Source organism: Pseudomonas sp. MF6767 (assembly GCF_016405475.1).
Taxonomy (GTDB): domain Bacteria; phylum Pseudomonadota; class Gammaproteobacteria; order Pseudomonadales; family Pseudomonadaceae; genus Aquipseudomonas; species Aquipseudomonas paracarnis.
This window is the reverse complement of sequence record NZ_JAEKCY010000004.1, coordinates 286,296-343,966: the sequence shown is the minus strand read 5'-3', so window position 1 is coordinate 343,966 and position 57,671 is coordinate 286,296. Positions and strand designations below refer to the sequence as shown.

Here is a 57,671-nt window from a genome sequence, read left to right as displayed (position 1 = left end):
TGAACAATCTCGATCTTGTTCGGCGTCGACTTCGCGATGTCCGTCATGGTGTCCCTCGTTAAGCTCGTGCAATGGGCGCCATCCTAACGCGCCGACGCCCGTTGATGCAGCCCCTTTGCGGTTGCCGGGAGAGGCGGCGAGCGTCAAACTCGCTGCAATCAGTTTAGTGGCGAACTGGCGGCCACGTTGGCAGTCCAAGCGCTACTCTTTTCGCTTTCCATCGATTTACGAAGGACACACATGTCGCTTTTAAAAATCGCCTCCGTGGCCTGTATTGCCTTGACCCTGGGTGCTTGCCAGAGCCTGTTCCAACCGGCCTATCTCAAGCCGCTGGACGTTACCACCGACAAATCCGAGCAGATCAAGCCCGGCTGTGACAGCCCGGCCTGCCCGCTGGTGAACATCGACACCGTGCATTTCCCCACCGAGCCACAACTCGACAGCCTGGTGGAACAGCGTTTGCTGCAAATGACCCGCACCACGCCTGGCGCCAGCGTCCCGGCGAGCCTGAACGCCTACCGGAACACCTTCCTGCGTGAGTCGCCGGACCGTCATGGCATGTACTTGCAAGCCAAGGTACGTGACCAGCATGACGGACTGGTGATCGTTGAAGTGTCCAGTTACCTGGACACCGGCGTCGCCCACGGCGAGCCAGGCCGCGGGTTTATCAACTATTCACGGATTCTGCATAAGGAACTGACCCTGGCCGACATGCTGTTGCCCGGCCAGGAGCAGGCCTTCTGGAATACCGCTAAAGTTGCCCACAACAGCTGGTTGATCAGCACCAAGATGGATCGCGATCCGGAGTTCGTGAAGAGCTGGCCGTTCCAGAAAACCCCGAACGTGGCCCTGACCAGCGGCGGCGTGGTGCTCAAGTACAACGTCAGCACCATCGCCCCTTACGCACAGGGGCTGATCGAAATCACCCTGCCCTATACGCGCCTAACCGGCGTGATCAAGCCTGAGCTGGTGCCGGCACGCCGTTGATCGGTTGGTGGTTCAAGGGTGTTATTGCAGAGGGAGATTGGGTGTTCGTCGGATCGCTATCGCGGGCAAGCCCGACTCCCACAGGGGATCGGCTGTGAACAAAAAATCTGTGTACCACTCGGCCAACTGTGGGAGCCGGGCTTGCCCGCGATGACGGCGGTGCAGACACCGCCGCCTAGGGATCAGACCTTCTTGTAGAGCTGGCTACCTTCCTGTTTGAAACGCTCAGCCTGCTCGGCCAAGCCCTTGGCCACGTCCACATCCACCGCATCGATGCGCTGGTTGGCCGCGTACTCACGCACCTCATGGGTGACCTTCATCGAGCAGAATTTAGGCCCACACATGGAGCAGAAATGCGCGACCTTGGCCGATTCCTTGGGCAACGTCTCGTCGTGGAATGCCCGTGCGGTGTCCGGGTCCAGGCCGAGGTTGAACTGGTCTTCCCAGCGGAATTCGAAGCGCGCCTTGCTCAGGGCGTTATCGCGAATCTGCGCGCCAGGGTGGCCTTTGGCAAGGTCGGCCGCGTGGGCCGCAATCTTGTAGGTGATGATCCCGGTCTTCACGTCATCCTTGTTCGGCAGCCCCAAGTGCTCCTTGGGCGTGACGTAGCAGAGCATGGCGCAACCGAACCAGCCGATCATCGCCGCACCGATACCCGAGGTGATGTGGTCGTAGCCCGGCGCAATATCAGTGGTCAGCGGGCCGAGGGTGTAGAACGGCGCCTCGTCGCAGCACTCCAGCTGCTTGTCCATGTTCTCTTTGATCAGTTGCATCGGCACATGGCCGGGGCCTTCGATCATGGTTTGTACGTCGTGCTTCCAGGCGATCTTGGTCAGCTCGCCCAGAGTCTCCAGTTCACCGAATTGCGCAGCGTCGTTGGCATCGGCCACCGACCCCGGGCGCAGGCCATCCCCCAGGGAGAAGCTGACGTCATAGGCCTTCATGATTTCGCAGATCTCTTCGAAGTGCGTGTAGGCGAAGTTTTCCTTGTGATGGGCCAAGCACCACTTGGCCATGATCGCGCCGCCACGGCTGACAATGCCGGTGACGCGATTGGCGGTCAGCGGCACGTAGCGCAGCAGTACGCCGGCGTGAATGGTGAAGTAGTCCACGCCTTGCTCGGCCTGTTCGATCAGGGTGTCGCGGAACAGCTCCCAGGTCAGGTCTTCGGCAACGCCGTCGACTTTTTCCAGGGCCTGATAGATAGGCACGGTGCCGATCGGCACGGGCGAATTACGGATAATCCACTCGCGGGTTTCATGGATATGCTTGCCAGTGGACAGGTCCATGATGTTGTCCGAGCCCCAGCGAATGCCCCAGGTCATCTTCGCCACTTCTTCTTCAATGGACGAACCCAGGGCGCTGTTGCCGATGTTGCCGTTGATCTTCACCAGGAAGTTACGGCCGATAATCATCGGTTCCAGCTCGGTGTGGTTGATGTTGGCCGGGATGATTGCGCGGCCGCGAGCGATTTCTTCGCGCACGAACTCGGGCGTGATGATTTTCGGAATACTGGCGCCGAAGCTGTGCCCGGCATGTTGTTGCTTGAGCAGGCCGCTGGCGCGAGCTTCCTCAAGCTTCATGTTTTCGCGGATGGCCACGTATTCCATTTCTGGCGTGATGATGCCTTTGCGCGCGTAGTGCATCTGGCTGACGTTGGCGCCGGCCTTGGCCCGACGCGGGTTTTGCAGGTGGGCAAAGCGCAGGTAGGCCAGGTCGGGGTTATCCAGACGTTCCTGGCCGTAGCGTGAACTCAAGCAGGCCAGCCGCTCGGTGTCACCACGCTCTTCGATCCACGGCGAGCGCACATCGGCCAAGCCTTTGCGCACGTCGATGATGACATTGGGGTCGGTATAGGGGCCGGAGGTATCGTAGACCACTACAGGGGCGTTGATTTCGCCACCAAACTCAGTGGGGGTCACATCCAGGCTGATTTCACGCATCGGCACGCGAATATCCGGGCGGGAGCCCTGCACGTAGATTTTTTGCGAGCGGGTAAATGGCTGCACGGAGCCGGAGTCGACCTTGGCCGATTCACTCAGGTGCACGGTATTTTTTAGTTTTGTACTCATCACAGGCTCTCCAACTTATCCAGGCGGTGGATTTTTGTCGGAGCGAACCTGTGACGGACGGACGCACTGGAACCAGTGCTGTGCTTGGCGCACGAGGGCTGTTCGATTGTCGAACAACATCCCGGACGAAGCACAAGAGGACTCGCCGGGTGACGAGAAATCTTGTTCCCTACGCAGGCGCTAACCTGATCAGGTTCAACGGGATCCGGTATTTACCGATCTCAGCCTTCCAACAAGGCACCCCGACAAGAACGCGGCCAGTCTAGACCATGGCGTGGGCAAATTGCCAATAGCGGTGCATTCAGCGTGATGAATGGCGTGATCGTGGGATTGTTGTGTGACGGTACGGCCACTACACTCGGGCACGGCCTCAAGGCTTGACGCCAGGCATGGCCAGCCTTAGCCTTGGGCGCTGAATTATCACCGTAATATTCTTACTAGGGATCGCCTCATGCTGCGCAAACTCTCACTGGCTGTTGCCGTGTCTTGTGCGACCAACGGACTGGTCTGGGCAGCTGAAGCGCCCTTGTCCGCCAATACCGACCTGGTCAGCGTCTATCAGGAAGCGGCGAACAACAACGCCGACCTGGCCGCTGCCCGTGCGCAGTACGGCGCGCAAAAAGAAGTAGTGCCCCAGGCCCGCGCAGGTTTGCTGCCGAATCTGTCGGCCGGCGCCGACAGCAATAACGTACGTACCCAGATCGACCAACCGGCCGCCACGGCCAACCGTGACGCCCACTCCTGGCGGGCCACCCTGAGCCAGCCGCTGTTCCGTGCCGACCGCTGGTTCCAGCTGCAAGCCGCCCAAGCCGTTAACGAGCAAGCCTCGCTGCAACTGTCGGCCTCCGAGCAGAACCTGATTTTGCAAAGTGCCGAGAGCTACTTCGCCGTGCTGCGCGCCCAGGACAACCTGGCGTCGACCAAGGCCGAAGAAAATGCCTTCAAGCGCCAGCTCGACCAGTCCAACGAACGCTTCGATGTGGGCCTGTCGGACAAGACCGATGTGCTGCAATCCCAGGCCAGCTACGACACTGCCCGGGCCAACCGCATCCTGGCCCAGCGTCAGGTGGACGACGCTTTCGAAGCGCTGATCACCCTGACCAACCGCCAATACAACTCGATTCAGGGTATCGTCCACACGCTGCCGGTGCTGCCGCCGGCACCGAACGACGCCAAGGCCTGGGTCGAAACTGCCGGGCGCCAGAACCTTAACCTGCTCGCCAGCAATTACGCGGTAACCGCCGCCGAAGAGACCCTCCGGCAGCGCAAGGCCGGCCACTTGCCGACGCTCGATGCGGTTGCGCAATACGAAAAAGGCGACAACGACGCCCTGGGCTTCAGCAACCCGAATCAGTTGCCCATCCCGTACGGTGGCGATGTGTCGCAACGCACCGTCGGCCTGCGCTTGAACATCCCGATCTACAGCGGCGGCCTCACCAGTTCGCAAGTGCGCGAATCCTATTCGCGCCTCGACCAGACCGAGCAACAGCGCGAAGGCCTACGCCGCCAGGTAGTGGAAAACACCCGTAACCTGCACCGTGCAGTCAACACCGATGTGGAGCAGGTACAGGCACGCCGTCAGTCGATCATCTCCAACCAGAGCGCGGTGGAAGCCACGGAAATCGGCTATCAGGTGGGCACGCGCAACATCGTCGACGTACTGGATTCACAGCGCCAGTTGTACGCGTCGGTGCGCAACTACAACAACAGCCGCTACGACTACATCCTCGATAACCTGCGCTTGAAGCAGGCGGCAGGCACTCTCAACCCAGGGGATTTGCAGGATCTGGCGCGCTACCTCAAGGCCGACTACAACCCGGACAAAGACTTCCTGCCGCCGGACCTCGCCAAAGCCGCTGCCGAACAGCTCAAGGCCCGCCCCGGCTATTAAGCGCACCGCCGAACCCATGTGGGAGCTGGCTTGCCTGCGATGCAGACACCTCGGTATATCTGGTACACCGAGGTGATGCTATCGCAGGCAAGCCAGCTCCCACATTGGGTTGGTGTGGTCAGTGTTTGATCAGTTTGTCCAAGCCATCCAGTAAACGCTTTAACGCGCCCTGGTTGGCCTGCATCACCTTGAGCCCAGCCTGCGCCATCTTGCGTGCGTCCTGGGGCAACTCAAACAACTGTCGCACCGCTTCGGCCAGCCCATCGGCATCGTCCACCTCTCGCAAAGCCCCGGCGTCGCGCATCATCGCGGTGATGTCAAGGAAGTTGAAGACATGCGGGCCCATGATCAGCGGTTTACCCAGCGCCGCCGGTTCCAGCGGGTTGTGCCCGCCGGTCGGCACCAGGCTGCCACCGACAAATGCGCTGTCGGCCAGGGCGTAAAGAAACAGCAATTCGCCCATGGTGTCGCCAAGCAGCACCGCGGTTTGCTCGGTGACCGGCTCACCGCTGGAGCGACGCACGGTGGCAAACCCTTGCTGCACGCAGCGCTCAAACGTCGGGCCAAAGCGCTCCTGATGACGGGGCACCAGAATCAGCAGTGCATTGGGATAGTTCGCCAGCAACTGGCGATGAGCTGCCAGCACCACGTCGTCTTCACCTTCGTGGGTACTGGCGGCGATCCAGACCGGACGCTCGCTGGCGCCCCATTGTTCACGCAGGGCGGCGGCGCGGGCCGTCAACTGAGGGTCGATGCTCAGGTCGAACTTGATCGAGCCGGTCACTTCCACGGTTTCAGGCCGTGCGCCCAGGCCGCGAAAACGTTCGGCCTCTGTCTCGGTCTGTACCGCGAACAAGCTCATTTCTGCCAGCATCGGCGCCGTCAGCTTGGCAAATCGCGCATACCCTTTGGCCGAACGCGCGGACAGCCGCGCATTGGCCAGCGCCACCGGGATACCGCGCTGGGCGCAGGCATGGATATGGTTGGGCCACAGCTCGGTTTCCATGATCACCGCCAGCGTAGGCTGCACGCGGTCGAGAAAACGCTTGGCGGCGCAGGGCAAGTCGTACGGCAAATAGCAGTGCTGGATGCGCGGTTCGTTGGCAAATAGCGCCTGGATACGCTCGGAACCTGTGGGTGTCATGCAGGTGACAGTCATCGGCAGCTGTGGATAACGCTCCAATAAGCCGCGAATCATCGGGGCGGCGGCAATGCTTTCGCCGACCGACACCGCGTGCACCCAGATCCCACCGGGCCGCATCACCGGCAAGCCATAGGAAAACCGCTCGCCCACCCGCTTGGCATAGGCCGGCGCTTTGCGCGCACGCAACCACAAGCGTAAAGCCACCAACGGCAGCGCCAGGTAAAACAGACAGCTGTAGAGAGTTCTATTCATGGCGGCGGAGTTTATCGGCTTTTTCAGTCGATCGCCTGCAAGCACTCGGCAAAACGTTTGGCCAAGAAGCGAGCGGCGGGCCCCAGGTGCTCGTCGCGGCGCCACACCAGTTCCACCACCAGGGCGGGCGGGGTCCATTCGCTGGCCAATTCGACCATCTGTTGCTGGTAGGTCGGGTATTGCACGATATGCCGAGGCAGCCAGGCCCAGCCCAGGCCACTCATCAGCCATTCGGCCAATACGTAGAAGCTGTCGGCGCGCCACACCAGGGGGCTGGCCGCTTCGCTGCCGGGGTAGACGCTGGTCTGGGTCGACATCAGCAACTGCCGAAACTGGGCCAGGTGTTGGCACGTCACGTACTGCTCCTTGGCCAACGGGTGATTGACTCCGCACACCGTGACCATTTCCACGCTGCCCACCACCCTTCGCTCCAGGGCTTCGGGAATCTGGTCGTGATAGAACAACAGCCCCAGGTCCGCCTTGCGCTCCACCAGCTTGCGCGCCACATCGCCCTGGGCCGCGCTGGACAACTGCACCTCCAGTAGCGGGTAGTGCACGGCCAGCGCCTCCAGGCTGTCGAGCACAGGCTGGAACAACATCGCCTCATCCTGAGCCAGGCGCAGGCAGGCTTCCTCGCCGCGGGTCAACGACAACGCCCGGCCAGTGAGGCGCTCACACTGGCGCAGCACCTCACGCGCTTCCTCCAGCAACACACTGCCGGCCTCGGTCAGGCGCGGTTGCCGGCCGCTGCTACGTTCGAACAGGACAACGCCCAAGTCCGCCTCCAGCAGGGCAATGCCACTGCTGACCGCCGATTGCGCCTTGCGCTGCCCACGGGCCACGGCAGAAAACGAACGCTGCTCGGCGACGCTGACAAACAGCCGCATCTGCTCCAGATCCCATTGCACGCTCATGGCTCAACCCATCTCAATTCCAGATAGGTAATGACTTTACCCCATCTGGCGAACCTCTAGAATGCCGACCTTATCAAATGCGCATCACGTCGAGGATTGCCCCATGAATGCCGCCTACTACTACTTGGCCATCGCCATCTGCTCGGAAGTGATCGCCACCGTTTCCATGAAAGCCATCAAAGGCTGGAGCACCCCTATCCCGTTGCTGCTGGTGATCGTCGGTTACGGCGTGGCGTTCTGGATGCTGACCCTAGTGGTACGCACCGTGCCGGTCGGCGTGGCATACGCGGTATGGGCCGGGATGGGCATCGTGATGGTCAGCATCGCGGCGTTGTTCATCTATGGGCAGAAGCTGGATGTACCGGCGATGCTGGGGATGGGCCTGATTGTGCTGGGCGTGGTGGTGATTCAGCTGTTCTCGAAAACCGCCGGGCACTGACCGCCACTCAACAGCCTGTATACTGCGCCTCTTGTCTTGAACACTGAGGTCGCCGATGCCATCCGTTATTTCCACCGACGTTCTGATTGTCGGCGCCGGGGTTGCCGGCCTCTGGCTCAATGCGCGCCTGCGCGGCCAGGGGTTTTCCACGGTACTGGTGGAAAGCGCCACCCTGGGCGGCGGGCAAAGCCTGAAGTCCCAGGGGATCATTCACGGCGGTGCGAAATACGCTCTGCATGGCGCCCTCACCGGCGCCTCCGAAGCCATTGCCGATATGCCGCGCCGCTGGCGTGAAGCCCTGGCCGGCAGCGGCGAGCTGGACCTGTCCGGTGTGCGCGTGCTGTCCCAGGCGCATTACTTGTGGTCGCCCGGCACGATTGCCGGCAACCTCACCAGCTTTTTCGCCAGCAAGGCCGTGCGTGGCCGCGTCGATCAGGTCAAGGGCGACGAACTGCCCCTGGCGCTGCAGGACCGTCGCTTCAAAGGCAAGGTCTATCGCCTGGCCGAGCTGGTGGTGGACGTGCCCAGCCTGATCAACCGCCTGGCGCAATTGGCCGGTGACGGTCTGCTTGCTGGTCAGCACATCGAACCGTTGCTAGAGGGTGGCACCCTGGTGGGCTTGAAGGTCGATGGCCGTGAAATCCGCGCCCAACGCATAGTCCTGAGCGCTGGCGGCGGCACGGCAGACTTGCTCGCCGCCCTGGGCCATAGCCAGCCGGCCATGCAAAAACGCCCGCTGCACATGATCATCGCCAAAGGCCCCGGCCTCAAGCCGCTGTACGCCCACTGCCTGGGCGGCGGCACCAAGCCGCGGATCACCGTAACCACCCACCCGGCCGCCGACGGCAACTGGGTGTGGTACATGGGCGGCGATATCGCCGAGGCTGACGGTGTGGCGCGTACGCCGCAAGAACAGATCGCCACCGCGCAAAAAGAGCTGGCGCAACTGCTGCCCTGGATCGACATGAGCCAGACTCAGTGGGCCACCCTGCGGGTGGATCGCGCCGAGCCGCTGCAATCGGGGCTGAGCCGTCCCGATAACGCGTTCCTTGCCGAAGACGGCCGTCTGCTGGTGGGCTGGCCCACCAAACTGGCCCTGGCGCCGGACTTCGCCGACCGCGTACTCCACGCTCTGGAGCGCGACGGCATCCGCCCAGGCGCCAATACCCCGCTGCCCGAGCTGCCAGCACCGGCAATCGGCCAACCCGCCTGGGAGCAACTGTTGCCATGAGCCTGCCAACCCTGCACGACCTGCATCGCCCCCTGGGCAGCACCGGCCTGATGGTGTCACCCCTGGGCCTGGGCACCGTCAAGTTGGGCCGCGACCAAGGGGTGAAATACCCCAACGGCTTTCAGATCCCTGGCGACGACGAGGCCCGCATGCTGTTGCGCCAGGCCCGCGAGCTGGGCATCAACCTGATCGACACCGCACCGGCCTATGGCATGAGCGAAGAGCGCCTGGGGCCGCTGCTGCGTGACCAGCGCAAGGACTGGGTCATCGTCAGCAAGGTTGGCGAAGAGTTTGCCAATGGCGTCTCCCATCACGATTTCAGCGCGGCCCATACGCGGATGTCGATCGAACGCAGTCTGAAACGACTTGAAACGGATTTTATCGACCTGGTGCTGGTGCACTCCGACGGCAACGACTTGCATATCCTCAACGATTGCGAGGTTTACCAGACCCTGGAGCAGTTGAAGAAAGACGGCAAGATTCGCGGCTTCGGCTTCTCCGGCAAAACCGTCGAGGGCGGCGTGAAAGCGCTGGAACAGGGCGACTGCGCGATGGTCACCTACAACCTCAACGAACAGGCTGAGAAGGCCGTGATCGACTATGCGGCCGCCCACGGCAAGGGCATCCTGGTGAAAAAAGCTCTGGCCAGCGGCCACGTATGCCTGGAACCGGGAATGGATCCAATTCAGGCCAGTTTCACCTTGTTGTTCGCGCAAACGGGCGTCGCCAGTGCTATTGTCGGGACCATTAATCCGCTGCACCTGGCCCATAACGTAGCAACTGCTGCCCGGGTCATTCGTCAACTCTGATGCCGCCCACGCGGCCGACCCCGTCGCAAGAAGGAGCCGACATGCCGCGTACGCTCATAAGAAAGAACCCCAGCAACTTCAAGACACTGCCGCTGCACGTCGAAGCCACCCCCGAAGGCCTGAGCTACCAGAGCGTCGGCATGCCGCTCAACTTCGCCCAGACCCTGCAACGGCGCAAGCCGGTCGAGGTACCAGATGCCGAACGCTTCGCCCTGGAACTGGCGAACCTCGGCGTCTCGGTACGCCTGACCCTGCACTGGCAAAACAAGGACTACTGGGTGCTGGTGCGCCAACGCCGCCAGGACCGTGGCGATGTGGTGCTCAAGCTGATCTCCGGCTACGTCCCGGCCCATGAACTGAACCTGCCGCTGCACACCGCCATCCAGGAAATTGCCGAAGAGTGTCTGCTCGAAACCCCAGAAGGCTGGCTCGGCGGGCGCTTCAACGACACCTGGCTGCCGGCGCCCTACTCCGCCGCCCTGCATTACCGCGAGGCCCTACCGTTTCGGCTCAGCCCCTTGTCCGGCGCCGCACGCCCGGTACGCTGCGCCACCATGCAACTGATCGAGCGCCCACGGGCCTATGTGCACCTGCCGACCGCCTCGCTGCAATTGATTTATGACCTGCGCCTGGAAGTGCCGAAGGAAGCCAAGTCCCTCAGCTTGTTTCATGTGGATGAGCGTTTGGAGGGTGACCAACTGGTGGCGCGCCTGGACCGTCAGCGCCCGGACCTGTACTTGATGCCGCTCAAAGATGGCGAGCCACTGGCAGAGTTGTACACGGTCAAGAAAGACCAACTGTACCCGGCCAGCACGCGCGGCCTCTATCTGGCGGAAAGTTTTGCCCAGCAAGAAGGCTGGCTGGTGCGCGATGAGCGGATTCGCTGGAAGGATTGGCTCAGGCAGCAGGGCCTGGCAGAACCGGAAAAAGACTCCAAGCTCAAGCGCTTGACCGGCAAGGCACGGCAGATGCTGCGCAAGATCGTGCCGAAGAAAAAAGTCAGAAACTGATGCGTTAACCCTTTCATTGAGGCGCGAGGCGGACGGTTTTGTCCACCTCGACTCATGCAGGTCCAGCAGTCAGCCGTTCAACAGCTGCTCCAGCCCCACTTTCAACGGGGTAGGCTCGGGCGGCGTGAAACTGGCCAATAACCTTTGGTTGTTCGCCCTGGAGTGCCGAATATCGCCAGAGCGCGCCAGTTCATACGTCACAGCAGGAAGCGAGCCGAGTGCCTCTTCCAACGCCCGCAGAACCTGCCTCAGGGTGGTGGTACGGTTCCAACCGACGTTAATAGCACCCAAGGGTGCATCTGGCACCTCAACGGCCTGTACCAGCAGATCAACCAAATCTCCCACATACATGAAATCGCGGGTCTGCTCACCATCGCCGAACACGGCGATAGGCAAGCCGCGCTGAGCACGCTCGCTAAAGATGCTGATCACGCCAGAGTATGGCGATGACGGATCCTGACGGGGTCCGAAAATATTGAAGAAGCGGAAAATCACCGGTTCCAGGCCATGCTGGCGACGGTAGAAATCAAAATAATATTCGCCAGCCAACTTGTCTGACGCATAGGGCGTCAATGGAGCTTTAGCCGTCTCCTCGTCAATCGAAGCACCTTCACCATTGTTGCCATATACAGCTGCACTGGAGGCATATACCACACGCTTCACGCCAGCCTTGCGCATAGCCTCGCAGAGATTCAAGGTGCCGACGAAATTGCTCTGATGAGTGCCGACGGGATCATCCACCGATGCTTGAACAGAGGCTACTGCCGCCAAGTGCACCACCGCCGTCATACCAACAACGGCTCGCGCCACCTCTTCAGCATTGGCGACGTCACCTTCAAGTAATTCGAATCGCTCGTTATCAAGCGGCAAATTGCTTCGCTTACCGGTGGAGAGGTTATCCAGCACACGGACCCAATAGCCTCCAGCAAGTAGCGCATCGACCAAATGCGAGCCGATGAACCCAGCCCCGCCAGTGATCAGAATCCATTTTTTAGTATCAATCATTATTACGGATCTTCTCCACGATTGCGGTGGTTGAACTGTTTTCCACTAGACCCAACACTTTGACCGTGCCGCCATACGCACTGACGATGTCCGCACCGACTACCTGATCGACAGTGTAGTCACCACCCTTGACCAGCACGTCGGGCTTGACCTGGGCCAACAGGTTTTCCGGGGTGCCTTCGGAGAAGCTGATCACCCAGTCCACCGCGCCCAGGCCCGCGAGTACCGCCATGCGCCGGTCAACACTGTTGATCGGGCGGCCAGGACCTTTCAAGCGGCTGACCGAAGCGTCATCGTTGACCGCAACGATCAAGCGATCGCCTTGGGCGCTTGCCTGCTCCAGGTACGTCACATGCCCGGCGTGCAGGATGTCAAAGCAGCCGTTGGTGAACACAATGCTTTCGTTGTGAGCTCGAGCATCGTCAATTGCCAGCAGCAACTGCTCCAGGCCCAGCACACCGCGCTCCGAGCCTTCGGAACGCTGGATCGCACGGCGCAACTCAGGTGCGCTGATGGCTGCAGTACCCAGCTTGCCCACCACAATGCCCGCGGCCAGGTTAGCCAAGGCCACGGCGTGGGGCAGTTCCTCGCCAGCCGCGATAGACGCAGCCAGAGTAGAGATTACCGTGTCACCGGCGCCCGTAACGTCAAACACTTCACGGGCACGCGCCGGCAGGTGCATCGCCGGGTGACCCGGACGCAACAGGGTCATACCGTGCTCGCCACGGGTCACCAGCAAGGCGCCCAGGTCGAGATCGGCCATCAGCGCCGCGCCCTTGCTCACCAGTTCGTGCTCATCAGCGCAACCGCCGACGATGGTTTCGAACTCACTGAGGTTGGGCGTGAGCAGGCTGGCGCCTCGGTAAACCGAGAAGTCCTTGCCCTTGGGATCGGCCAACACCGGAATGTTGCGAGCCTTGGCGGCCTGGATCAACACCTGGTGATTCTGCAAGGCGCCTTTGCCGTAGTCGGACAACACCAGCACCTTGATACCGTCGAGCAGCGCGTCGACCTGGTCGCCGAGGGCCAGGGCGTCGGTGGCGAAGGGTTCTTCGAAATCGATACGCAGCAACTGCTGGTGACGGCTCATGACCCGCAGCTTGACGATCGTCGGCTGATGGGCGATGCGCTGGAACAACGCATGCACGCCGGCACCCTGCAGGCTGTTGGCCAGACTTTCGGCCGCTTCGTCGTCGCCGGTCACCCCCACCAGGCAGGCCGGGGCGCCGAGGGCGGCAATATTGAGCGCGACGTTGGCAGCGCCACCTGGGCGGTCTTCGATTTGCTCGACCTTGACGACCGGTACCGGAGCCTCAGGGGAAATCCGTGAGGTACCACCATGCCAGTAACGGTCGAGCATGACATCGCCGACCACCAAGACAGCGGCTTGATTGAATCGCGGCATGGACAACTTCATGGAGCAACCCACATACAAAATGAACAGGGGCGCGATATTAGCACAGGGTTTGCGATGGCTTGCGACCACCGCAGGGCAAATGTGGGAGGGGATTTGCTCTCTGTAGGAGCGAGCTTGCTCGCGAAAAACTCACAGACGCCGCGTTTATTCAGGAAGCGCGGTTTATCGTTGAGGTTTTTCGCGAGCGAGCTCGCTCCTACATTTCCTTTACACCGTGATGCCGGTTGGATCAGGTGATATCAGCCTGCACCGGTGCATCCAGACCCATGGCATGCAGGCGGGCGTAGTAACCGTTCTGCGCCAACAACTCGCCATGGGTACCACGCTCGACAATCCGCCCGTCGTCCATCACCAGGATCAGGTCAGCCTTCTCGATGGTGGACAAACGGTGCGCGATCACCAGGGTCGTGCGGCCTTGCATGACCTTATCGAGTGCCGCCTGGATATGCCGCTCGGACTCGGTATCGAGGGCCGAGGTGGCCTCGTCGAGGATCAGCAACGGCGCATTCTTGAGCAACGCACGCGCAATCGCCAAACGCTGACGCTGGCCGCCGGACAACAGCACACCGTTCTCACCCACCTGGGTATCGAAGCCCTTGGGCAACTGATCGATGAAGTCCTTCGCATTGGCATCCGCCGCCGCCGCTTCCACATCGGCACGAGGTGCACCGGCCAGGTCGCCGTAGGCGATGTTGTTGGTCACGGTGTCGCTGAACAGGGTCACATGTTGGGTGACCTGGGCAATGTGTTTGCGCAGGTTGAGCAACTTGTAGTCTTCAATCTCGATGCCATCGAGCAGGATTTCACCGCTTTCATGATGGTAAAAGCGCGGGATCAGGCTGGCCAGGGTCGACTTGCCACTGCCCGAGCGCCCCACCAGCGCAATCATCTGCCCAGGCTCGGCGGTGAAGCTGATGTCCTTGAGCACATGGCGATCGGTGCCAGGGTAGGTGAAGTTCAGGTGACGAACTTCCAGGCGACCGCTGACCTTGTCGCGTTCGAGAGTGCCGTGGTCGACCTCCACGTCTTCGTCCAGCTGTTCGAAGATACTTTCGGCGCCCGCCACACCTTTCTGAATAGTCGAGCTGACCTCCGAGAGCTGGCGGATCGGCTTGGGCAACAAGCCCGCCAGAGTGATGTAGGCCACCATGTCACCCGCCGAGGCGTCGCCACGCAGGTACAGCACCAGGAACATCAGCACGGCCATGGCGGAGTAGATCACCAATTGCAGCGCCGGGGTGTAGATCGCCCCGGTGCGGGTCATGCGCAGTTGCTTGTTGGTGTTGCTCTGGCTGGCCTTGAAAAAGCGCTTCTGTTCGTAGATTTCACCGCCGAAGCTGCGCACCACGCGGTAGCCCTGGATGGTCTCCGAGGCCACGTGGGTCACGTCGCCCATGGCCACCTGGATCTTCTTGCTCTGCTTACGGAATTTCTTGCTGGCGGTACTGACCATCACGGCAATCAACGGCAGGATCGCGATCATTACCAATGTGAGGCGCCAGTTCATGTACAGCAAGGAGGCGAACAGGAAGATCACCGTCATGCCTTCGCGGATCACCACCTTGATGGCATCGGTCGCGGCCCCCGTGACCATGGTCACATTGAAGGTGATGCGGGAAATCAGATGCCCGGAGTTGTGATTATCGAAGTAGCGGTTGGGCAGCGTCAGCAGGTTGTTGAACAGTTGCACCCGCAAGTCGTGGACCAGACCCAGGGAGACCTTGGCCAACAGGTAGTTGCCCAGGAACGAACCAAGGCCCTGCCAGGCCGCGATCAGGATGATCAGCAGCGGCACTGCCTGCAGCAATTGCAGGTCGCGCAAAAAGGGCACGGTCGGGAACAGCACAGCTTCCGGATTGGAGAGACCGTCGACAAAGTACTTGAGGATGTAACCCAGCATCGGTTGGGTCGACGCGAAAATCAGAAATCCAAGGATACTCAACGCGAACAAGCCCATATAGGGCTTAACGTAACTGAGCAGGCGGAAGTATATTTTCAAGCTCGAAGGGCTTGCGCTCGGACTGGAGTCGGTCATATCACGCGGCGTTTTGAAAAAGGAGGCTGACTTTAGCACAGCTTCTCTGTTGTACTTGCACCCGGCGTAAGCCGCGGCCCGGTTGGATCCTACCGGCGACATTACTTAGCCACTAGCTTAAGATGGTTGGCTTTCTATTTCTGGAATGGCTCTACTGTATGCACTCCAAGCGCCTTATCTATGGCTCAAATCGCGTTTTCGACTTCCTGGTCCTGTGGATTTTACCTGTTGGCTTGTTGCTGCTCCTGAGTGCACTGTTCTTCGTCGGCAATCGTAATGTACTGCATCGGATCGTATACATCCTGTTCAGCGTACCGACCTTGTTTCTGCTGCTCATGCGTCCCCGGGAACTCAAGGATCTGTTAAGAGAGCCCCTGGCTATTGCGTTTCTATCCTTCTCCGTTTGGGCTCTGACCAGCCTGCTCTGGAGCCCTGAGCCCAGTTCCGATACCGACCTGTTCAAGCGGCCGCTGAACACCTTCATGCTGTTTGGTGGCTGTGGCCTCCTGCTGCATTATCGCAATGAGCTGTTCAAGCCTATCTTCTTTAGCGCTGCTATCATTGCGCTGGTGGTGAGTCTGGGTAACGTTGTGGCGTTTGCAAAAGTCTTTCAGCCCGGCATGCGCATGATCGGTGGCCTTGGCGCCCTAGATAACCCGCTGCTCAGCTCGCACCTTTTTGGCTTTTTCACTGTGTATTGGCTGTACGTCTGCATGACCACCCAGCGCCTGAAGGTGTTGTGGTTCAGCGTACCAGCGCTGGCAATCATGACTGCGGCCGTGCTGGCAACCGGCTCACGTACGCCTTTGGTGGCGTTGACGCTGTCCATCCTGTGGATGAGTTTTGTCAGCCGCAACCGTCGCTCGGCTTTACTTCTCAGCGGCATGGTCCTGGGTGCTGCCGCGCTCCTGTTGCTATACCCCGAATCGATTACTGAACGAGGCAGCTCATTCCGCCTGGAACTGTGGAGCATGTCGTTGCGGCTTATCTCCGAACATCCGTGGATCGGTCATAGTTACGACTCCGAGCTGTTTCTGACTCTGCCAGATGGAGACCAACTGCGCGAACCTCACAGCTTTGCCCTCGGGGTGCTCTACTACGTCGGTATCATTGGTTTTATCCCGTGGATATTCATGCTCGGTTGGGGCCTGTACAAAGGCCTGCAGCAACGCGCCCAGCCGCTGTTCATCCTGGCTTCGTCACTGCTGGCCTACGGCATCGGTGCGGGCCTGACCGAAGGCGGCGGCATTCTGTCGCGCCCTAAGGAGCACTGGTTCCTGCTGTGGATTCCGTTGGCAATTATCACCGGCCTGAGCATCGCCCAGCGCCATCGCAGCCTGCTGCGCATGCCGGTGCAGAACCTCAAGCCCGCAGCGTTTGAACAACTTTGCAGCAACGCCCACGTGATTGAGGCCGATGGCCTGGGTCCCAAAGTCCTGCGCCTGGAGGACGGCAGTTTCCTCAAGCTGTTCCGCCCACGCCGCTGGTACACCTCCGGCAGCTTCAACCCGTACTCCGAGCGCTTTGCCAGCAACAGCGAGCAACTGCGCACCCTGGGCATTCCTACCCCGCACATCCTCGGGCTCTACCGCCTGAGCGACGCCAGCAGCGCGGTGCGCTACACGCCGTTGCCCGGCCTGACGTTGCGCCAAGCGCTGCAAAGCCTGGACAGCAGCCTGCGTGAATCACTGGTTGAGCGCTTTGGACGGTTCATGGCGCAACTGCACGAGCGCGGCGTGTACTTCCGTTCGCTGCACTTGGGTAACGTGTTGTTGATGGACGACGGTGAGTTCGCCCTGATCGACGTGGCTGACCTGCGCATCTACCCGTCTTCACTGCGTTACGCCTTGCGCCAACGCAACCTGCGCCACATGCAACGTTATCCTCAGGATCGCAACTGGCTGTTCGAAACGCACTTCGAACAATTGGTCAAAGGTTACGCCTCGGAGGCGAGCCCAGCGGCCACTGCGAAAATCCGCGAGCAGGTCCAGAGCCTGTAAACACCTGTAGGAGCGAGCTTACTCGCTCCTACAGGGGGCGGCGTCGGTTCAGTTCTTGAGCGGCGCCAGATACAACCGCACTAGCCCGCGCAAGGTCTTGCGCCCCCAGAACTTCAAAGGGATCTGCTTGAGAACCTCCCGCGCCAACGGGCGGTCGCGGTCGGCGGTCTTGAGAAACATCGAGTTCAGGAAGTTGTAGCGAACCGCGTCATAGGCCGGGTGCTCGCTGAACTTGGCGTAGGTCTTGAGGATGTTCTGGATCATGTAGCGGTGGTTCTTGTACGTGTTGCTGGCGTGCTGGCGATACTTGGCCATCACCACGTCAAGGGCGTCAATGGTGTAGCCCGCCGCCGTGATCTTCAGTTGGATCAGCAAGTCTTCCAGGGGAATCTGCGGGTCGAAACCACCGACCTCCTCCAGCACTTCGCGACGAATCAGCATGGTCGGCGCCGGTGGAAACGGCTTGCGGTCCAGGAACAGGTCATCGAAGTCCAGACGTCGAAACGGCACGTCGCGACGCTGTTTCTTCTCCGGGTGCAGGTTGCCATCCCCGTCGATCAGCTCGATATTGCCAGCACACATGCCCACCTTCGGCTTGCCGTCCATATACGCCACCTGGGTGGCAATACGGTCCGGCAACATGATGTCGTCCGAGCCGAACGGTGCGATGAGGCTGCCCTTGGCGCGAGCAATCGCACCGTTCAAGGTCGCGCTGAGCCCTTGGTTCTGCTGCACCTGGAAATCAAAGCCGTGCTCGGCCTGCAAGCGCTGGATGCGTTCGACGCTGTCATCCTTGGAGCCGTCGTCGACTACCAACAGCTCGATATTGGGGTAGGTCTGCCCCAGCACGCTAAGAATGCTTTGCTCGATGTACTGGCCATGGTTGTAGGAAGCGATGATCACCGAGACCAGAGGTTGTGGCTGATTCATGCTCTACCTACTTCACGCAAACCGGTTTCAATCAGGGTCAGGTACTTGTGTTTGAACTCATCGAGGGTGTGGTTGGCCTCCAGATAGCGGAACACCTCCTCACCCTTGGCGCGCAATTGTTCATCGCTCATGGCCAGGTAAGTGTCCAGGGCCGCAGCCAATTGTTCGACGTTGCCCGGATCATGGGACAAGCCGCCCGCGCCATGCACCAGTGGCAGCATCGCCGGGCCGTTGGAGGCAATCACCGGCAGATGGCCGCTCATGCCTTCCAGCAAGGCCAGGCCCAGGCCTTCGAACAGCGACGGCATGGTCCAGATATCGAAGCCACGCACGTACTTCATGCCGTCTTCGCGAAAGCCCAGCAAGTGCGCACGGCCGGTCAGGCCCAGGCGCTCGATGTCGGCACGCAGGTCGGCTTCGGCACGGCCGGAACCAATAATCCCCACCTGCGCCTCAGGGTATTTGTCCTTGAGCGTGGCGAAGGCTTGCAGCAGGTGGGTATGGCCCTTGATCGGCACGAGGCGGCCCAGGGCGCCGATCATCCGTGCATCCGTTGGCAGGCCCAGGGCCTTGCGCGCGTCCTCACGAGACAGCTGCAAAGCCTCGGCCTGGGGAATGTCGATAGCGTTGGTGACGTAGGTGGTGTTCTCACGGGTGAAGCCGCAGTTGAGGTCTACCAGGTAGTCCTTGACCGCTTCGGACACCCCGACAAAGCGCCACGCCGGGCTGACCCAGCGCTGGGTCTGACGCCGACGGTAACCACGGGCGTACTCGCCAAAGCCGTGGGAGATGCCGATGCACAGCGGGATCTTCAACCAGCGGTTGAGCGACAGCATCATGTTCACCGACTTGAAGCGGTTACAGATGACCACGTCGAACTTCTGCTCGCGGCAGTACTTGTAGATCTGCCACATGGCGCCAAAGCGAATGCCCTTGAGGGACTTTTCCGGCAGCTCGAAATAATGGGAGTGCTCGGCCACGCTCAGGGGCTGGCCGGGCAGCGGGCGCCCACTGAGAAATCCGGAGGTCACCTCGAAGCGCTCAGCCGGCAGGGATTTGACGATTTGCTCACCCAAGTCCGCGAAGTCATGGGTCTTGACGTTGTAGTCCGGCTGTAACTGCAAAACCTTGAAACGAGGCTTCATAACTCTCCATGCAGCGATCTGGCTACGGGCACGCAGCCCGGTAAAAAGGGCGACAGGCGCATAACGGCCTGCCTTCAATCGGCTCTCAGTCCTGCTTCAGGACCCACAACAGCTCGTGACGGCGCACGGCCTTGCGGAAGAATTCGTTCTCGCCATAGGGCGATGGACTACGGCCCGCCAGCAGTTGCTGCAACCACCTACGCACCCGACGCTTGAACGGCGCTGGCGGCTGCAGGTCGTGCATCATGCCCAGGGCCATGGCCTTGTCCTGCTGCTGGCTCAAGGCGAGGGCGAAACTGCACGGCACCAGTTCCACAGCACCATCGAAACGTGGCGGAAGCGCCACGCCAGCGCCGGAATCGCCCATGGGCCAGCGGTCGTTATCATGCAGGTGATTGGCGTAGCCGAGCAATGTGTCGGGCTGCCACTCCAGGCCCTGCAAGGCTTCCAGCACTGCCGCGTGGGCGCAGATATGGTCGGCGTGAGGGTCCAGCAACGGCGTGGGCAAGACGATGACCTGGGGTTGCGCCTTGAGCAGCAGCGCCCGCAGGTCGGCGATCAGGTTATGCCAGGTCGGCGCGCCATCAGCATCGCCAGGCAGGGCAAAACCATTGAACTGGCGAAACAGCCGCGTATCGGCCAAATCGGCTTCGCGGGAGGCTTGAGGCTGATCTGGCGCGGCCTGCATGGCTTGCAACTGCATGCAGAAGTACCCCAACTGCACGCACTGCGCCTCGGGCACGCCCGCCCAGCGGGGCACGGCGACGCTGTCCCACGCTCGCAAACGGCCCTTGAGGCGCGCAGCTTCGGCCTTGGGCAGGCCCATGTGCTGATAATGCTCGGCTTCGATTTCACCGGCCGTCAGCGTGACGATCCAGCTTTCAGTCGCCTGGCTGTAAAGGCTGAACGCAGCCAGCTCGGCATCGTCGGCATGGGGCGCGATCACCATCACACGTTGCTGGCGATAGTCCGGCTGGCGAAAGCGCCACAGCGTCGGCTGCCCCTTGATCCGGCAAAAACGCCCGCGCAATTCGAGCTTGCCCGCGACCAAGGCTTCGGCGGCGCCGGTCAGGTTCAGATAACGCCGCCCAGCGACGCCGCGTTCGAAGGCTTGCCGGTCCGGGCTTTGCAGGCCCAACAGGTCCACCGCAGGATCGAAGAAACGCCCCAGCCAGGTACTTTTCAACTCAACGCCGACGATCAGGGTTTCATCCGCCGCCAACGGCGTATCCAGCAGCAGCCGGCCCGCCTCCAGGCGCAAGCCGGGCTGTTCGCTGCCAGCCGGGAAGGCATACTCATAGCTGTCTTTGGGCGAATAAAACAGGTGATCGGCAAACCAGGCTTCATGGGCGGCCCACAGCAGCCCTGCAAGGATCAGCGGCAACCACCAGGCGACCAGTACGCCGGTGGCGACCAACACCAGCACGCCGATCAATAGCGCAATACGTTTGTTACGCCGATGGCGCTTGAGCAGTTGCTGTTTGCGGCTCATACGCTGAACACCGGCACCGGGTTGCACCAGCGCTCCTTGTATTCACGGTCGGAACGCCCGAAGGAGAAGCGCAGTGACTTGTTCGCCGCCCGCGCATGTTCCCAGGCACTTTGGGTATTGAGGAAACTCAGCACACTGCCAGGGCTGAATGCACGGGTTTCAGGGTCGACGCCGCCGTTGACATACTCGGCGCTGAACCACTCGTTGGACTGCACCTGATACACCAATTGCACTGCAATCGGCGCGTCGTTCAGAAACAGCACCGAGCCGAACAGGAATTCCTTGAGCAACTCCAGCACCTCGGCCAGACGCGCCGCGCCCGCCGCCGGGAAGCCCCAACGACGCTGGAACAGGTCGCAATAAATCGCCGCCAGTTCTACGCTGGAAAACTCACTGACCGCCCTTACCACGCCGCCCGCCTCTTCCAACAGGCGCAGTTCACGCCGCTGGTTATAGCGAAACTTCTTCGACAGGTCTTCGGGCGTGCGCGCCATGGCCAATTGCTCGGCCTGAGGCTTGAGGGTGCTCACGCGCCCCTCGTTCAACGCCGAGAGGTAGCGCGCACGGTGCCGTAACGGTGCCTGCGCATCGGCGGCAATCGGCAGGATGATCTCGGCGTTGCCCAGGTCAAACAGGCCTTTCTTGCCGCTGCGCTTGAGCACGTCCTTGGACAGCGCCAGGTCGCGCCCCCAGGTGGCGATCGCCCCCTTGAGCTCACCACCTTGCTCCCAGCCCAGGTAGCGCACGGGTATCTGCGCCAGGCCGGCCAGCCGCTCGATCACCTGGGGATGGGTCGCCACGCTGCCGCCGTAACGCTGCCAGGCCTGGGCGTAAACCTCGGCCTCGACAGGCGCCCAGCCACGTTCCCGCCAGCCCTGGAAGCGGTTCAGCATTTAAACCACGGCGTCATAAGGGTCCACGCCGTCCTTGACCACCAGAATGTCTTCCATGATCAGGTACTGCAGGTCCGAGCCGAAGAACATGTTCAGCGCGTCGGTCGGCGAGCAGATCATCGCTTCGCCACGGCGGTTGAGCGAGGTGTTCAGGGACACGCCGTTACCGGTCAGCACTTCCAGCTCTTTCATCATGTCGTAGTAGCGCGGGTTGTATTCGCGCTTGAGCACCTGGGCACGGGAAGTACCGTCTTCGTGCACCACTTCCGGTACACGGGTCTTCCACTCTTCGGCGACTTCAAAGGTGAAGGTCATGAACGGCGCCGGGTGATCGACCTTGATCATCTGTGGGGCCACGGTGTCGAGCATCGACGGGCAGAAAGGCCTCCAGCGCTCGCGGAACTTGATCTGGTGGTTGATGCGATCCGCGACGCCGGTTGCACTTGGGCAACCGATGATCGAACGACCGCCCAACGCACGCGGGCCAAACTCCATGCGGCCCTGGAACCAGGCTACCGGATTGCCGTCGACCATGATCTTGGCAATGCGCTTAGGCATGTTCTCGATCTTGCGCCAGTTCGGCTTGCTCTCGTGCTTGGCACACGCGGCAATCACGTCTTCGTTGCTGTAGGACGGGCCGAGGTAGACGTGTTCCATCTTCTCGACCGGTACACCACGAGCATGGGACACGTAGGCCGCCGCACCGACGGCGGTGCCGGCATCGCCGGAAGCCGGCTGTACGAACAGCTCTTTGACGTCGTCACGGGCGATGATTTTCTGGTTCAGCTTGACGTTCAGCGCACAGCCGCCGGCGAAGGCCAGCTTGCCGGTGTCCTTGAGGATGTCGCCCAGGTAGTGGTCGATCATCTGCAAGGCCAGTTTTTCGAACAGCGCCTGCATGCTGGCTGCATAGTGGATGTACGGTTCGTCGGCGATGTCGCCTTCGCGTTTCGGCCCCAGCCACTCGATCAGTTTTGGCGAGAAGTAGAAACCCTTGCCCTTCTCTTTGTAGCGGCGCAGGCCGATGACGTTGGCGTAGTCGGTGTTGATCACCAGTTCGCCGTTTTCAAAGGAGGCCAGGCGCGAGAAGTCGTATTTGCTGGCATCGCCGTACGGCGCCATGCCCATGACCTTGAACTCACCGTCGAGCATTTCGAAACCGAGGAACTCGGTGATTGCGCCGTACAGGCCGCCGAGGGAGTCCGGATCGTAGAATTCCTTGATCTTGTGGATCTTGCCGTTTTCGCCGTAGCCAAAGAAGGTAGTGGCGTACTCGCCCTTGCCGTCAATGCCCAGGATCGCGGTTTTTTCCTGGAAGCCCGAGCAGTGGTAGGCGCTGGATGCGTGAGCCAGGTGGTGTTCTACCGGTTCGATCTTGATTTTCTTCGGATCGAAGCCCAGTTGCTCCAGGCACCAGACGATCTTGTTGCGATAGCGCTTGTAGCGACGGTTGCCCATCAGGATCGCGTCAAGGGCGCGGTCCGGGGCGTACCAGTAACGCTTGGCGTAGTGCCAGCGCGCCTCGCCGAACAGGCTGATCGGGGCGAACGGGATCGCCACCACGTCAACGTCCGAAGGCTTGATGCCAGCCTGCTCCAGGCAGAACTTCGCCGACTCGTAGGGCATGCGGTTCTTTGCATGTTTGTCGCGTACGAAGCGCTCTTCTTCGGCGGCCGCAATCAGCTTGCCGTCGATATACAGGGCTGCGGAAGGATCATGGCTAAGGGCGCCGGACAGGCCAAGAATCGTCAATGCCACTGGGGTCTAGCCTCTTTTAGTCTGCATGCAGGCGCATCGCGCCTGAAAAAAGTGTGTTTCCCGCCGGGGCGGGAAACAGCTAAAGGGCGGGATTATAGCTTAAAAGCAGTAGGAAGCTGTTAGCGCAGCTCGATGCTGCCGTCCGCGCTTTGGCGGTAGATCGTGTAGGGCAGGACGAGCGTGTCCAGGACAGCAGAAACGGGCACATCAAGAATGCCCCAGGGAATACCATTCAGCGAGAGATCACTTGCGGAGTTCGGCGGTCCATGCAAGACACACAAGTCATAAACCACGCCGCTATAAACACGCGGAACAGAGTTGCAGTACGTTTTCTTCCTCTTGAGGTTCAGAACAGTGACGTCATCGCCACGCAGTACCGTGGTCGTAGTGCCGCAGCCGCCCATGAGCAACGATATTCCCAGCAATACCAGCAACCTCAGAATAGGAGTCCGCATAGTTGATTCTTCTTGTTTGTTAATAAAGACCGAAAACCTAACACCACAGAACCAAGGCTTCAGGCTTACGCAGTCGACGCTAAGCGTAGGATGCATCCCATTGCGCCCAGCGGTAAGGATTTCGGCAAATCAGAGGGCGAGTCGTTAAACTTGTAACATTTTCGCCTACGCCCCTCACTTGCGCGCTACCAACCGGCCTTTTCATGACTCCTTCTGCCCCAACCTGCCTTGCCTTACTGCTGGGCCTGTGTAACACCGCCCAGGCCGACAATACGCCCCTGATCCTGGACCCCAGCGTGGTCACCGGCTCGCGCAGCGCCAGCCCGACGTTCGATTTGCCCTATTCCGTGGACGGCATCAACCGCGAGCAGATCAGTGACGGCCAGCTCGGCATCAACGCCTCCGAGGCCCTGTCCCGCGTGCCCGGCCTGGTGGTGCAGAACCGCCAGAACTATGCGCAGGACCTGCAAATTTCTTCCCGAGGCTTCGGCGCCCGTTCAGCATTCGGCGTGCGCGGCATCAAGCTGATCGCCGACGGCATCCCCGCCAGTACCCCGGATGGCCAGGGCCAGGCCGCGACGTTCAACCTCGACACGGCCGAGCGCATCGAAGTGCTGCGCGGCCCGGCGGCGACGCTGTATGGCAGCAACGCCGGGGGCGTGATCCAGATGTTCTCCCGCGACGGCGAGGGCCCGCCGCGTATCGGCGCCGAAACCCTGGTGGGCAGCGACGGCCTGAACAAGAACCACCTCAGCGCCGAGGGCGCGGCGAATGGCGCCGGGTTTGTGCTCGACGCCTCGCGCATGGACACCAACGGCTACCGCGATCACAGCAGCGCGCGCCGCGACCAGACCTTCGCCAAGCTCAATGTCGAGCCCGATGACGACAGCAAGCTGGCATTGATCTACAGCAGCCTGGAGCAGAACGGTACGCAAGATCCACTGGGGCAAACCTGGGCAGCGTACAAGGCAGACCCGCGCTCGGTAAGCGCCAATGCGCTGAACTACAACACGCGTAAAAGTATCGATCACCAGCAATTGGGGATGAATTACGAGCGGTATTTCGGTGGCGCGACCTTGCAGGTCAATACCTACACCGGGAGGCGCAGTGTGATTCAGTACCTGTCGATCCCCAAGGGCACGCCCGCCAACGAACGCGGCGGTGGCGTAGTGCAATTTGATCGAAAGTTCTACGGCGGCAGCGTGCGCTGGCTGCAGCCCATCGAAAGCGCGCCTGGCGAGCTGACGATCATTACCGGCCTGGACTTCGACCAAAGCGAAGACAGCCGCCATGGCTATCAGAACTACAGCGGCAACACCCTCGGCGTGAAAGGCCAACTACGCCGCGACGAAATCGACACGGCCCGCAGCCTCGACCCGTATATCCAAGCCAACTGGGCCCTCGACCGCTGGACCCTGCAAGCCGGCGTGCGCCACAGCACGATGCAAATGGACGTTGACGATCAGTTCCTGAGCAATGGCGACGCCAGCGGCAACAAGACCTACCAGAAAAACACCCCTTCGATGAGCGTGATGTACGCGTTCACCCCCGACTTGCACGCCTACATCAGCGCAGGCAAAGGCTTTGAAACCCCGACTCAGGCGGAGCTGGCCTATGCACCGGGCAACGCCGAGGGCTTCAACTTCGGCTTGAAGCCGTCTGAAAGCACGCAATATGAAATGGGCGTGAAAGCGCAACTGAACAACACGCGGATCAACGCCGCCATTTTCCAGATCACCACCGAGGACGAACTGGTGGTGCAGCAATCCATCGGTGGCCGTACCAGCTACCAGAACGCCGGTCGCACGTTGCGCCGCGGCTTCGAACTGGGTGTTGAAAGCCAGCTGAGCGACCACTGGAGCACCAGCCTCGCCTACACCCGCCTGCACGCAACCTACGACAGCGACTTTACCAGCGGCGCCAACACCATCGACAAAGGCAACTACCTCCCCGGCGTGCCACAAACCACCCTGTTCGCCGAACTGAACTGGAAACCACGGGACTGGGTCAGCACCGCCATCGAAGGCATGTACCGCAGCAAGGTCTACGTAGAAGACACCAACCAACAACACGCCGCGCCGGCCTACAGCGTCTTCAACTGGCGCGCACGGTTTGAGCAGAAGGTAGAGCACTGGACCTTTCACCAGACCCTGCGCCTGGATAATCTGCTGGATCGTCAGTACGTGGGGTCGGTGATTGTGGGGGATGGCAATAACCGCTACTACGAAGCGGCGCCGGGGCGCTCGTGGTATGCGGGGGCTGGGGCGCAGTACCAGTTCTGAATGCAGCGCCTGGACGGGCGCCATCGCGGGCAAGCCCGCTCCCACATTTTGACCGCGTTCACAGATCAAGCGTGGGAGCGGGCTTGCCCGCGATAGGTTTAACTGCCGACACCCGCCTCTTTGGGCAACCGCTGATCAATCACGCGATACAACGCACTGCCTTGCGGCCAGTTACGCATAAACCTTGCACGGTCTTTGGCATAGGCCGGCGCAAAGCTGGCAGCGGAAGAGTGCTGACACATCGCATCCAGATCAATCATCGCCCAGTGCCCGTCGCTCCAGAACAGGTTATGGCCTTTGAAATCCCCATGACTGATGCGCTCGCGGATCAAGTCGGCAAACAACTGGTCCAGCGCCTGCAACTCGCTCTCGGGCGCCTCGCCGCTCTCCACATACGGCGCAAAGCGCTCGATGATGTCCGGCCCAGGCAGGTATTCGGTGACCAGGTAGGCGCGGCTGCGCAACCACAGGAATCGTTTCTCCAGCACCGCCAGCGGCTTGGGTGTGGCGAAGCCCAGGAAGGCCAGGCGGTTACCTTCGCGCCAGGAGTGCCAGGCGCGGCTCGGGCGCCAGAAGCGCTTGAGCCAATGGGCAAAACCCTTGATGTTGTAGCGCTTGATCACCAGCGGCCGGCCGGCCACGTCGACCTTGGCCACGCTCGCCGCGCCACCGGTCTTGTACAGGTGACCCTGGTCGAGCAACGCATCGGCCTGCTCAAGCACCGGCACCATGGCGGCTTCTTCTTCGCGGCGGATCGCACGCAAGCCAAAAGCGCCGCGCACCACACTGAACAGCGTGCATTCGCGGCCGGTCTTGTCCAGGTAGTCTCTCAAGCGCCAGGCGCTGACTTTACGCACCTGTTTTTCCAGGGCTTGCATTGGCAAGGCGTGTTCGCCGTTGGCCAGCAAGTAATACACCAGCAACTCCTCGGTAAAGGGCTCGAGGTTTTTCGGCAGTTGGGCGAAGAACACACCGAGGTTCTCCAGCACTCGATTGCGCGATAGCGCCTTGCCCGCCTCTTCGACACGAATGCCGGCGCCATCGATCAGATACAGCTTGCCATCCTTGCGTAGCAAGTTGTCCAGGTGCAGGTCTTCTTGCCACAGGCCCTTGGCATGCATCTGGGCGATCGCGCCCAGCGCTTCGGCGAGCACACCGGTTTGTTCGTCCGCCAACGGCGGCAGGTTTTCGACGGCGAGCCAAGCGTCGGACAGGCTTTGGGCCCCCTCGATAAATTCAAACAGCAGCCAACCACCCTCGCCGTCCTGCAAGCCATCGGCCAGCAGCAACGGCGTGGTCAGGCCTTGCTCAGCCAACAGACGCACACCCGTGAGCTCACGCTGAAAATGCCGCGCCGCCTTGCTGCCCACCAATAACTTGGCCAACACCGGGCGACCACGCCACACGGCGGCACCCACGTAGCGCTGCCCCGGCAACACCCGCAGCAGGCTCAGCAATTGCAATTGCCCAGGGCCGGCGGCATCCGCCAGGTCGAGGGTCAGTGGCAGGCTGGGGGTACGCCCAGCCGATTTCAGCTCGGATAAACGCATCAGCGGTTCTCCTTGTGGCTGCGGCGCGCGGTCAGGCGCTGGTGCCAAGTGGACACCAGGGCACCGTCCTCGGGCTGCTCAAGGTACGCCGCCAGCAGTTGGCGCACCTGCGCATCCGACCATTGCGGCGCACGGCGCAGCAGCGGTTCCAGGTCCTTGACCCGGTCACGCCAGCCAAACAACAGCGGGCGGGTTTTCTCCAGGTCGATCAACTGTGCGGCATACCCCTCACCGGCAGGCTGCAGGAAAATATGCTTGGGGTAAAAACAGCCATGCACCTGCCCGACGCTGTGCAGGTGACGCGCCAGCTTGCCGCAGGCCAACAGGATCGCACTGTGCTGGGCTGCGCTCAATTGCGCCCACTGCTCCAGCAACGAATCCAGGTCATTCCAGCCATCCAGCGCACGGGTGAGCAGCATCGCCCGGCGCTCACCCTTGACCTTGCGCTCTCCGAAGAACGCCGCTTGCAGGGCCGGGATGCCGAGCTTTCGATACAGGCTGATGTTGCGAAACTCGCGGGCAAAACTCGGCTCGCCAAACGGCCGGTGCAAGGTGCGTGTGAGGTAGTTGCTCTGGCGCTTGAGGTAGTAGCCTTGCCCCTCAAGCTCCAGGCGATACACGCTGCTCCAACCGTCGCCGCTGGTGTTCGGCTCGTCCACCGCATCCAGTTGCTTGGCCCACAGGGCGTCGAAGGTCGCCAGGCCGTTGCGCTCAAGCAGAGCGCGGTCTTCAGCCGCCAGGAAGTCACTCATTCGCGTCCCTCGAAAAACTTCACCACATGGCGAATTCGCTGTTTGTCCGACGCGGTCAGGTGCGCGCGCTGGCGATATTGCAGGTAGAAACGCAGGCGCTGGGTGGCCGACAAGTGATACTTGGCGACTTTGTCCAGGCAGGCCAAGTCCTTGGTGATGCGGTACTTGAGCCAGAAGCCGCGCCAGAAATCACCGTTGGGGCAGTCGATCAGGTACAGGGTGCGCTGATCGTCCACCAGCAGGTTGCGCCACTTCAAGTCGTTATGGGTGAAGCGGTGATCGTGCATGGTGCGCGTGTATTCGGCGAGCTGGCGGCTGATGCCATCGACCCACCGGGGGTCTTTGAGGCGCTCATCGTGACGCTCGGCCAGCACCGACAGATCTTCGGTCTTGGGCAGTTCACGGGTGATCATGGCGCCACGGTTATAGGCCAGGCCCTTGCGGTCCAGGCCCCAGGCCACCACGTCGGCGGTGGGGATGCCCCACTTGGCGAAACGCTTGAGGTTCTGCCATTCGGACTTCACCCGCGGCCGACCCAGGTAACGACGCAGGCCCTTGCCGGCACCTACGTAGCGCTTGACGTAATAATTGACCCCGTCACGCTCCACCCGAATCACTTCCGACAACGGGTCGCGGGTCAGCCGCTCGCCTTGCAAGGCGAACACCGCGTCCAGGCTTCCAAAGTCATCCGCCAGGGCGGCGTAGGCAGGTTCCAGATTCCAACCCGCCATCAGATCGCATCCCCGTATCGTTGTTTACGCGCATACAGCTTTGCTGCCATGCGTTCCAGCGCAGACAACAGCGCGGTTTGCTCCGCCAGGATCTGGCGCAGCGGCTGCTGGAAATAGGCCTTGAGAAAACGCAGCTTGTCGCGCTGGGTCAAGCCGATCTCCAACGCGGAGTAATACAGGCCGGCCAAGTCTTTGTTGCGCCAGCGCACGGGGATCGTCGCACGCACCTGGGCACGGTGCAGGTCGATCACCGACAGCTTGAGGTTGTCGACACTGATGGGCCGGTCGGTGTGCAGCAGGAAATGGCAGAGGTAGCAGTCACGGTGGTTGACGCCACCGCGGTGCATCGCGCCCACGGTACGCGCCAGCTCAAGGGTCAAGGCATGCTTGATCGACGGCACGGGCGGTTGCTTGACCCAGTCGAGGGTCAGGTCTTCCAGGCTGATGATGGGGGTCAGTTCCTGGGTGATGATGAACGAGTGCTGGTCGGCCGGGTTGCTGCCTTTTTCACCGAACGCCACGGCGGTCATGGTCGGTACACCAAGCGCCTGCAAGCGCTGGATCGCCACCCACTCCTGGCCCGCGCCCAACACCGGTAATTTGGCAGTAACCAGGTTCTTGAGGATTTCGCCCCAGCCGATCCCACGGTGGATCTTCACAAAATAAGGCTGGCCCTCGACCACCGTACGCAACGTACGGCGAGCGGCCAGCTCGCGGAACACCTGGCCTTCCAGCTTCTCGACCTCGGCGAACGCATCGCGTCCGGCCCAGAGGGTCTTGAAGGGTTCGGCTAGAATCAACTTCATCGGTTTGGCTCCGCCAGAATCAGGTCCGCAGCGTACTGCGGCATGCTAAAGAGGTCGGCCGTCTCGGCGAAGGCCAGACCATTGCGACTCCAGGTCGCACGCGCTTGTGGGTCGTCGAGCATATCGACCAGATACTGGTTGAGCTGGGTTTGCTCGAACGGCTCGTCCAACACCCGGCCGCTCTGGGCCTTGTCGATGTAGAACGCGTAGCCGCACACCTGGCTCACCAGTACCGGGAGGCCGGCGACCACCGCTTCGACCAGCACCATGCCGGCCGCCTCGTTGTACGCGGGGTGAATCAACAGGTCCGCCCCCAGCAGGAAACGCGGAATATCATTGCGGCCCTTGAAGAACTGCACCTGGTCGCCCAGGCCCAGCGCCGCGCTCTGCAATTGGAATACTTTGGGGTCGTCCTGGCCGATTACAAATAGCCGGGTACGTTTCTTCAGCCGCGAAGGCAGTGCGGCCAGCGCCTTGAGGCTGCGGTCGACGCCCTTGGTCTTGAACCCCGAACCGATTTGCACCAACAGCAAATCGTCTTCGGCCAAGCCGAATTCAGCGCGGAACTCGGCGCGGATCTCGGCGGCGTTCGGCGGGGCGCGGCGGTCGCGGGCAATACCCGGTGGCAACAGGTGAAAACGCTCGGCCTGGGTGCCGTAATACTGGGTAAACAGCTGTTGCTGATGCTCGGACAACACCATGATCTGCGTCTTGGCGTTTTTATCGAACACGGCGCGCTCGTATTCGGCAAAGTGCTTGTAGCGCCCGAACCAGCGATACATCGGGTTGCGCAGTGTCTGGGCCTTGTCCTCGAACACACCGTCGGCGGCAAAATACAGGTCCAACCCCGGCATCTTGTTGAAGCCCACCACGCGGTCCACTGGGCGCTTGGCCAGGTCGGCCTGGATCCAGGCGTAGAGCTTTTCGTTGCGGCGGTGGTTGACCAAGGCCTTGACCGGCGCCACCAGCACCTCAAAGCCTGGCGGGATATCGCCTTCCCAGATCAGGGTGTACACCCGAATGCTGTGGCCGCGCTGCTGGCATTCCAGGGCGATGCGCATGAAGTCGCGCTGCAGGCCACCGAAAGGAAAGTACTTGTACAGAACAAAAGCCAGTTGCATCAGTGCTGCTCCTCGGCCAGTAACAACGTGCTCAGCCGGCTTGCGACACGCTCAGGGTTCAAGCGCGTGAAGCACAGGGGCGACTCGCGTGCGATGTCGAACCGCCGCAGGTCGTCGGCAGTGGGTTGATAAGTGCACTGTTTTTGCAGGCAAGGCGCACACGGCCAGTCGCTGGCCAAGTGAATCTGGCCCTTGCCGTAGGCACCGGTGAGGCCTGGGTTGGTGGGGCCGAACAGGGAAATGGTCGGCACGTCCAATGCCGCCGCCAAGTGGCCAAGGCCGGTGTCGACGGCCACGCAGGCACGGGCGCTCGCCAAGACACGGGCAACGCCCGCCAGGTTGAGCTTGGGCAACACTTCGGCGTTGGGCAGGCCGAGGGCCAGGCGTTCGGCCCGCGCCTTTTCGGCGGCGTTGCCCCACGGCAGCTTTACATCGACGCCCAAACGGCCCATGCGTTCGGCCAGCTCGCGCCAATAGGCTTCGGGCCAGTGCTTGGTGTCCCAGGTAGTACCGTGCAGCAGCAATACGAACGGTTTTTTCGGCGGCAGGCCAAGCAGCTTTTCAACGCTCAGGCCGTAGTCGCCCAGGCGTTGGGGCAGGTCGTAGCCCAGCGCCACGGCGAACAGCTGGCGCAAGCGCTCCACCGCATGCTGCCCACGGGCCACGGCCAGGCGCCGCGAATAAAAGCGCGCAGCCAGGGGTTCACGCGCAGAATCTTTGTCGAAGCCGGCGATGGGCGCCCGCACATAGCGGGTCAGCCAGGCGCTTTTGAGCAAGCCCTGGGCATCGATCACCAGGTCATATTTGGTCGACTGCACCGCCTGCTTGAACCGCCGCCATTCACCGCTCTTGATGGTTTGCCAGAGGTTCTTGCGCCAGCGGCGAATCGCTACCGGGATGACCTTGTCGACCGCCGGGTGCCAGGTTGGGATTTCGGCAAAGCCTTCTTCCACCACCCAGTCGAACCGAGTGCCGGGAATCGCCCGTGCTGCATCAGTGAGGGCCGGCAAGGCATGGATCACGTCGCCCAGGGATGAGGTCTTGATTACCAGAACCCGCAACTCAGTGAACCTCGACCACGTCGCCCTGCAAACGCTGCAAGGCATCGGTTACCGGCTGGGGCAGCAACTGGCGCAGGCAGTTGTAGTGGCCGAAGCGGCAGGTGCGGTCAAAACACGGACTGCAATCCAGACCCAGGCGCACCACTTCGACCTTGTCGGCCAACGGCGGAGTGAAGCCTGGGGATGTGGAGCCGTACACGGCCACCAGCGGACGGTTCAGCGCCGCCGCCACATGCATCAGGCCGGAATCGTTGGACACCACCGAGTCGGCGCACGACAACAGGTCGATGGCCTCAGCCAGGGACGTGTCGCCACTGAGGTTCACCGCTTCTTCACGCAGGCCGGGTATAAGGCGCTGGCGAATGTCTTCGCCCACCGAATGATCGTTCTTGGAACCGAACAACCACACCTGCCAGCCTTCGCGGATCTTGGTATCAGCGACTTTGGCGTAATGCTCCGACGGCCAGCGCTTGGACTCGCCAAACTCGGCGCCAGGGCACAAGGCCAATACGGGCCGATCCAGGGTGAGGCCGAACTTGGCCAGCGCCGCGTCGCGGGTCACCGGGTCGATCTGCAAGCTGGGGCGTGGGTACGGCTTGGGCAGTTCAGCACCCGGCTCGTAGGCCAAAGCCATAAAGCGTTCGATCATCAACGGGTAACGGGCTTTATCCAGGGTGCGCACGTCGTTGAGCAGCACATAGCGAAACTCGCCGCGCCAGCCGGTGCGCTTGGGGGTACCGGCAAAGTACGGCACCAGCGCCGACTTCAGCGAGTTAGGCAGCAGGATCGCCTGGTCGTACTGGCCGGCCATGGACTTGCCGATGCGTCGGCGGGTCGCCAACTCAAGGGCGCCGTGGCCGAGCGGGAAGCTCAAGGCCTTGCGCACCTCGGGCATGCGCTCAAGGATCGGCCGGCTCCACTCAGGGGCGAGCACGTCGATCTGGCAGTCTGGATAGCGCAGGCGCAGGCACTGAAACAGTGTCTGTGCCATCACCATGTCACCGACCCAACTGGGCCCAACGATCAGAATATTCATGTAGTTTCCACAAACGATGCGGGGAGGCCTATGCCTCCCCGCCTCGATAATGACTGTAGATCGCGGTGCGCCAGGGAGCATCTTTATGTGGGAGCTGGCTTGCCTGCGATCGCATCACCTCGGTATCCCTGATAAACCGAGGCGCCTGCATCGCGGGCAAGCCCGGCTCCCACATTAATCCGCATCCCATATAAAAATTGGCGTCGCCAATCAGTCGAGTTTCAATTTAAGCCCAGCGCCTGCCAGATTCGCATCACCTGTCGCCGCTCGTCGGCGAACTGGTCCCCGGCTACCGTACCGGCCTCGTTCTGCAAAGCCTGGCGGTGCGCGGCTGAGCGATAAGCCTTGTACACTTCACGCAGCAAATGGGCATCGGCGGCGGGCATCAGCCCGACCTGCTCCAGGCCCTCCAGAATGCGGATATTGTCGGTGTAGCGCAGCAACGATGGATGTTGCGCAGACCACGCCAAAGCCGCGTATTGCACCATAAATTCAATATCGACGATACCTCCGGCGTCCTGCTTGAGGTCGAACAGCGCCGTGGCCTCGAAGGCATTGGCGCCCCTGCCGGCCGTCGTGGCCTTGTTGCCCAGGTTGTCACGCATCTTGGCACGCATCTCGCTGACCTCCTGGCGCAGCTTCTCCAAGTCCCGCTCACGCCCCAACACGTTAGCCCGTACCTGCTCGAACGCCTGGCCCACATCCTGGCTGCCCACCAGTACCCGCGCGCGGATCAGGGCCTGATGTTCCCAGGTCCAGGCTTCATTTTGTTGATAGCGATCAAACGCCCCCAGGGAACTCACCAACAAGCCCGATGCGCCGGAAGGTCGCAGGCGCATGTCCACTTCATACAGCTGGCCGGAGTTGGTCTGGGTGGTCAGCAGGTGAATGATGCGCTGGCCCAGGCGTGTAAAGAATTGCGCGCCATCGATCGGCTTGGCACCGTCCGTCTCGGCCTGGGGGTCGCCGTCATGGATAAACACCAGGTCCAGGTCCGAACCATGCCCCAGTTCGATGCCGCCCACTTTCCCATAACCGACAATGATGAACCCAGGATCGCACAGGGTGCCGTCCAGTCGCTGCGGCGAGCCGTGACGGGCGACGGTCTGGCGCCAGGCCAGGGCCAGCACTTGTTCAAGAATCGCTTCGGCCAGCCAGGTGAGGTAGTCGCTGACCTTCATCAACGGCAGGCTGCCGGCGATTTCCGAGGCGGCCACCCGCAGGCGGTGCGCCAGTTTGAAATGGCGCAAGGCTTCCATTTGCTGCTCAAGGTCATCTTCGGGAATGCGCGTGAGGCGCTCGCGCAACTCAGCGGCCAGCTCCGGCGCCAGCGGCGGCTTGAACAAGCGGCCTTCGTTGAGCAATTCATCCAGCAGCAGCGGAAAACGGGTGATCTGTTCGGCGATCCAAGGGCTGGCCGCGCACAATGTCAGCAGGCGACGCAGGGCGTCGGGGTTCTCAGTCAGCAACACCAGGTAGGCCGAACGCCGGGCCACGGCTTCCACCAGCGGCAACACGCGCTCCAGTACCAGGTCGGGGTTGGCATGTTCAACGGCCTGGGCCAGCAGGCGCGGGATAAACGCATCCAGGCGCTCACGCCCCAGGCGCTGCATGGCGCGCAACTGCGGGCTGGCACGCAGGCTGGCCAACGCCTTGAGGGCCTTGGGGGCATCGGTGAAACCACCTTCACTCAGTTGACGGCACGCCGCGTCGTCATCCTGGGATTCCTCCCACAGTGGCAACCATTCACCACCGACCACCAATTCGCTTTCTTCGCCTTCTTCCTCATCAGGGTCGGCAATCACCTGGCGAAAGTGCCAGTCCACGCGACCACGCCAGTACATCAGGCGCTCGTGGAACGCGGCCCAGTCACTGAAGCCCAGCATAAAGGCAATGCGCGCCTGGTCTTCGGGCCTGTCCGGCAGCATTTGCGTCTGGCGGTCGGCAATCGCCTGGATCGCATGCTCGGTGTAGCGCAGGAACTCGTAACCGCTGCGCAGCTCGCTGATCACCGCTGCGGGCAAATAACCCTGGCCTTCCAGCGTGCCCAGCACGTTCAACAGCGGGCGTTGCTGCAGGCTGAGGTCGCGGCCGCCATGGATCAGCTGGAATGCCTGCGCGATAAATTCCACCTCACGAATGCCGCCCGCGCCCAGCTTGATATTGTCGGCCATGCCCTTGCGCCGTACTTCCTGCTGGATCAGTTGCTTCATGGTGCGCAGCGCTTCGATGGCCGAGAAGTCCAGATAACGGCGGTAGACAAACGGGCGCAGCATGTCGAGCAGTTGCGCGCCAGCCGCCTGGTCGCCGGCCACCACCCGCGCCTTGATCATGGCGTAGCGCTCCCAGTCCCGGCCCTGGTCCTGGTAGTACTGCTCCAGCGCGTTGAAGCTCAGCACCAGGGCGCCGGCCGAACCGTAGGGGCGCAGGCGCATGTCGACGCGGAAGACAAAACCATCGACGGTCATCGGGTCCAGGGCCTTGATCAGTTTTTGACCCAGGCGAATAAAGAACTCCTGATTATCCAGGGCGCGCTTCACGCCCACCGTTTCACCACCTTCGGGATAAGCGAAGATCAAGTCGATATCCGACGACAGGTTCAGCTCCACTGCACCGAGCTTGCCCATGCCGAGGATGACCATGTGCTGTGCCTCGCCGCTGCGTGCGCCGGTCGGCGTGCCGAACTGGGCGCAGTGGCGCTGGTACAGCCATTGATAGGCCTGGTCGATGCAGGCGTCGGCCATGTCGGACAGATCGCGACAGGTTTGCACCAGGTCGGCCTGGCGTGTGAGGTCGCGCCAGATGATGCGCACCTGCTGGCGCGTGCGTTGGCGGCGCAGCACGCGGCCCAGTTCATCTTCTGTTTCGGCCTGTTGCACGGCACCGGCTATCTGGCTGCATAGCTCGCCGGGCGCGAAACCGCGGTCCAGCTCGCCCCAGGCCACCAGCTCCAGCAACATCAAAGGGTCACGAACACTCTGTTCAATGACGAAATCACTGGCGGCGCACACGCGGGCGAAGTCGGCCCACCGTTGCGGCGCCCACGCAGAAAGGCCATGATCGTCATCCAGCGCGGCCACCGCGTCACGAAATGACTGCTCGGCCCGGTTGGCGTAAGGCAACAGAATGGCCGGCAGTTCGGCCAGCGTTGGAAGGCTCATGGTCTATCCTTGATCGGCGTGTAAATGGCGTGTAGTTGTGAAGGCAAGAGCCATGCTCGGTGAAGGACTGTCGAACAAAGGTTAGAAATAGCTGAAATTAAATTAATCTTGGCAGGCAACATCAAAGTTTCACCTTTTCTTGTTCGCAATAGACCAACAATAACGATTATGCTCACCAGCAAGACCGAGCCATACGCTCAGTCTTGTGTAGTTTTACTACTCGTATATACATTCGAAAGGCTGAAATGGCCGACGATTTGTAGTAAAACTACAGGACGCCGAAGCAACCTTCGGCCATCCAAGAATTTATGTCGTCTGCCCACAAGGCCAGTCGCAAACTTCAGGCAACCGATTCTGGTAGCCTTTCCGCCCTGGAGCAAGCCATGCAAGACCTCGATCCCGTCGAAACCCAGGAATGGCTGGACGCCCTGGAATCGGTTCTCGACAAAGAAGGCGAAGACCGTGCTCACTACCTGATGACCCGTATGGGCGAACTCGCGACCCGCAGCGGCTCGCAACTGCCTTACGCCATCACTACGCCATACCGCAACACCATCCCCGTTACCCACGAAGCACGCATGCCTGGCGACCTGTTCATGGAACGCCGCATTCGCTCGCTGGTACGTTGGAACGCCATGGCGATGGTAATGCGCACGAACTTGAAAGATTCGGACCTGGGCGGTCACATCTCCAGCTTCGCTTCCAGCGCAACCCTGTATGACATCGGCTTCAACTACTTCTTCCAGGCCCCGACCGACGAACACGGCGGCGACCTGATCTACTTCCAGGGCCACACCTCGCCAGGCGTCTACGCCCGTGCGTTCATGGAAGGTCGCATCAGCGAAGAACAAATGAACAACTTCCGCCAGGAAGTCGACGGTCAGGGCCTGTCGTCCTACCCTCACCCTTGGCTGATGCCTGACTTCTGGCAGTTCCCGACCGTTTCCATGGGCCTTGGCCCGATCCAGGCGATCTACCAGGCACGCTTCATGAAGTACCTGGAAGCCCGTGGGTTCATCCCGGAAGGCAAGCAGAAAGTCTGGTGCTTCCTGGGCGACGGCGAGTGCGACGAACCGGAATCCCTGGGCGCCATCTCCCTGGCCGGCCGCGAGAAGCTCGACAACCTGATCTTCGTCATCAACTGCAACCTGCAGCGCCTCGACGGCCCGGTTCGCGGCAACGGCAAGATCATCCAGGAACTCGAAGGCGTGTTCCGCGGTGCTCAGTGGAACGTGACCAAAGTCATCTGGGGCCGTTTCTGGGACCCACTGCTGGCCAAGGACGTCGACGGTATCCTGCAACGTCGCATGGACGAAGTCATCGACGGCGAGTACCAGAACTACAAGGCCAAAGACGGCGCGTTCGTTCGCGAGCACTTTTTCAACACGCCTGAACTCAAGGCCATGGTTGCCGACCTGTCCGACGACGAAATCTGGAAGCTCAACCGTGGCGGCCACGACCCGTACAAGGTCTACGCGGCGTACCACGAAGCGGTCAACCACAAAGAACAACCCACCGTCATCCTGGCCAAGACCATCAAGGGTTATGGCACCGGTGCCGGCGAAGCGAAGAACACCGCGCACAACACCAAGAAAGTCGATGTCGACAGCCTGAAGTTGTTCCGCGACCGCTTCGACATCCCGGTCAAGGACGAAGAGCTGGAGAACCTGCCGTTCTTCAAGCCAGAGCCAAACAGCGCCGAAGCCCGCTACCTGAGCGAGCGTCGCAGCGCACTGGGCGGTTTCGTACCACAGCGCCGCGCCAACAGCTTCAGCGTACCGACGCCAGACCTGAGCACCCTCAAGGCTATCCTTGACGGCTCGGGCGACCGTGAAATCTCCACCACCATGGCCTTCGTGCGCATCCTGGCGCAGCTGGTCAAGGACAAGGACATCGGCCCGCGCATCGTCCCGATCATTCCGGACGAAGCCCGTACCTTCGGTATGGAAGGCATGTTCCGTCAGTTGGGCATCTACTCCTCCGTCGGCCAGCTCTACGAGCCAGTCGATAAAGACCAGGTGATGTTCTACAAGGAAGACAAGAAGGGCCAGATCCTCGAAGAAGGCATCAACGAAGCGGGCGCCATGAGCTCCTTCATCGCTGCCGGTACTTCGTACTCCAGCCACAACCAGCCAATGCTGCCGTTCTACATCTTCTACTCGATGTTCGGCTTCCAGCGTATCGGCGACCTGGCTTGGGCCGCTGGCGACAGCCGCACCCGTGGCTTCCTGATCGGCGGCACCGCCGGCCGCACCACGCTGAACGGCGAAGGCCTGCAACACGAAGACGGTCACAGCCACATCCTGGCTGCCACCATCCCGAACTGCCGCACCTTTGATCCAACCTACGGCTATGAGCTGGCGGTGATCATCCAGGACGGCATGAAGAAGATGACCGAAGAGCAGCAGGACGTTTTCTACTACATCACCGTGATGAACGAGTCCTACCAGCAGCCAGCCATGCCGGCCGGTGTGGAAGAAGGCATCATCAAGGGCATGTACCTGCTCGAAGAAGACACCAAAGAAGCGGCGCACCACGTACAGCTGATGGGCTCCGGCACTATCCTGCGTGAAGTACGTGAAGCGGCGAAGATCCTGCGCGACGAGTTCAACGTCGGTGCCGACGTATGGAGCGTCACCAGCTTCAACGAACTGCGTCGCGATGGCCTGGCCGTAGAGCGCAGCAACCGTCTGCACCCTGGCCAGAAGCCAGCCAAGAGCTACGTCGAAGAGTGCCTGGCCGGCCGTAAGGGTCCAGTCATTGCCTCTACCGACTACATGAAACTGTTTGCTGAACAAATTCGCCAGTGGGTCCCGTCCAAGGAATTCAAAGTCCTGGGCACCGATGGTTTCGGCCGCAGTGACAGCCGCAAGAAGCTGCGTCACTTCTTCGAAGTCGACCGTCACTTCGTGGTGTTGGCAGCCCTGGAAGCCTTGGCTGACCGTGGTGAGATCGAACCCAAGGTGGTGGCTGACGCCATCGTCAAGTTCGGGATCAACCCGGAAAAACGCAACCCACTGGACTGCTGAGGAGATTTTTTGTGAGCGAACTCATTCGCGTACCTGACATCGGCAGCGGTGAAGGTGAAGTAATCGAGCTGTTTGTGAAGGTCGGCGACACCGTCGAAGCCGACCAGAGCATCCTGACCCTCGAGTCGGACAAGGCGAGCATGGAAATCCCTGCTCCCAAGGCCGGCGTGGTCAAAAGCCTGAAAGTGAAGCTGGGCGACCGCCTGAAAGAAGGCGACGAACTGCTGGAGCTGGAAATCGAAGGCGCTGCTGATGCAGCCCCTGCGGCCGCGGCTCCGGCCGCCGCTGCACCTACACCTGCTGCTGAAAAGCCTGCCGCTGCCGAGGCTGCTCCAGCCCCGGCCGCTGCACCTGCCGCCGCGACCGTCCAGGACATTCACGTCCCGGACATCGGTTCGTCGGGCAAGGCCAAGATCATCGAGCTGCTGGTCAAGGTCGGCGACACCGTCGAAGCCGACCAGTCGCTGATCACCCTGGAGTCCGACAAGGCTTCCATGGAAATCCCATCGCCGGCTGCCGGCGTGGTGGAAAGCATCGCGGTCAAGCTGGAAGACGAAGTCGGCACCGGTGACTTCATCCTCAAGCTCAAAGTACAAGGTGCTGCGCCAGCCGCCGCACCAGCACCAGCACCGGCTGCTGCTCCGGCTGTCAAGGCTGAAGCGGCACCTGCCGCTGCTGCCCCTGCTCCGGCCGCAAAAGCCGAAGCTGCGCCAGCCCCCGGGGCTGCTGCGCCTGCGCCAAGCGGTGCCAAGGTTCACGCCGGCCCAGCCGTGCGTCAGCTGGCCCGTGAATTTGGCGTCGAGCTGAGCGCTGTTGCAGCCAGCGGCCCTCACGGCCGTGTGCTGAAGGAAGACGTGCAGGTTTACGTCAAAGCCATGATGCAAAAAGCCAAGGAAGCCCCGGCTGCCGGCGGCGCTACCGGTGGTTCGGGCATTCCGCCGATCCGTACCGTGGATTTCAGCCGTTTCGGCGAAATCGAAGAAGTGCCGATGACCCGCCTGATGCAAATCGGCGCGGCAGGCCTGCACGCCAGCTGGCTGAACATCCCGCACGTGACTCAATTCGACCAGGCCGATATCACCGACCTGGAAGCGTTCCGCGTTGCGCAGAAAGCCGTGGCCGAGAAGGCCGGCGTGAAGCTGACCGTGCTGCCACTGCTGCTCAAGGCCTGTGCACACCTGCTCAAGGAACTGCCGGACTTCAACAGCTCGCTGGCGCCAAGCGGCAAGGCGATCATTCGCAAGAAGTACGTGCACATCGGCTTTGCGGTCGACACCCCGGATGGCCTGCTGGTACCGGTCATCAAGAACGTCGATCAGAAGAGCCTCCTGCAACTCGCTGGCGAAGCGGCTGCGCTGGCTGCCAAAGCCCGCGACAAGAAGCTCACCCCGGACGACATGCAGGGCGCCTGCTTCACCATCTCCAGCCTCGGCCACATTGGCGGCACTGGCTTCACGCCAATCGTCAACGCGCCGGAAGTGGCGATCCTCGGTGTGTCCAAGGCCACCATCCAGCCTGTGTGGGACGGTAAAGCGTTCCAACCCAAGCTGATGCTGCCACTGTCGCTGTCCTACGATCACCGTGTGATCAACGGCGCTGCGGCTGCGCGCTTCACCCAGCGCCTGAGCCAGCTGCTGAACGACATCCGCACCATCCTGCTGTAAGTCGCAGGGCCTTCCTGTTACCTGGAAGGCCCTTGCCACACCGATTTCCGAGCGCCACGCTCGTACCTCAACCCCGCCACTTGGCGGGGCTTTTTTTGCCTGTCTTTTGTAGGAGCGAGCTTGCTGTGGCGAGGGAGCTTGCTCCCGCTGGAGTGCGAAGCGCTCCCAAGATTTTGGGGCCGCTGCGCAGCCCAGCGCAAGCAAGCTTGCTCGCCACACGCAAGCACCCTACCAGCGTCAACGCACCACCGATCACCCCAATTACAGAAATCCCTCGCGCGGCCGATAACAGGCTTATAGCACTTAGCCTTCATCCTCTCTTGTCACTGCGTCCTGCATGATGCAACCTTGCCGCAGTCGACAGTCAAGAGGGCGTGAGCCCAGCGCAGTGCGCATTTTCCCAAGCGAGCTTCCCCATGAAAAGCCAACCCGATGTCGCCCGTATGGCGGCCGAGGTAGTGACGCAATTACCGGTGCCTTCGCGCCTCGGTATGCTGCGTTTCGAGCGGCTTAATGAGGCAAGCTGGGCCCTGCTCTACCTCGATCCCAATTGCGAACGCCAGTTTGGCCTGCCGGCGGTTGAACTCTGCGCCTTGATCGGCACGCCCTACGCCAGCCTGATGGAACCCCAGGCGCGCTACCAGTTGCACGATGCGATCCAGCAGCAACTGGCCCACAGCCCCCATTATCTGGTGCGCTACAACCTGCACACCCATGACGGCCCGCTGAGCGTGCTGGAGATGGGCGAGGCCTACAAACAACATAACCGCCACCTGGTGCGCGGCTACCTGATGGTGGTCGAGGGGCTGTTCAGCGAGACCAGCGCACCCGCCCCGACGGTCGACCTGGAAAACCAGAACAGCCGCCTGCAAATCGCCCTGGAGCTCAACCAGCGAGCGCAGCAGGAGCAGTTGCAACACCTGGAGCGAGTGCGCGCCCAGCAAGAACTGATCCTGCTGCTGGCGCGCCAACGCTACACAACGCCAAATTCCCTGCAAGAAGCCGCTGAACTGATCACGCGCAGCGCCTGCGACATTTACCAGATCGACTGCGCCAGCATCTGGAACCTCGAAGGCCATCATCTGGTACCGATCTCCGCCTATCACCGCGCCGATCAACAACACCATCTGCCCGAAGCCATTGATGCCAGCGGCTTCCCGGATTATCTGGAGGCCCTGCACTCCAGCCGCGCCATCGACGCCACCCACGCCCTGCGCGACCCACGCACCCGGGAAATGGCCGAAAGCCTGCGCGCCAAGGACATCCACGCGATGCTCGACGCCAGCATCCGTGTCGACGGCCAGGTCGTCGGCGTGCTGTGCCTGGAGCAAGGTGGCAGCCCGCGCGCCTGGCAGTCCGATGAGATCGCATTCGCCGGCGAGCTGGCAGACCAGTTCGCCCAGGTCATCAACAACCACAACCGCCGCACTGCCACCAGCGCCCTGCACTTGTTCCAGCGCGCCGTGGAGCAAAGCGCCAACGCGTTTTTGCTGGTCAATTGCGACGGCGTGGTGGAGTACGTCAACCCCAGCTTCACCGCGATTACCCAATACAGCGCCGAAGAAGTCCACGGCCATCGCCTGGCCCAACTGCCAGCTCTGGAGAACCTCAGCGAATTGCTGTTCGACGCGCCTTCGGCCCTGGCCAAAAGCAACAGCTGGCAAGGCGAGTTCAAGAGCCGCCGCAAGAACCTGGAACCGTACTGGGGCCAGCTGTCGATTTCCAAGGTGTATGGCGACAACCGCGAGCTGACCCACTACATCGGCATCTACGAAGACATCACCCAGACCAAGCTGGCGCAACAGCGCATCGAACGCCTGGCCTACACCGACAACCTGACCAACCTGGGCAATCGCCCGGCGTTCATTCGCAACCTAGACGAGCGCTTTGCCCGCGACAGCGACAGCCCGATCAGCCTGCTGTTGGTGGACATCGACAACTTCAAGCGCATCAACGACAGCCTCGGCCACCAGACTGGCGACAAGTTGCTGATCAGCCTGGCGCGCCGCCTGCGCAACAGCTTGAGCAGCGGCGGCAGCCTGGCGCGTTTTGCCAGTAACGAATTCGCGGTGCTGTTGGACGATGCCGACCTTGAGACCGGCCAGCAGGTGGCCAGCCAGTTGCTGACCACCCTCGACAAGCCGATGTTCGTCGACAACCAGTTGATCAGCGTAACCGGTTCCGTGGGCCTGGCCTGCGCGCCGCTGCATGGCCGCGACCCGCAGACCCTGATGCGCAACGCCGGCCTGGCCCTGCACAAGGCCAAAGCCAACGGTAAGCACCAGGTGCAAGTGTTTACCGAAGCGCTGAATGCCGAGGCCAGCTACAAGCTGTTCGTGGAAAACAACCTGCGCCGTGCCCTGACCCAGAACGAGCTGGACGTGTTCTACCAGCCCAAGCTATGCCTGCGCAGCGGTCGCCTGCTGGGCATGGAAGCGCTGTTGCGCTGGAACCACCCGGAAAAAGGCATGATCCGCCCCGACCAGTTCATCAGCGTGGCTGAAGAAACCGGGCTGATTATCCCCATCGGCAAATGGATCGCGCGCCAGGCCTGCCGCATGAGCCGGCAATTGACGGCCGCAGGCCTGGGCAACTTGCAGGTGGCCATCAACCTGTCGCCCAAGCAATTTTCCGACCCGGACCTGGTGGCCTCGATTGCCACCATCCTCAAGGAGGAACAGCTGCCGGCCAACCTGCTGGAGCTGGAGCTGACCGAAGGCTTGCTGCTGGAAGCCACTGAAGATACGCGCCTGCAACTGGACCAGCTCAAGAGCTTTGGCCTGACCCTGGCGATGGACGACTTCGGCACCGGTTACTCGTCGCTGAGCTACTTGAAAAAATTCCCCATCGACATCATTAAGATTGATCGCAGCTTTATCCATGAAATCCCGGACAACCAGGACGACATGGAAATCACCTCGGCGGTGATCGCCATGGCCCACAACCTCAAACTCAAGGTCGTGGCCGAAGGCATCGAAACCGCTGAGCAGTTGGCGTTCCTGCGCCGGCACCGTTGCGACGTGGGCCAGGGCTACCTGTTCGACCGCCCGATCCCGGGTGCAGAGCTGATGCAGAGGCTTAAACGCTACCCGCGCGGGCCAATCGCCTGACAGCGCTGTAACACTCGGGCACACTGGCTGTCTGACAATTTACTGTTACTCAACCTGACGAGAGGACTGATCATGGTCTTGCGCTCGGAAATTCTGGTGAACAAAAACGTGCTGCCTACTCAAGAACAAGCGTTGCCTGGTCGTGAAACCCCGATGAAGTTACCGGAAACGCACTTCGTCAACGGCAACCCACTGCTGGGCCCGTTCCTGGATGACGTCGGCTTTGCGATCTTCGGCCTGGGCTGCTTCTGGGGCGCAGAACGCAAGTTCTGGCAGCGCGACGGCGTGGTCAGCACCGTGGTCGGCTACGCTGGCGGCTTTACGCCTAACCCCACTTATGAAGAAGTCTGCTCGGGCCTGACCGGCCATAGCGAAGTGGTGCTGGTGGTGTATGACCAGGCCAAGGTGAAATACGAAGACCTGCTGAAAATGTTCTGGGAACTGCACAACCCGACCCAGGGCATGCGCCAGGGCAACGACATCGGCAGCCAGTACCGTTCGGTGATCTACGCCACCACGCCTGAGCAACTGGCGGCAGCCAAGGCCAGTGCCGAGGCGTATCAGCAAGAGCTGAGCAAGGCCGGCCTGGGTGAGATCACCACGGAAATCGAAGAGGCCCCGACGGTGTACTTCGCCGAGGCGTATCACCAGCAGTACCTGGCGAAGAACCCCCAGGGCTACTGCGGGATCGGCGGCACGGGCGTGACCTGCCCGATCTGACCCTTGTGCCATGATCATTCCCACGCTCCGCGTGGGAATGCCGTACTGGACGCTCCGCGTCCGCTTTTAACATCGTGACGCGGAGCGTCACAGGCTGCGTTACCACGCGGAGCGCGGGAACGATCGGTTACTCGGCGATCAGCCAATCCATCTGCCAGCCACCCTGGGTCTGGCCCAGTTGCTTGGACAACCATGGCAGCAACTCACGCAATTCCTCTTCCAAGCCCCACGGCGGGTTGGCAATCGCCAGGCCCGAGCCGGTGAGGGTATTGGGCGTGTCCAGCGGATGCACCAGCAACTCCACACGCAGCAGCTTCGGCGCACCGGTACCGGCCAGGTCCTGGTAGAAACGGCGCAACATGCGCTGGTCTTTCACCGGGTACCAGATCGCCGCCACCGTCTGGCGCATACGGCTAACAGCCTCCTTGAGGGACGCGGCGCAACGCTGCATTTCGTCGAGTTTTTCAAACGGCGGGTCGATCAGCATCAGCGCACGCTTTTCCGGTACCGGCAGCAAGGCCCGTGGCACGTGCCAGCCTTCGCCCAGGTGCACTTTGACGCGGCGATCACCCTTCATGTTGTCCTTGAGCAGCACGCCATCTTCAGGGTGCTTCTCGTTGAGCAACACACGGTCCTGGGGCCGCGTGAGGCGGCGCGCCAGTTCCGGCGAGCCCGGGTAGTAGCGCAACTGGCCATCTGGGTTCATATCGTGCAGCACGCGCATGTAGTCGGCGGTGAGCGGCGGCAGGTCGCTTGCGCCCCACAGGCGGGCAATGCCTTCCAGGTACTCACCGGTGCGGTTGGCCTGGTCGCCCTGCAAGTCATACAAGCCAATGCCTGCGTGAGTGTCGAGGTAGGCGAACGGCTGTTCCTTGCGCGACATCAGGGCGATGAGGCGGGTCAAGGTCAGGTGTTTGAAGACATCGGCATGGTTGCCGGCGTGAAAGGCGTGACGATAATTCATGGTTGCTCCTGCGCAGGGGGCGAAGTTTACCTTCTACCGGTGCAAAGGTGCAGGGCCGCATGGCGGGCGGCACGGAAGTGACGCTATCGCCAGGGGCTCAACTGAGCTGCGAGGCAAGGTAATCAGCCAGTGCACCATGGCTGATTTGCGGCCTGCGTGCGAAGTAGGCGACTTTATGCTGCAAGGTTGCTGGCGTAAACGCGGTATAGAGGTCAGGACGCAGCTCTTGGAGCCATTGCAGCAGGTTGTCGACCAGCACCTGCGGTGACTGCTGCGCCATATGCTTGAGCAACGATTCCGGCACCTGCCACCAGGGGCTGGCTGGGGCCGCAGTGACTGGTTTGGCCGCCACCGACAGCGGCTGGCCGTTGATCAAGTAGCGCTGGAACACTGGCAACACGCGCCCGGCCTCGTCGCCTAATGACTGCAACATCGGCAAAAGGTGCGCGCCATCCCAGAAACGCAAAAACACCGGCTGGTTTTCAGAGAGGTACACCTGGGTCAAACCCTTAAAATGCGCGATCACCACCTCCAGCGGGCTGGACGAGACCGCCAGCCAGCCCCAATCCGGCGCTTGGGTGGTGGCTATCCAATCGAGAAAGGCACTGCTCGGCTCAACGACGCCAACGTAGGGCATGACCTCATCCCAGTCAGCGTAGGCCGTGCCCGCCCAGATCGGTCGCGGCATCTTTGCAGCGGCCGTGGCTTGCCAGGCGGCGAGCGGCTTGGCGTCGCTGGCATTGCCCAGCACGGCGTACAGCTGTTCATCAGGCTGCAACGGGTATTGCGCCAGCCAGGCATTGGGCGTCAAGAGCGCGGGCATCAGGACGCACTCCGTGTATGGGCGTCGATGTCGCACTGGCCGTTCTTGCAGCGCTCGCATTCTTCGCAGAACGGCGCGCTGCGTTTGAGGCTGAACACTTGTGCACGGCTTAACGGCGCGGGAACCGCTGCCAATACAGCCTCTTTCAACCCAGGCATTAACGGCGCCGGCGTCGGGGCAGGCGCGCTGCCGAGCTGGATCGGCACACTGCTGAAAATCCCGCCCGCTGACAATGTGATCGACTGCCCACCCGCCTGGATCGTCACGCTGGCACCCGCATCAATGATGATGCTTTGCCCGGCGCCCAGCGCAATGATTTGCCCGGCACGCATGTGCTGCGAACCGCCAACCACCAGATGGTCATCCTGCTTGAGCTCGGTCAAACGGTTGCCGTGGGTGATGCGCTGCTCTTCGCCCCGCAGCTCATGGCGCGACTCGCCGCCCACCTGCACGCGACGCTGGTTATCGACCTGTACCTGTTGATCATGCAGCACATGTTGGGTCCAGTCCCGCTGGGCGCGCAGGTAGATTTCCTCGGCACCCTTGCGGTCCTCGATACGCAGTTCGTTGTAGCCACCACCGCCAGGGCTGCTCTGGCTACGCCAGAGACTGCGGGTCTTGTCCGCGGGCAGGTCGAGGGGCACAGGCGTGGCGGCGTTGGGAAGGCACCCCACCACCAACGGCATGTCGATGTCGCCATTGACGAACCCCACCAGCACCTCCATACCGACCCGGGGTATCAGCACCACGCCATAACGGTCATGGGCCCAGCCACTGGCGACCCGCAGCCAGCAACTGGAATGGTCGTTGTGCTCGCCGACACGATCCCAGGCCAGTTGCACCTTGACCCGGCCGTATTCGTCACAGTGAACCTCACTGTCAACAGGGCCGGTGACCACTGCACTTTGATATCCCGATACCGTCGGGCGCGGCTGCTCCGGCAAGGGCGGACGAAACACCGCATCCCATGGCGCGGCGACAAATGCGTTGCGATACCCTTGGCGCAGTTCCCCTCCGTCCTCCTCGGTGACCGCCTCCTCCAGCACCTGAGGCTGCTTGCCTTCATGGCGCACCTGCGTCACCAGCCACAGGTCGTTCCAGTCCTCGCGAGGGTGCTCACGCAACTGCAGAAACCGGCCACTGGCCAACGCCGGCTCATCGCCCTGGCCATGGGCACTACGATAGTCGCTGCGGTACCGCTCCAGGCCACGCTGGGCGAGGCATCTGCCTTGGGCTCGGTCGGAAAAGTTGCCGGGGTAGTGCTGCGCTTCAAGCTTGGGCAATGACTTGTCGACGGCTGCGCTTTCCAGCTCGACATGGGGTTTGCGAAAATCGTAATCGCGAAGATTCAACGCCGTGGTGCAGGTCGCCAATTGCAAGGTGAAGCGCTTGATCGCAGGGTTAGCGGCGACCATTCCCGAACCAGGCCGGTACGGCGTGGGCTGATCTGCCTGGGCAAATACGGTCTGGTCATCGCCAAACACCAGCAGATGCCCTGCGGGGGAATGCTGGAAGTGATAGTGAATACCCAGCTCGGCACACAGGCGCTGGATGAACGCCAGGTCGCTCTCGCCGAACTGCACGCAATATTCACGCTCCGGGTAATCACCGCTCAACCGGAACTCAAAGCGATCACTGTGAATCCCCTGCCCGGCCAGCACTTGGGCAACAATCTGCGGCACCGTCTTATGCTGAAAAATGCGCTGGTGGCTGCTGTGTGCCAGGTACGCCAGATGCGGCGCAAGGCTGAGCTGGTAACGCGTCAAGCGCCGCCCCGAGTCGCCCTGGGCAACCCGATACACCAGGCCGTGAACGCCATGCCCCTGATCGTCGAAGCCCAAGTACACCTGGCGATGCAGCAAGCCCTCCAGGTCGATATCCGGCTGCTCGCTGACCAGCTCAAGTTCAAAACGATAGGGCTGGCTGATGGCCTCGGTGCCGTCGAACGCGAACACCTCGAAATCACTCGGCGCCCCATCCAGGGCCAGGGTAAATGCAGGTTGGTTGGCAGGAGCGAACATCCGGTGTTTCTCTGCGAAGGGTGGGCAGTCGATTCTGCACCAGCCGTTCGCCTTGCCGAGCGCTGTCTCGGCAAATAAGTAAGGTCCTACGTGAGCACCGCTGGAACCCACGGGCATCGACGGCAATTGCACCAATCAGCCCACACAAAAAAAGGCCCAGTGTCCTTCGGACGTGGGCCTTTCTTGTTCGTTCAGCAGGCGTTAAACGCCCAGCGAATTACTTGTTCAAGTTGTAATCTTTTTCCGCAGCATCAAAACGCTCGACCATGCCCACCGTCGGTGCGCCCATCTTGCTCACGAAGTAGATCGCCAGGCTGGCGAAGATGAAGCCTGGGATGATTTCGTACAGGCCCAGCAATTCGAAGTGCTTCCACACGATCACGGTGATCGCGCCGACCAGGATGCCGGCCAGTGCGCCGTTGCGGGTCATGTGTTTCCAGATGACCGAGATCAGTACCACAGGGCCGAAGGCTGCACCGAAACCGGCCCAGGCGTAGCTGACCAGGCCCAGTACGCGGTTTTCCGGGTTGGCGGCCATGGCGATGGCGATCAAGGCCACTACCAGCACCATGATGCGACCGACCCATACCAGCTCAAGCTGGGAAGCGCCTTTGCGCAGGAACGCCTTGTAGAAGTCTTCCGTCAGGGCGCTGGAGCACACCAGCAGTTGGCAGCTCAGGGTGCTCATCACAGCCGCCAGAATGGCCGACAGCAACACACCGGCAACCCATGGGTTGAACAGGATTTTGGCCAGCTCGATAAACACACGCTCTGGGTTTTCAGTCACCGGGCCCGCCACTTCCGGGTGCGCCGAGAAGTAAGCGATACCGAAGAAGCCCACCGCCACGGTGCCGCCCAAGCACAGGATCATCCAGGTCATGGAGATGCGACGCGCCTTGGCGATCGACTTAACCGAGTCCGCCGCCATGAAGCGCGCGAGGATGTGCGGCTGGCCGAAGTAGCCCAGGCCCCAGCCCATCAACGAGATAACGCCGATGAAGGTGGTGTTTTTCAGCATGTCGAAGCTGGTCGGGTCCTTGGCTTCAATGGCCAGGAAGGTGGTGTCTACGCCGCCGGTGGCCAGCAGCACGATAATCGGCGTGAGGATCAGCGCGAAGATCATCAGCGTGGCTTGCACGGTGTCGGTCCAGCTGACTGCCAGGAAACCACCGATGAAGGTGTAGGCAATAGTCGCCGCAGCACCGGCCCACAGCGCGGTCTCGTAGGACATGCCGAAGGTGCTTTCGAACAGGCGGGCGCCGGCGACGATGCCGGAGGCGCAGTAGATGGTGAAGAACACCAGGATCACCACGGCGGAGATGATCCGCAGCAGGCCGCTTTTATCTTCGAAGCGGCTGGAGAAGTAATCCGGCAGGGTCAGGGCGTCGCCGTTGTGTTCGGTCTGCACGCGCAGGCGGCCGGCCACGAACAACCAGTTGAGGTAGGCACCGACGATCAGGCCGATGGCAATCCAGCTTTCCGACAGACCGGACATGTAGATCGCGCCCGGCAAGCCCATCAACAGCCAGCCGCTCATGTCGGAAGCACCGGCGGACAAGGCTGTCACCACGCTACCGAGGCTGCGACCGCCCAGGATGTAATCGGAAAGGTTGTTGGTGGAGCGATAGGCCATCAGGCCGATCAGCACCATTGCTGCGATGTAGATCACGAACGTGATCAGGGTTGGATTACTAACGCTCATAGGAGTGACGCCCTGGCTTTGTTTTTATGTAGCGACGGTCATGGGGACGGCCACCCGTGGATAACCGGATAGACGAACCTGCATGCCGCGCATTTATGACTGGCGTTTCCCCAGGAAAGCCGCCAGCCGATGAACCCACCCAGAGGGTTGGTTGCACCTTGGTGCGCGAATGCTATTCAACAAAGCAAATAAGGTGCAACCAGTTTCTGCCGTTTAAGTTGCACCCAAGTATGTTTTAGGACAAACGCGCTTTTTTTGCTCCTTTTCGGAGCAAGAACAGCTGATCTCAGAAGCAAATGCACCAGCGCGAAGCGGATTCGGTCGTGTGTTTATTTTTTTCCGATCAAGCGTCGAATATTTAACCAACAAAAGGGTTGCACCCGGTTGCACCTCAGGATGGGCAAAGCTAATCTTGCCGCCAGCAGATGCCACTCGGTAGTGGCACCCATGAGGATAAAAAAATGGCAACGACCACCCTTGGGGTCAAACTCGACGACCCGACCCGCGAACGCCTGAAGGCCGCCGCGACCTCCATTGATCGCACGCCGCACTGGCTGATCAAGCAGGCGATTTTCAATTACCTGGAGAAACTCGAGGGTGGTGCAACCCTGTCCGAGCTCAATGGTTTGAGCACCAAGGAGGCCGATGATGCCGGCGAGGTCCAGGCCGACCACGCCCACCAGTGCTTCCTTGAGTTCGCCGAGAGCATCCTGCCGCAATCGGTATTGCGTGCCGCAATCACCGCCGCTTACCGCCGCCCCGAGCCGGAAGTGGTACCGATGCTGATCGAACAGGCGCGCCTGCCGGCACCGATGGCCGAAGCCACCAACAAGCTGGCCGCGAGCATTGCCGAAAAACTGCGCAATCAGAAGAGTGCCGGCGGCCGTGCCGGTATTGTTCAGGGCCTGCTGCAAGAATTCTCCCTGTCGTCCCAGGAAGGCGTGGCGCTGATGTGCCTGGCCGAAGCGCTGCTGCGCATCCCGGACAAAGGCACCCGCGATGCGCTGATCCGCGACAAGATCAGCACCGGCAACTGGCAGCCACACCTGGGCAACAGCCCATCGCTGTTCGTCAACGCCGCCACCTGGGGCCTGCTGCTGACTGGCAAGCTGGTGTCCACCCACAACGAAGCAGGGCTGACCTCGTCCCTGAGCCGCATCATCGGCAAGAGCGGCGAGCCGATGATCCGCAAGGGCGTCGACATGGCCATGCGCCTGATGGGCGAGCAGTTCGTCACCGGCGAAACCATCGCCGAAGCCTTGGCCAATGCGAGCAAATTCGAAGCCAAGGGCTTCCGCTATTCCTACGACATGCTCGGTGAAGCCGCACTCACCGAACACGACGCCCAGAAGTACCTGGCCTCGTACGAACAAGCCATTCATTCCATCGGCAAAGCCTCCCATGGCCGTGGGATCTATGAAGGCCCGGGCATCTCCATCAAACTCTCCGCCCTGCACCCGCGCTACAGCCGTGCGCAGTACGAGCGTGTGATGGATGAGCTGTACCCGCGCCTGCTGTCGCTGACTTTGCTGGCCAAGCAGTACGACATCGGCCTGAACATCGACGCCGAAGAAGCCGACCGCCTGGAGCTGTCCCTGGACCTGCTCGAGCGCCTGTGCTTCGAGCCGCAATTGACTGGCTGGAACGGCATCGGCTTTGTGATCCAGGCGTACCAGAAGCGTTGCCCGTATGTGATCGACTACGTCATCGACCTGGCCCGCCGCAGCCGCCATCGCCTGATGATCCGCCTGGTAAAAGGCGCGTACTGGGACAGCGAAATCAAGCGCGCCCAGGTCGAAGGCCTGGAAGGCTACCCGGTGTACACCCGTAAGGTGTACACCGACGTTTCCTACATTGCCTGCGCGCGCAAACTGCTGTCGGTGCCGGAAGTCATCTACCCGCAGTTCGCCACGCACAACGCCCACACCCTGTCGGCTATCTACCACATCGCCGGTCAGAACTATTACCCCGGCCAGTACGAGTTCCAGTGCCTGCACGGCATGGGTGAACCGCTGTACGAACAGGTTGTAGGCAAGGTTTCCGAAGGTAAGTTGAACCGTCCGTGCCGTGTGTACGCGCCGGTCGGTACCCACGAAACGCTGCTGGCCTATCTGGTACGCCGCCTGCTGGAAAACGGCGCCAACACCTCGTTCGTCAACCGCATCGCTGACCAGTCCATCTCGATCCAGGAACTGGTAGCCGACCCGGTGGCCAGCATCGAGCAAATGGCAACCCAGGAAGGCGGTTTCGGCCTGCCGCACCCGCGCATCCCTTTGCCGCGTGACCTGTACGGCAGCGACCGCGCCAACTCGGCCGGTATCGACCTGGCCAACGAACATCGCCTGGCCTCGTTGTCCTGCGCCCTGCTGGCCACTGCTCACAACAACTGGAAAGCCGCACCGATGCTCGGTTGCGCCGCCAGCAATGAAGCGGCACAACCGGTGCTGAACCCGTCCGACCTGCGTGATGTGGTCGGCCAGGTACAGGAAGCCACCGTCGAAGACGTCGACAACGCCATCCAGTGCGCCATCAGCGCCGCACCGATCTGGCAGGCCACCCCGCCCGCCGAACGCGCTGCCATCCTGGAACGCGCCGCCGACCTGATGGAAGGCGAGATCCAGCCGCTGATGGGCCTGCTGGCCCGTGAAGCCGGCAAGACCTTCGCCAACGCCATCGCGGAAGTGCGTGAAGCCGTGGACTTCCTGCGCTACTACGCAGTGCAGGCGCGCAACGACTTCACCAATGACGCCCACCGCCCATTGGGCCCGGTGGTGTGCATCAGCCCGTGGAACTTCCCGCTCGCCATCTTCAGCGGCCAGGTAGCTGCAGCGCTGGCTGCCGGTAACCCGGTGCTGGCCAAGCCTGCCGAGCAGACGCCGCTGGTGGCTGCCCAGGCCGTACGCATCCTGCTTGAAGCCGGCATTCCGGAAGGTGTGCTGCAATTGCTGCCAGGCCAGGGCGAAAGCGTCGGTGCCCGTCTGGTGGGTGATGATCGCGTCAAAGGCGTGATGTTCACCGGTTCCACCGAAGTGGCGCGCCTGCTGCAACGCAATGTCGCCGGTCGCCTGGATGCCCAGGGTCGCCCGATTCCGCTGATCGCCGAAACCGGTGGCCAGAACGCGATGATCGTCGATTCCTCGGCGCTGACCGAACAAGTGGTGATCGACGTCGTATCGTCGGCCTTCGACAGCGCCGGTCAACGTTGCTCGGCCCTGCGCGTACTGTGCCTGCAGGAAGATTCGGCAGACCGTGTGGTCGAAATGCTCAAGGGTGCCATGGCTGAATGCCGCCTGGGTAACCCGGAACGCCTGTCGGTCGACATTGGCCCGGTGATCGACGCCGAAGCCAAGGCCGGTATCGAGAAACACATCCAGGCCATGCGTGACAAAGGCCGCAACGTTTACCAGGTGGCGATTGCCGACGGTGAAGAGATCAAGCGCGGCACCTTCGTGATGCCGACCCTGATCGAGCTGGAAAGCTTCGACGAACTGCAACGCGAGATCTTCGGCCCGGTATTGCACGTAGTGCGCTACAAGCGCAAAGAGATCGACCAGCTCATCGGCCAGATCAACGCTTCCGGCTACGGCCTGACCCTGGGCGTGCACACCCGCATCGACGAGACCATCGCCAAGGTGATCGACAACGTCAATGCCGGTAACGTCTACGTCAACCGCAACATTGTTGGCGCCGTGGTCGGCGTGCAGCCGTTCGGCGGTGAAGGCCTGTCCGGCACTGGCCCCAAAGCCGGTGGCCCGCTGTACCTGTACCGCTTGCTGTCGACTCGTCCTACCGATGCGATCGAGCAATCCTTCGTACGGGGCGACAAGCTGGCCGCGCCGGACGTGCGCCTGCGTGATGCCATGAGCCAATCGCTGACCGCCCTGAAAACCTGGGCCGACGGCAATAAGTTCAGCGAACTGAGCGCGTTGTGCACGCAGTTCGCCGCCCAATCGCAGAGCGGTATCACCCGCCAACTGGCCGGCCCGACCGGCGAGCGCAACAGCTACGCCATCCTGCCGCGCGAGCACGTGCTGTGCCTGGCCGAAGTGGAAGGCGACCTGCTGACCCAACTGGCGGCGGTATTGGCCGTCGGTGGTTCGGCGGTATGGCCGGAAACCGAGCTGACCAAGGCCTTGTTCCCACGCCTGCCTAAAGAGATTCAGGCGAAGATCAAGCGCGTGGCCGACTGGTCCAAGGACGACGTGGTGTTTGACGCTGTGCTGCATCACGGTGATTCCGACCAACTGCGTGCGGTGTGCCAGCAAGTGGCGCAGCGCGGTGGGGCGATTGTTGGGGTGCATGGCATGTCGCAAGGCGAAACGGCGATTGCGCTGGAGCGTCTGGTGATCGAGCGCGCGTTGAGCGTTAACACTGCTGCAGCGGGTGGTAACGCCAGCCTGATGACCATCGGCTAACTGACACAACGCGGCTGATCGCGGCTGATCGTTCCCACGCTCCGCGTGGGAATGCAGCTCAAGGACGCTCTGCGTCCAGAAGCGTGACGCGGAGCGTCAAAAGAGGCGTTCCCACGCAGAGCGTGGGAACGATCTCGATGCCTCGCCAGCGTTCTGCCCTTCTATCACTTAAATCAATCTTGCTATCCACCCTCCATTCGCGGACTTAGACTCAGGCCAATTCCTTCAAAGGTACGCCGCCATGTCCGAGACGCTGCTCAGTTCCCGCAATCTGGCTTTCGAGCTGTACGAAGTCCTCGATGCCGAGGGCCTGACCCAGCGCGAGCGGTTTGCCGAACACAACCGCGAAACCTTCGATGCCGCGATCAGCACGGCGCGCAACATCGCAGAAAAGTACTTCGCCCCTCACAACCGCAAGAACGACGAAAACGAACCGCGCTATGAAAACGGCCAGGCGATCCTGATCCCGGAGGTCAAACCCGCCGTGGACGCCTTCCTTGAAGCCGGCTTCCTCAACGCAGCACGTAGCTTTGAAGCAGGCGGCATGCAACTGCCGACCCTGTTGTCCCAGGCTTGTTTCGCGCACTTCCAATCGGCCAACGCCGCCTCGACGTCCTACCCGTTCCTGACCATGGGCGCCGCCAACCTCATTGAGAGCTTCGGCACCGAGGAGCAGAAACAACGCTTCCTGCAGCCAATGATCGACGGGCGCTTCTTCGGCACCATGGCCCTGACCGAGCCCCATGCCGGTTCCTCCCTGTCGGACATTCGGACCCGTGCAGAACCAGCGGCTGACGGCAGTTATCGGCTCAAGGGCAACAAGATCTTTATCTCCGGTGGCGACCATTCGCTGTCGGAAAACATCGTGCACATGGTGCTGGCCAAATTGCCGGACGCTCCCGCAGGCGTGAAGGGCATTTCGCTGTTTATCGTGCCCAAGTTCCTGGTCAACGATGACGGCAGCCTGGGCGCTCGCAACGATGTGCTGCTGGCGGGGCTGTTCCACAAGATGGGCTGGCGCGGCACCACGTCCACGGCGCTTAACTTTGGCGATAACGGCAACTGTGTCGGCTACCTGGTGGGCAAGCCGCACCAGGGGCTGAGCTGCATGTTCCAGATGATGAACGAGGCACGCATCGGCGTAGGCATGGGCGCGGTAATGCTCGGTTACGCCGGCTACCTTTACTCCCTGGACTACGCCCGCGAACGGCCCCAGGGGCGCCTGCCTGATAGCAAAGATCCGAGCACCGCACCGGTGGCGATCATCCAGCATGCCGACATCAAGCGCATGCTGCTGACCCAGAAAGCCTATGTGGAAGGCGCCTTTGACCTCGGCCTCTACGCGGCGCGGCTATTCGACGACACCACCACCCTGCAAACCGACACCGAACGCAAGCAAGCCCACGAATTGCTCGACCTGCTCACGCCCATCGTCAAATCCTGGCCGTCGGAGTTCTGCCTCAAGGCCAACGAGCTGGCGATCCAGATTCTCGGCGGCCACGGCTACACCCGCGAATACCCGGTGGAGCAGTACTACCGCGACAACCGCCTGAACCCCATCCATGAAGGCACCCACGGCATCCAGTCCCTGGACCTGCTCGGGCGCAAATTGGCGCAGAATGGTGGTGCCGGCTTGAAGCAATTGATTCGCCTGATCGCTGAAACCGGAGCCCGGGCGCAAAAGCACCCTTCACTCACGGCACTGCGAGAGCCTCTGGAGCAACTGGTAAACCGGCTGCAAAGCGTCACGATTGGCCTGCTGACCGATCTCGCCCAAGGCAAGGTCAACAGCAGCCTGGCGAACTCGGCGCTGTACTTGAAAGTGTTCGGGCACACGGTGATTGGCTGGCGCTGGCTGGAACAGGCGATCCGCGCCGAAGAAGGGCTGGCCAAGGGTGACGCGGCTGACGCGGCCTTTTATAAGGGCAAGCTCCAGGCTGCCCGGTACTTCCTGACCTGGGAAGTACCGAGCTGCCATCATGAACTGGCGATTCTGGAAGCACGCGACGATACGTGCCTGGGCATGCAAGACGAGTGGTTCTAAGGCTGACCGATCACCTTGGAGATCACATCGACCGTGGCGCTGACTTGCTCTTGGTAACGGTCGAGTTCCTGCTGGTGAGCCTGTTGCATTTCAATCTGCTCGGCGCACAGGTTCAGCGCGGCCAGTACCAATAGCTTGTCACCGATCAGGGTCGGGTACTTTTTCTTGGTAACCGCCAGGGAGGCCTTGAGCATGGTCACGGCATGCATCAGGGTCTGATCTTCGCCGGCCGGTGCCTTGATCGAGTAATCCTCTCCGAGAATCGAAACGACCTTTATGCCCTCACTCATGCGCTGACAGGCCCTGCACTTACACGCTCAACCAGCGCCTGAATGCGGGCGGCGGTGGCGCCGTGCTTTTCTTCCTGTTCCATCAGGTTCAGTTGCAGGCTGTCGTTTTCGTCCTTGGCGCGGGCCAGCTCGGCCTTGAGGGATTCGTTGCTGCCCAGCAATTCTTGATTCTGCTGTACGAGGTCGCTGACCAGTTGTTCCAATTGGCTGAGGGATGCTTCTAACATTTTGATTTCTCGGGCTTTTAAAAAGGGCGGTGACGATAAAGAAAATTCACCTCGGATGCCAGGGTTATCCCTGGCCGCGCAGCCCGATGATGCAAGGCCGGGCCGCACTTTCGAGCCTTAGTGACTGCATTTACCCGATCTGGTTCCTGAACTCACCCAACCCCTGGTCCGATGCGACAAAAGCGCGCGCCCCCTTAAGACTTTAGTCGCATGGCCGATAAGGCGGGCACACCTCGTCTCATGGCCGCATGGATAGCGCATCCCCCAGGACTCCAGCATGTCT

General features: G+C 61.4%; 41 protein-coding genes, 1 pseudogene and 1 riboswitch (2 of these 43 cut by a window edge). Of the genes and pseudogenes, 15 read left to right on the top strand and 27 right to left on the bottom strand.

Annotated features, from left to right (window positions below; genetic code table 11):
- Window positions 1–47, bottom strand: the beginning of a protein-coding gene (locus tag JFT58_RS10060; RefSeq protein WP_034125636.1) for an NUDIX domain-containing protein. Its footprint begins 571 nt before the window's first position; only the first 47 of its 618 coding nucleotides appear in the window; the start codon lies at window positions 45–47; the stop codon falls past the left edge of the window.
- Between the two features lie 193 nt (window positions 48–240).
- On the opposite strand from JFT58_RS10060, the gene JFT58_RS10055 reads away from it, so the two are divergent.
- The gene (locus tag JFT58_RS10055) at window positions 241–987 is read left to right on the top strand and encodes an RsiV family protein (RefSeq protein WP_054896254.1); all 747 of its coding nucleotides are present in this window, start codon (window positions 241–243) and stop codon (window positions 985–987) included.
- A gap of 182 nt (window positions 988–1,169) precedes the next feature.
- On the opposite strand, the gene thiC is transcribed toward JFT58_RS10055, so the two are convergent.
- A complete protein-coding gene (gene thiC / locus JFT58_RS10050; RefSeq protein WP_034125634.1) occupies window positions 1,170–3,059 on the bottom strand; it encodes a phosphomethylpyrimidine synthase ThiC in 1,890 nt (629 codons plus the stop codon).
- A 149-nt stretch (window positions 3,060–3,208) separates the two neighbouring features.
- Window positions 3,209–3,314: riboswitch (TPP riboswitch) on the bottom strand.
- A gap of 196 nt (window positions 3,315–3,510) precedes the next feature.
- On the opposite strand from thiC, the gene JFT58_RS10045 reads away from it, so the two are divergent.
- Window positions 3,511–4,950, top strand: coding sequence for a TolC family outer membrane protein (locus tag JFT58_RS10045; protein ID WP_032893875.1), 1,440 nt, complete (start codon window positions 3,511–3,513; stop codon window positions 4,948–4,950).
- Between the two features lie 118 nt (window positions 4,951–5,068).
- On the opposite strand, the gene waaA is transcribed toward JFT58_RS10045, so the two are convergent.
- Window positions 5,069–6,346, bottom strand: a complete 1,278-nt coding sequence (gene waaA / locus JFT58_RS10040; RefSeq protein WP_054896253.1) for a lipid IV(A) 3-deoxy-D-manno-octulosonic acid transferase — start codon at window positions 6,344–6,346, stop codon at window positions 5,069–5,071.
- 23 nt (window positions 6,347–6,369) lie between these two features.
- Window positions 6,370–7,260 carry a LysR family transcriptional regulator gene (locus tag JFT58_RS10035; protein ID WP_014716644.1) on the bottom strand — a complete coding sequence of 297 codons (891 nt, stop codon included), beginning with the start codon at window positions 7,258–7,260 and terminating at the stop codon, window positions 6,370–6,372.
- A 103-nt stretch (window positions 7,261–7,363) separates the two neighbouring features.
- Between JFT58_RS10035 and JFT58_RS10030 the strand changes: the two genes are divergently transcribed.
- The 4 genes from JFT58_RS10030 to JFT58_RS10015 are packed head-to-tail and all read left to right on the top strand — an operon-like array spanning window position 7,364 to window position 10,749.
- A complete protein-coding gene (locus JFT58_RS10030; RefSeq protein ID WP_003188013.1) occupies window positions 7,364–7,699 on the top strand; it encodes a DMT family transporter in 336 nt (111 codons plus the stop codon).
- Window positions 7,700–7,754: 55 nt separating this feature from the next.
- Window positions 7,755–8,930, top strand: coding sequence for an NAD(P)/FAD-dependent oxidoreductase (locus JFT58_RS10025; protein WP_054896252.1), 1,176 nt, complete (start codon window positions 7,755–7,757; stop codon window positions 8,928–8,930).
- Window positions 8,927–9,739: an aldo/keto reductase gene (locus JFT58_RS10020; protein WP_054896251.1), complete on the top strand. Its 813-nt coding sequence runs from the start codon at window positions 8,927–8,929 to the stop codon at window positions 9,737–9,739. Before JFT58_RS10025 ends, JFT58_RS10020 begins: the two co-directional genes overlap by 4 nt.
- A gap of 41 nt (window positions 9,740–9,780) precedes the next feature.
- On the top strand, window positions 9,781–10,749 hold the full coding sequence (locus JFT58_RS10015; RefSeq protein ID WP_054896250.1) for a hypothetical protein: 969 nt from the start codon (window positions 9,781–9,783) through the stop codon (window positions 10,747–10,749).
- A gap of 69 nt (window positions 10,750–10,818) precedes the next feature.
- Here JFT58_RS10015 and JFT58_RS10010 read toward each other — a convergent pair whose 3' ends face one another.
- The 3 genes from JFT58_RS10010 to msbA all read right to left on the bottom strand — a co-directional run bounded on the left by JFT58_RS10010 (window position 10,819) and on the right by msbA (window position 15,206).
- Entirely contained in the window at window positions 10,819–11,754 is a 936-nt protein-coding gene (locus JFT58_RS10010) for an NAD-dependent epimerase/dehydratase family protein (RefSeq protein ID WP_054896249.1), read from the bottom strand.
- A complete protein-coding gene (hldE, locus tag JFT58_RS10005) occupies window positions 11,747–13,171 on the bottom strand; it encodes a bifunctional D-glycero-beta-D-manno-heptose-7-phosphate kinase/D-glycero-beta-D-manno-heptose 1-phosphate adenylyltransferase HldE (protein WP_054896276.1) in 1,425 nt (474 codons plus the stop codon). The genes JFT58_RS10010 and hldE overlap by 8 nt, the downstream gene beginning before the upstream one ends.
- Window positions 13,172–13,400: 229 nt before the next feature.
- Window positions 13,401–15,206 (bottom strand): lipid A export permease/ATP-binding protein MsbA, encoded by a 1,806-nt coding sequence (msbA, locus tag JFT58_RS10000; protein ID WP_054918872.1) that lies wholly within the window; start codon window positions 15,204–15,206, stop codon window positions 13,401–13,403.
- Window positions 15,207–15,364: 158 nt separating this feature from the next.
- Between msbA and JFT58_RS09995 the strand changes: the two genes are divergently transcribed.
- Complete coding sequence (locus JFT58_RS09995; protein WP_054896248.1) at window positions 15,365–17,206, top strand: bifunctional O-antigen ligase/aminoglycoside phosphotransferase family protein; 1,842 nt, start codon at window positions 15,365–15,367, stop codon at window positions 17,204–17,206.
- A 48-nt stretch (window positions 17,207–17,254) separates the two neighbouring features.
- On the opposite strand, the gene JFT58_RS09990 is transcribed toward JFT58_RS09995, so the two are convergent.
- The 6 genes from JFT58_RS09990 to JFT58_RS09965 all read right to left on the bottom strand — a co-directional run bounded on the left by JFT58_RS09990 (window position 17,255) and on the right by JFT58_RS09965 (window position 23,879).
- Window positions 17,255–18,136, bottom strand: coding sequence for a glycosyltransferase (locus JFT58_RS09990; RefSeq protein ID WP_054896247.1), 882 nt, complete (start codon window positions 18,134–18,136; stop codon window positions 17,255–17,257).
- Window positions 18,133–19,281, bottom strand: coding sequence for a glycosyltransferase family 4 protein (locus tag JFT58_RS09985; RefSeq protein ID WP_054896246.1), 1,149 nt, complete (start codon window positions 19,279–19,281; stop codon window positions 18,133–18,135). Before JFT58_RS09985 ends, JFT58_RS09990 begins: the two co-directional genes overlap by 4 nt.
- Before the next feature lie 85 nt (window positions 19,282–19,366).
- Window positions 19,367–20,773 carry a PIG-L family deacetylase gene (locus tag JFT58_RS09980; RefSeq protein ID WP_054896245.1) on the bottom strand — a complete coding sequence of 469 codons (1,407 nt, stop codon included), beginning with the start codon at window positions 20,771–20,773 and terminating at the stop codon, window positions 19,367–19,369.
- Window positions 20,770–21,666 (bottom strand): GNAT family N-acetyltransferase, encoded by an 897-nt coding sequence (locus tag JFT58_RS09975; RefSeq protein WP_054896244.1) that lies wholly within the window; start codon window positions 21,664–21,666, stop codon window positions 20,770–20,772. The genes JFT58_RS09980 and JFT58_RS09975 overlap by 4 nt, the downstream gene beginning before the upstream one ends.
- Window positions 21,667–23,424, bottom strand: a complete 1,758-nt coding sequence (locus tag JFT58_RS09970) for a carbamoyltransferase family protein (protein ID WP_014716634.1) — start codon at window positions 23,422–23,424, stop codon at window positions 21,667–21,669.
- Between the two features lie 119 nt (window positions 23,425–23,543).
- Window positions 23,544–23,879, bottom strand: coding sequence for a YceK/YidQ family lipoprotein (locus tag JFT58_RS09965; protein ID WP_054896243.1), 336 nt, complete (start codon window positions 23,877–23,879; stop codon window positions 23,544–23,546).
- Between the two features lie 203 nt (window positions 23,880–24,082).
- Here JFT58_RS09965 and JFT58_RS09960 point away from each other — a divergent pair, with 203 nt between their 5' ends.
- Complete coding sequence (locus JFT58_RS09960; protein WP_054896242.1) at window positions 24,083–26,161, top strand: TonB-dependent receptor family protein; 2,079 nt, start codon at window positions 24,083–24,085, stop codon at window positions 26,159–26,161.
- 98 nt (window positions 26,162–26,259) lie between these two features.
- Here the strand turns inward: JFT58_RS09960 and JFT58_RS09955 are convergent, their stop codons facing one another.
- The 8 genes from JFT58_RS09955 to glnE form a co-directional block, all read right to left on the bottom strand.
- A complete protein-coding gene (locus JFT58_RS09955) occupies window positions 26,260–27,711 on the bottom strand; it encodes a lipopolysaccharide kinase InaA family protein (protein ID WP_054896241.1) in 1,452 nt (483 codons plus the stop codon).
- Complete coding sequence (locus JFT58_RS09950) at window positions 27,711–28,463, bottom strand: lipopolysaccharide kinase InaA family protein (RefSeq protein ID WP_034125618.1); 753 nt, start codon at window positions 28,461–28,463, stop codon at window positions 27,711–27,713. Before JFT58_RS09950 ends, JFT58_RS09955 begins: the two co-directional genes overlap by 1 nt.
- Window positions 28,460–29,194 carry a lipopolysaccharide kinase InaA family protein gene (locus JFT58_RS09945; protein ID WP_054896240.1) on the bottom strand — a complete coding sequence of 245 codons (735 nt, stop codon included), beginning with the start codon at window positions 29,192–29,194 and terminating at the stop codon, window positions 28,460–28,462. Before JFT58_RS09945 ends, JFT58_RS09950 begins: the two co-directional genes overlap by 4 nt.
- Window positions 29,194–30,000 (bottom strand): lipopolysaccharide core heptose(I) kinase RfaP, encoded by an 807-nt coding sequence (rfaP, locus tag JFT58_RS09940; protein ID WP_054896239.1) that lies wholly within the window; start codon window positions 29,998–30,000, stop codon window positions 29,194–29,196. The genes JFT58_RS09945 and rfaP overlap by 1 nt, the downstream gene beginning before the upstream one ends.
- Entirely contained in the window at window positions 29,997–31,121 is a 1,125-nt protein-coding gene (locus JFT58_RS09935; protein ID WP_014716627.1) for a glycosyltransferase family 4 protein, read from the bottom strand. Before JFT58_RS09935 ends, rfaP begins: the two co-directional genes overlap by 4 nt.
- Window positions 31,121–32,182, bottom strand: coding sequence for a lipopolysaccharide heptosyltransferase I (gene waaC, locus JFT58_RS09930; protein WP_198834375.1), 1,062 nt, complete (start codon window positions 32,180–32,182; stop codon window positions 31,121–31,123). The genes JFT58_RS09935 and waaC overlap by 1 nt, the downstream gene beginning before the upstream one ends.
- A 1-nt stretch (window position 32,183) precedes the next feature.
- Entirely contained in the window at window positions 32,184–33,218 is a 1,035-nt protein-coding gene (gene waaF, locus JFT58_RS09925; protein WP_054896237.1) for a lipopolysaccharide heptosyltransferase II, read from the bottom strand.
- A 221-nt stretch (window positions 33,219–33,439) separates the two neighbouring features.
- Entirely contained in the window at window positions 33,440–36,379 is a 2,940-nt protein-coding gene (gene glnE, locus JFT58_RS09920; RefSeq protein ID WP_198834374.1) for a bifunctional [glutamate--ammonia ligase]-adenylyl-L-tyrosine phosphorylase/[glutamate--ammonia-ligase] adenylyltransferase, read from the bottom strand.
- A 383-nt stretch (window positions 36,380–36,762) separates the two neighbouring features.
- On the opposite strand from glnE, the gene aceE reads away from it, so the two are divergent.
- From aceE to msrA, 4 genes are all read left to right on the top strand, one after another.
- Entirely contained in the window at window positions 36,763–39,408 is a 2,646-nt protein-coding gene (aceE, locus tag JFT58_RS09915; protein ID WP_003187985.1) for a pyruvate dehydrogenase (acetyl-transferring), homodimeric type, read from the top strand.
- 11 nt (window positions 39,409–39,419) lie between these two features.
- Complete coding sequence (gene aceF / locus JFT58_RS09910; protein ID WP_198834373.1) at window positions 39,420–41,072, top strand: dihydrolipoyllysine-residue acetyltransferase; 1,653 nt, start codon at window positions 39,420–39,422, stop codon at window positions 41,070–41,072.
- A gap of 416 nt (window positions 41,073–41,488) precedes the next feature.
- Window positions 41,489–44,182, top strand: coding sequence for a putative bifunctional diguanylate cyclase/phosphodiesterase (locus tag JFT58_RS09905; RefSeq protein WP_034125612.1), 2,694 nt, complete (start codon window positions 41,489–41,491; stop codon window positions 44,180–44,182).
- 72 nt (window positions 44,183–44,254) lie between these two features.
- Window positions 44,255–44,902 carry a peptide-methionine (S)-S-oxide reductase MsrA gene (gene msrA, locus JFT58_RS09900; protein ID WP_014716620.1) on the top strand — a complete coding sequence of 216 codons (648 nt, stop codon included), beginning with the start codon at window positions 44,255–44,257 and terminating at the stop codon, window positions 44,900–44,902.
- 127 nt (window positions 44,903–45,029) lie between these two features.
- Here msrA and JFT58_RS09895 read toward each other — a convergent pair whose 3' ends face one another.
- From JFT58_RS09895 to putP, 4 genes are all read right to left on the bottom strand, one after another.
- Complete coding sequence (locus tag JFT58_RS09895) at window positions 45,030–45,866, bottom strand: 23S rRNA (adenine(2030)-N(6))-methyltransferase RlmJ (protein WP_054896234.1); 837 nt, start codon at window positions 45,864–45,866, stop codon at window positions 45,030–45,032.
- 97 nt (window positions 45,867–45,963) lie between these two features.
- Window positions 45,964–46,689: a DUF4123 domain-containing protein gene (locus tag JFT58_RS09890; protein ID WP_054896233.1), complete on the bottom strand. Its 726-nt coding sequence runs from the start codon at window positions 46,687–46,689 to the stop codon at window positions 45,964–45,966.
- Window positions 46,689–48,710 carry a type VI secretion system Vgr family protein gene (locus tag JFT58_RS09885; protein ID WP_054896232.1) on the bottom strand — a complete coding sequence of 674 codons (2,022 nt, stop codon included), beginning with the start codon at window positions 48,708–48,710 and terminating at the stop codon, window positions 46,689–46,691. The genes JFT58_RS09890 and JFT58_RS09885 overlap by 1 nt, the downstream gene beginning before the upstream one ends.
- A gap of 217 nt (window positions 48,711–48,927) precedes the next feature.
- The gene (gene putP / locus JFT58_RS09880; RefSeq protein ID WP_034125609.1) at window positions 48,928–50,412 is read right to left on the bottom strand and encodes a sodium/proline symporter PutP; all 1,485 of its coding nucleotides are present in this window, start codon (window positions 50,410–50,412) and stop codon (window positions 48,928–48,930) included.
- 461 nt (window positions 50,413–50,873) lie between these two features.
- On the opposite strand from putP, the gene putA reads away from it, so the two are divergent.
- Together putA and JFT58_RS09870 are read left to right on the top strand one after the other, a co-directional pair.
- Window positions 50,874–54,827 (top strand): trifunctional transcriptional regulator/proline dehydrogenase/L-glutamate gamma-semialdehyde dehydrogenase, encoded by a 3,954-nt coding sequence (gene putA / locus JFT58_RS09875; protein ID WP_054896231.1) that lies wholly within the window; start codon window positions 50,874–50,876, stop codon window positions 54,825–54,827.
- 241 nt (window positions 54,828–55,068) lie between these two features.
- Complete coding sequence (locus JFT58_RS09870; protein WP_054896230.1) at window positions 55,069–56,871, top strand: acyl-CoA dehydrogenase; 1,803 nt, start codon at window positions 55,069–55,071, stop codon at window positions 56,869–56,871.
- On the opposite strand, the gene JFT58_RS09865 is transcribed toward JFT58_RS09870, so the two are convergent.
- Window positions 56,868–57,161 (bottom strand): cell division protein ZapA, encoded by a 294-nt coding sequence (locus JFT58_RS09865; RefSeq protein ID WP_003187971.1) that lies wholly within the window; start codon window positions 57,159–57,161, stop codon window positions 56,868–56,870. The two genes, JFT58_RS09870 and JFT58_RS09865, sit on opposite strands and share 4 nt — an antisense overlap.
- Window positions 57,158–57,388 (bottom strand): hypothetical protein, encoded by a 231-nt coding sequence (locus tag JFT58_RS09860; RefSeq protein ID WP_003187970.1) that lies wholly within the window; start codon window positions 57,386–57,388, stop codon window positions 57,158–57,160. Before JFT58_RS09860 ends, JFT58_RS09865 begins: the two co-directional genes overlap by 4 nt.
- A 277-nt stretch (window positions 57,389–57,665) precedes the next feature.
- On the opposite strand from JFT58_RS09860, the pseudogene JFT58_RS30750 reads away from it, so the two are divergent.
- Window positions 57,666–57,671: pseudogene (locus JFT58_RS30750) on the top strand (MCP four helix bundle domain-containing protein); its annotated part runs 717 nt beyond the window's last position; the annotation flags it as partial.

What these genes read in the sequence shown, in the direction of transcription:
- JFT58_RS09895 (WP_054896234.1), bottom strand. Translation starts at nt 45,866, where the DNA reads ATGAATTATCGTCACGCCTTTCACGCCGGCAACCATGCCGATGTCTTC.
- JFT58_RS10030 (WP_003188013.1), top strand. Translation starts at nt 7,364, where the DNA reads ATGAATGCCGCCTACTACTACTTGGCCATCGCCATCTGCTCGGAAGTG.
- JFT58_RS09885 (WP_054896232.1), bottom strand. Translation starts at nt 48,710, where the DNA reads ATGTTCGCTCCTGCCAACCAACCTGCATTTACCCTGGCCCTGGATGGG.
- putA (WP_054896231.1), top strand. Translation starts at nt 50,874, where the DNA reads ATGGCAACGACCACCCTTGGGGTCAAACTCGACGACCCGACCCGCGAA.
- JFT58_RS09965 (WP_054896243.1), bottom strand. Translation starts at nt 23,879, where the DNA reads ATGCGGACTCCTATTCTGAGGTTGCTGGTATTGCTGGGAATATCGTTG.
- JFT58_RS10035 (WP_014716644.1), bottom strand. Translation starts at nt 7,260, where the DNA reads ATGAGCGTGCAATGGGATCTGGAGCAGATGCGGCTGTTTGTCAGCGTC.
- JFT58_RS09865 (WP_003187971.1), bottom strand. Translation starts at nt 57,161, where the DNA reads ATGAGTGAGGGCATAAAGGTCGTTTCGATTCTCGGAGAGGATTACTCG.
- waaA (WP_054896253.1), bottom strand. Translation starts at nt 6,346, where the DNA reads ATGAATAGAACTCTCTACAGCTGTCTGTTTTACCTGGCGCTGCCGTTG.
- JFT58_RS10010 (WP_054896249.1), bottom strand. Translation starts at nt 11,754, where the DNA reads ATGATTGATACTAAAAAATGGATTCTGATCACTGGCGGGGCTGGGTTC.
- JFT58_RS09955 (WP_054896241.1), bottom strand. Translation starts at nt 27,711, where the DNA reads ATGCGTTTATCCGAGCTGAAATCGGCTGGGCGTACCCCCAGCCTGCCA.
- JFT58_RS09950 (WP_034125618.1), bottom strand. Translation starts at nt 28,463, where the DNA reads ATGAGTGACTTCCTGGCGGCTGAAGACCGCGCTCTGCTTGAGCGCAAC.
- JFT58_RS09975 (WP_054896244.1), bottom strand. Translation starts at nt 21,666, where the DNA reads ATGCTGAACCGCTTCCAGGGCTGGCGGGAACGTGGCTGGGCGCCTGTC.
- glnE (WP_198834374.1), bottom strand. Translation starts at nt 36,379, where the DNA reads ATGAGCCTTCCAACGCTGGCCGAACTGCCGGCCATTCTGTTGCCTTAC.
- JFT58_RS09860 (WP_003187970.1), bottom strand. Translation starts at nt 57,388, where the DNA reads ATGTTAGAAGCATCCCTCAGCCAATTGGAACAACTGGTCAGCGACCTC.
- waaF (WP_054896237.1), bottom strand. Translation starts at nt 33,218, where the DNA reads ATGAATATTCTGATCGTTGGGCCCAGTTGGGTCGGTGACATGGTGATG.
- putP (WP_034125609.1), bottom strand. Translation starts at nt 50,412, where the DNA reads ATGAGCGTTAGTAATCCAACCCTGATCACGTTCGTGATCTACATCGCA.
- JFT58_RS10025 (WP_054896252.1), top strand. Translation starts at nt 7,755, where the DNA reads ATGCCATCCGTTATTTCCACCGACGTTCTGATTGTCGGCGCCGGGGTT.
- aceE (WP_003187985.1), top strand. Translation starts at nt 36,763, where the DNA reads ATGCAAGACCTCGATCCCGTCGAAACCCAGGAATGGCTGGACGCCCTG.
- JFT58_RS10015 (WP_054896250.1), top strand. Translation starts at nt 9,781, where the DNA reads ATGCCGCGTACGCTCATAAGAAAGAACCCCAGCAACTTCAAGACACTG.
- JFT58_RS09890 (WP_054896233.1), bottom strand. Translation starts at nt 46,689, where the DNA reads ATGCCCGCGCTCTTGACGCCCAATGCCTGGCTGGCGCAATACCCGTTG.
- JFT58_RS09870 (WP_054896230.1), top strand. Translation starts at nt 55,069, where the DNA reads ATGTCCGAGACGCTGCTCAGTTCCCGCAATCTGGCTTTCGAGCTGTAC.
- JFT58_RS10055 (WP_054896254.1), top strand. Translation starts at nt 241, where the DNA reads ATGTCGCTTTTAAAAATCGCCTCCGTGGCCTGTATTGCCTTGACCCTG.
- rfaP (WP_054896239.1), bottom strand. Translation starts at nt 30,000, where the DNA reads ATGAAGTTGATTCTAGCCGAACCCTTCAAGACCCTCTGGGCCGGACGC.
- thiC (WP_034125634.1), bottom strand. Translation starts at nt 3,059, where the DNA reads ATGAGTACAAAACTAAAAAATACCGTGCACCTGAGTGAATCGGCCAAG.
- msrA (WP_014716620.1), top strand. Translation starts at nt 44,255, where the DNA reads ATGGTCTTGCGCTCGGAAATTCTGGTGAACAAAAACGTGCTGCCTACT.
- JFT58_RS09985 (WP_054896246.1), bottom strand. Translation starts at nt 19,281, where the DNA reads ATGAAGCCTCGTTTCAAGGTTTTGCAGTTACAGCCGGACTACAACGTC.
- JFT58_RS09945 (WP_054896240.1), bottom strand. Translation starts at nt 29,194, where the DNA reads ATGGCGGGTTGGAATCTGGAACCTGCCTACGCCGCCCTGGCGGATGAC.
- hldE (WP_054896276.1), bottom strand. Translation starts at nt 13,171, where the DNA reads ATGAAGTTGTCCATGCCGCGATTCAATCAAGCCGCTGTCTTGGTGGTC.
- JFT58_RS09935 (WP_014716627.1), bottom strand. Translation starts at nt 31,121, where the DNA reads ATGCAACTGGCTTTTGTTCTGTACAAGTACTTTCCTTTCGGTGGCCTG.
- JFT58_RS09980 (WP_054896245.1), bottom strand. Translation starts at nt 20,773, where the DNA reads ATGAGCCGCAAACAGCAACTGCTCAAGCGCCATCGGCGTAACAAACGT.
- JFT58_RS09905 (WP_034125612.1), top strand. Translation starts at nt 41,489, where the DNA reads ATGAAAAGCCAACCCGATGTCGCCCGTATGGCGGCCGAGGTAGTGACG.
- JFT58_RS09990 (WP_054896247.1), bottom strand. Translation starts at nt 18,136, where the DNA reads ATGAATCAGCCACAACCTCTGGTCTCGGTGATCATCGCTTCCTACAAC.
- JFT58_RS09960 (WP_054896242.1), top strand. Translation starts at nt 24,083, where the DNA reads ATGACTCCTTCTGCCCCAACCTGCCTTGCCTTACTGCTGGGCCTGTGT.
- msbA (WP_054918872.1), bottom strand. Translation starts at nt 15,206, where the DNA reads ATGACCGACTCCAGTCCGAGCGCAAGCCCTTCGAGCTTGAAAATATAC.
- JFT58_RS10020 (WP_054896251.1), top strand. Translation starts at nt 8,927, where the DNA reads ATGAGCCTGCCAACCCTGCACGACCTGCATCGCCCCCTGGGCAGCACC.
- JFT58_RS10045 (WP_032893875.1), top strand. Translation starts at nt 3,511, where the DNA reads ATGCTGCGCAAACTCTCACTGGCTGTTGCCGTGTCTTGTGCGACCAAC.
- JFT58_RS09995 (WP_054896248.1), top strand. Translation starts at nt 15,365, where the DNA reads ATGCACTCCAAGCGCCTTATCTATGGCTCAAATCGCGTTTTCGACTTC.